This window comes from Streptomyces sp. NPDC003284 (assembly GCF_053589675.1).
This window is the reverse complement of record NZ_JBSFSI010000008.1, coordinates 165,402-222,135: the sequence shown is the minus strand read 5'-3', so window position 1 is coordinate 222,135 and position 56,734 is coordinate 165,402. Positions and strand designations below refer to the sequence as shown.

Genomic DNA, 56,734 nt, shown 5'->3' with positions numbered 1-56,734 from the left:
GCGTGTACGCGATGCCGCCGCCCGTGGCCGGGACCGTGTCCCGCTCGGTGTGCGCGCCGACCGTGATCCGGATCTCGTCGCCCTGCCCGGCCCGGATGACCCGGCCCCAGGCGGCGCCGCAGGTCTTGCTGTAGCGGACCTCGACGAGAGCGTTGCCGATGGTGACGCTGCGGTCCGTGGTGCCCAGACCGCCGCTGCTGCACCCCATCGCCTGGGCGTCCTTGCCGGTGCAGCCGTCGGCCACGCACTTCACGCCGGGCGGCGGGCTCGGCCGGGTGGTGGCCGAGGGCGAGGGCGAACCGGTCGCGCCCGCCGTCTTCTTCCCGCCGTCGCCGCCCGTGAAGTACAGGACGCCGCCGATCACCGCGAGCGTCGTGAGCATGCCCGCGAGGAACATCGCCGACTGGCGCCGGAAGCCGCCGCCGGTGGCCGGGGCGGGCGGGGCGGGCATGGAGGGTACGGCGTTCGCGGCGCGCGGCGGTCCCGGTGGGGCCACGGCCGGTGTGCCGCTGCCGGGGGTGGCGCTGTCCGGGCGGCGTACGGGGCCGCTCGCGCCGCCCGGCCCGGCGGGCACCGCCGCCGCGGGCCCGGCCGGGCGGACGCCCATCGGCGCCGGGCCCCGGTACCCGGCCAGCCCCCACGAGTTGACCTTCGGGGCCTCCCGCTCCCCCTCTTCTTCTTTCTCTTCTTTCTCTTCTTTTTTCTGGTCCTTCTGGTCCTTCTGGTTCTTCGCCTTCTTCGCGTCCGCCCCGGGCTCCTCGGTCCCCTTCCGGGTCCCGCTCCGCGCGTCCTCGCGGGCGTCCGCGTCCGACGCGGTCGGCTGCGGCGGCACCGTGGGGGACACGCCCGCCGGGCCCGCGATGCCCGGAGCGGGCAGCCTGGTCGCGGCGGTGGCGTCCGGCACCGGTGTGCCGGGCGGCTCCTCCTCCAGGGCGACGCGGGCCTGGGCGACGCGGATGGCCTCCATGGTGCGGTCGTGGCGCAGTTCCGCGCGGCTCCAGGCGCGTTCGGCCAGCTCCCACATGGTGGTGAGATGGACCGGGTCGGTGCCGGTCACCTCGGCGAGGGCGATCACCGCGCCCTTGGGCGCCAGCAGCCGCCCGCCCAGATAGCGTTCCCAGGACGTCTTGCTGTAGCCCGTGCGGTCGGCGAGCGCGGCGACGCTCAGCCCGCTCCGGTCCACGAGCCGACGCAACTGGCCCGCGAACTCCTTGACCTGCGGGTCCAGTTCCTCGGGCAGGGCCTTCCAGCGAGGCATCGCTGCTCTCCCCCTCTTCTTTCCCCGGTACGTACCGGCTCTTCCCCGCACGGCGCCTGTGCGGTGCCCGTGCGGAGGACGCGGACACACCGCCGTACACGCTGATTGTCCACGCCGGGGCCTGTCGTCACATCCCCGTCCCCGGACGGCTCCGGCCGCCGCTCAGCCCAGCGCGACGGCGCCCACGACCACGGTCACCAGCAGCGCGGCGAGCAGCGCGAGGGCGTACAGCAGCAGGCGCCCGCCGGGCCGGCCGCGCCGCCGCTCGTCCAGGCCCTCGGGCCGGTCCCACCAGGGCACGGTGGGCACCTCCTCGTAGCCCTCGCGCACCTCGCCGTCCGGCGCGTCCGGCCCCCGCGGCACCGGGACCGCGACCGGCACGGAAGCGGGCGCGGGCGCCGCCAGCGGTGCGGCCAGCGGTGCCGTCCGGGGCCAGACCTTGACGGCCATCTCCCAGCGCACGGTGTGCCGTTCGGCGTCCGCTCCGGTCAGGCCCGCGACCCGGCACAGGGCGGCGACCGCCTGCCGGGGCGGGGGCTGGGTGGCGTTGAGATAGCGCTGCCAGGACGACTTGCTGTACGCGGTGCGCGCGCCGAGCGCGACCAGGCTGAGCCCGGTCCCGTCCTTGAGCAGCCGCAGTTGCTCCACGAAATGCCGTACCTCCGGCGGCAGATCGTCCGGCAACGGCTGCCAGGCGCCCATCGCTCACCTCACCTCCCGGCGGCCACGGGGCCCGCCTCGCGGCGAGTGACGACGACGGCGCACCGGCCGGTTCCCACGCCGGTCATGGACATGGCTGTGGCGAAGCGCGGACACCGTAGCGGAACGGTCACTTCCGTGCCACAGCGCACAGACAGGCGTTGAACGCCTGTTCCCCGTGGAGCAGGGTTGATCCCGGCGGCGGCCCGTCCTTACTCGGGGGAGAGGATGGGCCGCCGTCACGCTACTCAGGATGATGCAGGAACCGCGTCAGCGGTTGCGTACGGTGTAATGCAGAACGTCGTCCAGGAACGGGATCTCCAGCCACGGCCGGGGCTGGGCCATCAGTGCCAGCAGCACGACGGCCAGGCCCAGTACGCCGTAGGTGACGATGTCCGTGAACCGGGAGCGGACCGCGAGCATGCCGACCCGGGGCAGCAGCCAGCGCAGCACGGCGCCGCCCAGCAGGCCGATGCCGACCAGCAGCAGCCCCACCCGGAACGCGTCCAGGGCGATCACCAGCAGGCCGACGCCGACCGTGATCAGGACGGACAGCAGCGGCCACTGCCGGGCGGGCGCCGGGGCGTCACCGGGAGCGGCCCGGCCGCCGCCCTCGGGGCGCGCGGTGTCCCGGGTGAACAGCGGGAAGCGGCGCGTGCCGCGCGGGCGGCGCCCCTTCCCGGCCGCGCCACCGGACCCGCCGCTTCCGTCCGGGCCGCCCGGCTCCTGGCCGGTCCGCCCCCGGCCCGCCCGGCGCAGCCTGCCGCGTACGGTGCCGCTCGCCTCAGCCGACACTGCGCTCCGCCGCCTCGACCACGTTGACCAGCAGCTGGGCCCGGGTCATCGGGCCGACACCGCCGGGGTTCGGGGAGAGCCAGCCAGCCACCTCGGCGACGTCCGGGTGCACATCGCCGACGATCTTGCCCTCGGCGTTGCGGGAGACGCCCACGTCGAGGACGGCGGCGCCCGGCTTGACGTCCTCCGCGCGGATCAGGTGCGGGGAACCGGCCGCGGCCACGATGATGTCGGCCCGCCTGAGGTGGGCGGACAGGTCGCGGGTGCCGGTGTGGCACTGGGTGACCGTGGCGTTCTCGCTGCGCCGGGTGAGCAGCAGCGGCATCGGGCGGCCGATGGTCACCCCGCGTCCGACGACCACGACCTCGGCGCCCTTGATCTCCACGCCGTGGCGGCGCAGCAGGGTCAGCACGCCGTTGGGCGTGCAGGGCAGCGGGGCGGGCTCGTTGAGGACGAGGCGGCCGAGGTTCATCGGGTGCAGCCCGTCGGCGTCCTTGTCCGGATCCATCAGTTCGAGGATGCGGTTCTCGTCGATGCCCTTGGGCAGCGGCAGTTGGACGATGTAGCCGGTGCAGGCCGGGTCCTCGTTCAGCTCGCGGACGGCCGCCTCGATCTCCTCCTGGGAGGCGGTGGCGGGCAGCTCGCGCTGGAGGGAGGAGATGCCGACCTCGGCGCAGTCGCGGTGCTTGCCCGCGACGTACTTGCGGCTGCCGGGGTCGTCCCCGACCAGGATGGTGCCGAGGCCGGGCGTGACGCCCTTCTCCTTCAGCGCCGCCACCCGGGCGGTCAGATCGGACTTGATCGCGGCTGCGGTGGCCTTGCCATCGAGAATCTGGGCGGTCATGGCCCCATCCTCGCGGATGACCGGCCCGCTGTTCCAATCCGGTGTGCCGAACCGGGCGGCGGCGCCGTTCGCATCCGCACGCCCTGCCGTCCACCCGCCCGTCGCGTCCATGATCAGTGATGTTGCACTTGCACAACACCCGCCGGATACGACTGGACAAGTAAGCATTCGGTCAAGAACGATGGACGGCACAGTGCCGCGGGCAGCTCATCGGGGGGACGGACCGCTTTCTGTAGAACTCTCCTCCGTACGGTGCCGCGCGTCGTCCCCGCACTTGATCCACGGAGGAACCACCGCCATGAGTTACGGCGACCCGAACAACCCCTACGGCGCCCCGCAGCAGCCCGGCTACGGCCAGCCGCAGCAGCCGGGCCAGGCCCCCGGCTACGGCTACCCGCAGGCCCCGCCGCTGGGCCAGCAGCCCTACGGCGGCGCCCCCCTGACCATGCCGGGCAATGTGAGCGCCGCCCGGGTGATGCTCTGGGTGATCGTCGGTCTCCAGGTGATCGGCGCGGGCCTGTTCGCCGTCTCGGCCGCGACCATCAACGCCGCCCAGAAGGACGACAGCCTCAAGGACAACTCCGCCTTCCAGCAGCTGGCCGACTACTCGACCGGCAAGCTGTGGGCGCTGGTGGTCTTCGCGGTGGTCTGGGGTGTGCTCGCGGCCGTGCTGGCCACCAAGTTCACCTCCGGCGGCAACGGCGTGCGAATCACCATCCTGGTCTTCGGCATCATCACGGCGGTGCTCGGCCTGTACCCGTTCACGCTGGTGGGCATCGTGCACCTGGTCCTCGCCATCCTGATCGCCTGCTTCGTCGGCGGCTCCAAGGGCAAGGCGTGGTTCAACCGCCCGCGTTACTGAGATCCGACCGTCCTACCGAGCGGTTCCCGCCGTTCACCCCCGGGGCCGTGTCTCACCCTCACGAGGGCGGGCACGGCCCCGCTGCGTCGCCCTAGTCTGGGATCCGTAGCCGTCAGGCACGGGGAGACGCACCTTGTACAGCATCATCGTGGTACCTCCGCCGACCACGGAGGACGAACGGACCGGCGGCCAGTTGCGGCTGGCGCCCGGCGACCATCTGTCCTTCGGGCGCTCCGCCCCGGACAACGACCTGGTGATCGGGCACGACGGGGTCTCCCGCCGGGCCGGACGGATCACCGCGCACGGCGCCTTCTGGATACTGAGCAACCTCTCGGCCCGGCAGACCTACGTCGTGGAGAACCCGGAGGGCGCGGGCGAGCACATCAAGGTGGGGCCGGGCCGCCTGGACGCGCCGGTGCCCTTCGAGTTCTCCCGGATCGTGCTGCCCGCCGCCGGTGACCTGCTGCCCATCGAGGTGTGGGCGCCGCGCCACGACTATCTGCACGGTGCGGGCGGCCCGGACGGCGAACCCACCGTGCCCGCCTTCTCCGTGGACCGCGCCAAGCGCTACTTCGCGGTGCTCGCCGCCCTGTGCGAGCCGCGCCTGCGCGGCGAACCGCACGCGCCGCTGCCCACCGTCGACCAGGTCGTGGAGCGGCTGCGCCCGCTCTGGCCGGCCGCCTCGCGCACCTCGGTGCAGTGGAACATCGACTACCTGGCCGTGAAGCTGCGCCTCAAACCCGGCCCGGACACCGCCGAGTCCGGCCCGCGGCTCAACGGCAAGAAGGAGTCGCTGGTCTCGCTCGCCCTCCGCTTCGACCTGGTGCGCGAGGACGACCTGGTGGTGCTGGCCGGGCCGGGCCGCACGGTGCTCCCGGCCGCCCCGGGCCCGGTGGAGCGGTGACCGAGCCGTACGCCGTGCCGGTGCCGCGCGGCTACCGGGTGGGCGTCTGGGAGGTGCGGCGGCCCCTGGCGACGGGCGCCTTCGGCAGCGTCTACGAGGCCCGGCGGACCGGCGGCGGCCATGGCGCGCTGCCGCAGAGCGCCGCCCTGAAGTTCCTGCCGACCGGCACCGGCACCCCGCGCCGCCTCACTCATCTGCGTGAACTCGCGGACCGCGAGGTGGCGTTGCACCGCCGTCTGCGCCGCCCCCGGCTGATCCGGATGTACGAGACGCTGACCGTGGACGATCCCGGCTGCCCCGCCCTGGACGGCGCCACCGTCCTCGTGCTGGAGAAGGCGGAGGGCTCGCTCGCCGCGCTGCTCGCCGCGGGTCCCCGGCCCGCCGCCGGGCCCGTGCTGCTCGCGCAGATCTGCGAGGGCCTGGCGCAGCTGCACCGGGCGGGCTGGGTGCACGGTGACCTGAAACCGGCCAACGTGCTGCTGATGCGGGACGGTTCGGCGCGGCTGGCCGATTTCAACATGGCCGCCGAGCTGGAGGGCACCCACGCCTACTCCCCCGGCTTCTCCACCTCCGACTACACCCCGCCCGAGCTGCTGTGGTCCGAGATCGGGGAGCGCGGGCGGCGGATCCGCCCGTCCGCCGACGTCTGGGCGTTCGGCGTGCTCGCCCATCTGACCCTCACCGGCGCGTTCCCGCTGCCCGGCGGCATCCCCACCGCCCGCCGGGACGCGGCCGTCGCCTACGCGCGCGGCGCGGCGGGCCTTTGTCTGTCCCCCGGACTCCCGGACGCCTGGCGTGCGGTGCTGCCGCTCTGCCTGACCCGGACGCACGCCGACCGGATCGGCACCGAGGCGCTGCTGCGCCGGGTCGCCGCCGCGGCCGGGACCGCACGTCCTTCGCGCGTGCCCCGGCTGCCCGTGCGCGCCGCCGGGCACCGGCACCGCACCCGCCTGCTCACCGGCGGTCTGCTCGCCACGGCCGCCGTCGCCGCCCTCGGCTACGGCATCGGCACCCTGGCGCACGAGCCGCCGCCCGCCGAGACCTCCGCCGCGCTGCCCGGCGCCTCGGCCGCGCCCGCCACCTACGGCGCCCCCGAACTCCGTACCGACCAGGGCGTACCGCCCTCCTACCGGCCCCTCATCGTCGACGCGGCGCACGCCTGCCCGAACGCGGACGTCACCCCCGCGCTGGTCGCGGCCATGCTGAAGGCGGAGAGCGACTTCGACCCCAACCTGTCCGATCCCGCCAAGGACGAGTACGGCATCGCCCGCTGGACGCCGCGCGTGCTGCGCTGGTGGATCCGCCCGGACGGGCAGCCGGAGGCGACGGTCCCCCGGCCGCCGTTCCCGGCCCGCGTCTCCATCCCGGCCATGGGCCGCTACCTGTGCTTCATCGCCCCGAACCTGGCCCCGGGCCTGCCGGGCGACCGGCGCGTCCTGATCGCCGCCGCCTACCGGACCTCGTTCCGCAAGGTGAACGACGCGGGCGGAGTTCCCCCGAAGTACCGCGACTACTGCGCCCGCGTCGCCCACTACCTCAAGGAGTACACGCCCCCGGGCCGCAGGTGACCCTGAGAACTCCGAGGTACCGCTCGCGGCCGGAGGCGTCCTCAGCGGTGGGCGCGCCGGGACCGGCGGCTCATCCTCGTGTTCTGGAACGCCACGCACTCCCAGCGTCCCTCGCGGCGGTGCAGCGTGAAGGTCTGGAACTTGTCGAAGCCGATCCGGCCGCGCCTGCCGATGCCGCCGACGGTGGTCACCACCGCCGTGGACTCGTCCGGCAGCCGCACGTCGACCGGCCTGACCGCCATGCGCGTGCCCTTCTGCCACCGGGCGAACACCTCGCGGTGCGTCCGCTCGATGGCGGCACGCCCGAACAGGGCGTCCCCCATGAAGATCACGTACGAGGCGTCCTCGGCGAACTGCGCCGCGTAGCCGGTCGCGTCCCCCGCGTCCCAGGCGTCCCGGATCCGGCCGAGGAACTCCTCGACCGTGTCGTCACTCGTGACCGTCATCGCCGTCTCCTGTGGTCGGGTGCCGTACGGCGGCGCCGCGCCGCACCACGTCATTTCGTTCTCACTGAAACTATTCCTACTGAAACGAATTTGGCAAGCCCCGCCACGGACAGAAGCAGGAACCGGGCAGCCGCCGGAGGGCCGGACAGCCGCCGGAGGGCCGGAAGTCCGCTCACCACACCCGGGCGGGCCGCCCCCCGGGCTCGGCGGCGACATTGGCGTGGACGATGCCGAGCAGGCGGCGCAGTTCGGCCTTGTCCCCGGCCGTCAGCCCCGTGGTCAGCCGCCGCTCCGAGGCGCCCGCGAGCCGGATCAGTCGCCCCAGTTCGGCCCGGCCCTCCGCCCGCAGGCGGACCAGTTTCACCCGGGCGTCGTCCGGCGACTCGCGCCGCTCCACCAGCCCCCTGTCGATCAGCAGCGTGAGCAGCCCCACCAGACGGCTGGCCGGGATGCCCAGCGAGGAGGCGAGTTGCTGCTGCGTACGCTCCTCGCCGTCCCGCAGCCCGCGCAGCACGGCGAAGTGCCGCGGATGCAGGCCCTCCTCGGCCAGGGCGGACTCGAACGCGAGAGCCGCCGCGTTGCCCACCGAGGCGATCACGAAGCCGAGCGGCTCGTCCGCCCCGGCACTGCGCGTGGCAGGTCCTTTCCTCATCCGGGCAACGTAGCAGCCGGCCGTTCCCACCGAAACGGTCCGCCCGGGGACCCTGAGACATCCGAGGTACCCATGGTGACGCCCGTCTGACACGGTGTGACCACTCCGCTTCGGCGGTACGACCACCTTCGTCACATGGGGGAACCTGTGAACGTGAAGAAGCCCGCCGCGCTGCTCGTCGCGGCCACCGCCCTGCTCGCCGGAACCTCGGTCGCGGCCTCCGCGTCCGACCCGGCCGGCACCCGGGTGACCAGCCTCCGGCAGCGGGCCGAGCAGGTCCTGGCGGGGCATCCCGAGCCCCTCCACGTCACCGCCGACGCGGTGAGGTACGACGGCCTCACCGTCACCGACGCACCCAGGAACAGGGCCGCCCTGAAGAAGGACCTGGACTGCGCCTACGGCCACCTCTGCATGCTCGTCAACGGCCAGAAGTTCGACTTCTACAAGTGCCAGACCTGGAACCTGAACAACTGGACCGGCAACGGTCCCTTCACCAACAACCAGACACCGGGCACGGTGGCGAAGTTCTTCAACAAGGACGGCAGCGTCCGCTGGACGTCCACCGCCTACCAGGCGGGCACGGCCACCTGGGACCCGATCTGGTCCCTGCGCCCCTGCTGATCCGGACCCGGACGGCAGCGGTGCGCGGAGGGGACGGCCGGCCCCTCCGCGCACCGCCCGGCCGTGTGCGGCACGCGCTCTACGCGTCGCAGTGCCCGCTGTTCGGAGGCGTCTTCGAGGTGCGGGCGACGGTGAAGGTGGTGGCACCGTTGGTGCCGTCCTTGGCGTACGAGACGTTGTGGCCCGGGACGGTCCAGGTGTGGCCGTCCAGGGTGATGTTCCAGTAGCCGATCGTCTCGCGCAGGACGGGGGCGATCTCCACCCAGCCGAACTGCTTGGGCGGCACATGGACCTGCACCTGTTCGGCGGTGGTGCTCTCCTGGAGCCAGCTGAAGGAGGCGCTGAACTCGGTGGACAGGAACTCGATCGACAGGCCCACGGTCCGGCCGAAGGAGAACTCGGTCCCGGTGGTGTGCGACCAGGTGATGTAGTACTCGGCGTCCCGGCCGGGGCTCTGGTTGTAGAGCACGCGTCCGGCCACGCAGCCCTCGGCGGCCCGGTAGGCGGACGGCTTCTGGAGGGCGACGAACGCGCACTTGTTGGCGTCCGGGCTGAACGCGCACCGCTCGGCGGCCTGCTTGAGCACGATGCCCAGGATGCCGGGCGCGGTGGCGCCGCCGCTGCCGAGCCGCCAGGTGTTGTGGTCGTTGTCCGCGTCGGTGTCGCAGGCGATCCGCTCCACCTTCCGCGCGGTGTGCGGCCAGACGTCCTCGGCCAGCGCGGTCAGACAGCGCGCGGTGTCGAAGCGGTTGCGGACACGGAAGACGGACGGGGTCTGCGTGCCCTTGTCGGCGCCGTCGGGCAGCACCGGTTCGATGAACCACATCTGCTGCTTGCGCGCGGGGTCGCAGTCGGCGAGTTGCAGGTGGTAGGGCCCGAGGACGTCGTCGTCCTCGTCGACGCACTTGCCCTTGAGGCGGTTGACGATGGTGACCGCGCCGAACCGGTCGTCCGTCGGCCGCAGCGACCACTGCTGCCAGGCGAGACCGCGGTCGGGGTCGCGGGTGACGGCGGTGTCGGGCTTGAGGGAGTTCTCCAGGCTCAGCACCTGGTGCGGCAGATCGGCGTTCTCGATGGTCAGGCACTCCAGGGAGCCGGGTCCCGCGCACGGGCCCGAGCCGATCGGGGCGAGGTCCGTCCAGTCGAGCCAGACGTCCTCCCGGCTGCCGTCCCGGGTCCCCGCCGCCAGCCGGGACCGCTGGTAGAGCGTGTCGGAGCCCTTGCCCACGGCGAACACGTCGAAGCCGACGGACTTTCCGCGCGGGGCGCTGTACACGGCGACGGACTGCGCCTTCTCGTCGTCCAGCGCGCGCCAGCCGCCGCCCCAGATGCCGTTGGGGTCGGTCGCGGACGCGGAGCTGGTCTGCGTCCGGTAGGCGACGTGGTCGTCGGCGTCGATGCCGAAGACGGCGAGCCGCCCGTCGGTGTGGGTGGTGACGACGGGCCGTCCGGGCACCGCCGGGCCGATCTTCTGGCTCTTGTCGGTGGCCCAGACACCGGCCGGTCTGTCCGGCGTGCCGGGCGCGGACTGCGTGGTGGTCCACAGCCGGCCGTCGCTGCGGTTGCCGAAGACCTGGAGCAGGGTCCCGGCCTTGCGGAGGTTGACGGCCACGGAGACGTTGCCGGTGTAGCCGGTGCCGATCTCCTCCCAGGCCGGCCAGTTGTCCGCGGGCAGCGGTGTCTGCGACGTGCTCGGCTCCTTCTGCGCGGTCACCCGCAGCCGCCCGTCGTCCTTGCGCGCGACGACGGTGATACGTCCGTCACCGGCCACCACGGCGGCGGGGCTGCCCGCCCAGGTGCCGGGCAGCGCCTCCCACTTGCTCCAGTCCGCGCCGTTGGGCGCCTTCTGGACCCGGTGCCACAGACGGCTGTCGGCTCCCCTGACGAAGAGTTCCAGACGCCCGTCGGTGTTGCCCTCCACGAACCCCTTGGCGTTCGGCGAGGGGCTGCTGTACGTGTTGTCGTTCGCGACGACCGCGGGTGCCCCGGCGACGGACGTGTCCGGCGGGGTGCCCAGGTCGCCCCACGCCGTCCAGTCGCCGTCGGCCTTCTGCCGCTGGATCCACAGATGGCCGTCGGCCCGCCGTACGAACACCGAGGGCCGCTTGTCGAGATCGCGGGCGGTGACGGGGTCGCCCGCCGCCGCGCCCCCGGTGCTGGTCCAGTCGCTCCAGCTGTCGTCCTCCTGGCGGTGCGTCCGCCGGTACACGGTGTCGTCCGTACCCCGGGCGAAGACCATGGCCTCGCCGTCCGCGGTACTGGTCACCACCGGGGTCCCGGCGGGAGAGGCCGCGGTGACGGCGGCGGGACGCGGGGCGGCGGCGGAGGGGGGTGCGGCGGCGACCGGTGCGACACCGGCCACCACCAGGCCCACCGTGGCGAGTAACGCTCTTCCGTCGTACATGGAAACCTCCGGTACGGATGCTTCGGATACGGCGGGGTGACTCTAAGGTCGGCCGGTACGAAGAGAGGGTGAGCGTTCCGCTCAATCACCTGAACCGGCGAGGTGTCGAACGTGAGCCCCACGTTTGAGCGCCGAGAGGAAGGGGGTCCAGGCGCTCCGCGGGAAGAGGAGGACGGGACCGGCGGGGTTCTTGGAGTCGCGCAGGGGGACCAGCGGTGCAAGGTGGAACGTGATCTCAACACAGTCACCGCCTGTGCCGTTGCTGTAGCTGGATCTACGCCAGCGGGCCGCACTCAAGTCGGTCGTCTTTGCGGGCTTCATTGCTGTAGTCCTCTGCTGCTGCCTCGATCAGGGCCAGGGACGCCCCTGGTGCCAACGCGGCGGCCCTAAGCACATCGTACGACTCCCGGTAGTCCATCACGAGCGCCGGATAGTCGATGACTTGGCCACTGTGCAGGCCCTCCATGTACACCAGCGGGGGCGCATCGACAAAGGTCATGATCTTGAGCATGCCCATCATGAGCGGGTGGCTGCCCGAGATTTCCGGAACCAGTTGAAGAATCGACCGCGTGGACCGGATCCTCCCCGCGATGTGCATGAGCAGATCCGCCATGCCCGCAGGCGGCAGCACACGTCGCCGCAGAACCGACTCGTCCATGGTCACCCAGAACTTGGGCGGAGCAGGGTCCGCGAAGACCCGAGCCCGCTTCATGCGGGCAACGACCTTCTCCGTCACCTCTTCCTCGGACGCCCGGGGCATGGCCGCCTGCGTGACAGTCGCCGCGTACGCCTCGTTCTGCAACAGGCCAGGTACGAGCGTCGGCGCCCACTCCTCGATGCTCAGCGCACGTTGCTCCATTTCCGCCACGTCCGCGAAGTACTCGGCGATGCCCACTTGCCGCGCCCGCGCCGCGTCTTCACAGCGCCGCTCGAAAAAGCCGTCCGTGCCCAGCCTTTGATCCGCGTGCCGCGCGAGATCCAGCGGCATCCGCCGCTCGCCCCGCTCGATCTGGCTCAGGAACGAGATCCCCCGGAAGCTGCCCTCGGCCAACTGCTCCAGCGTGAGGCCCGCCGCCTCGCGCTTGAAGCGCAACTCCGCGCCGTAGAAGGAGGGGACGCTCGTCGAGGCGTCGGGATCCTTGCGAGCAGGCATCGCTCATCACCACCGTTTACCAGTCACCGTGCGCAACCCGAACCCCTGGCACGGTACGCCGCGTTACGCCACTGTGTGAGCCACTCGTCACGCATCGCACACAGAAAGGTGTACGCCCGTGTCGCACCCCCACATCAGGGAAGCCGAGGCCCACTTGGCGGAACTGCGCGCCGCGCTCCTGGCGCACGGCATCACGCTGCCCTCGCTGGGACTCGAACTCCCGTCGCTGGCGGCGTCGTACAGCGCACCGCTCGTCGCGCTCGGGAACTGCAACCAGGCCACCGCGCGGGCGCTGACGGCCGCGCTGCGGAAGGGAGCGGCGGGGTGAGGACGTCGCCGCCACCGCTGGCACTGGAACTGGCCGCGCACCCGAGGGCCGTGGCGGAGGTGCGCCGGGCGGTGCGGGAGCACCTCGGCGTGCCGTGCGGCGATGTGCAGCTCTGCGTCAGCGAGTTGCTGGCGAACGTGATCCTGCACGTCGGGGAGGGCGCCCCCGTGTCCGTACGGGTGCGGTGTCCGGACGGGGAGGACGGCCCGGTCCGGGTCGAGGTGGGCGACCGGGAGCCGCACACATGGCTGGTGGCGCGCGAGGCGGGCGAGGAGGAGGAGTCCGGGCGCGGACTCCTCCTCCTCGACGCGGTGGCGCTGCGCTGGGGCGTCACCCCGAACGGCCACGGCAAGACCGTCTGGTGCGATGTGCCCCTGGGCCCGGGAAGCGGGTGAGGATCAGTGGAAGAAGTGGCGCGTGCCGGTGAAGTACATCGTCACGCCCGCCTTCTTCGCGGCGTCCACGACCTGCTCGTCGCGGATCGAGCCGCCCGGCTGCACGATCGCCTTCACCCCGGCCGCAATCAGGATCTCGGGGCCGTCCGGGAAGGGGAAGAACGCGTCCGAGGCGGCGTAGGAACCGCGCGCCCGCTCCTCGCCGGCCCGCTCGACGGCGAGCTTGCAGGAGTCGACGCGGTTGACCTGGCCCATGCCGACGCCGACCGAGGCGTTGTCCTTGGCGAGCAGGATCGCGTTGGACTTGACGGCCCGGCAGGCCCGCCAGGCGAAGGCGAGCTGGGCCAGCTCGTCGGCGGACAGCGCCTCGCCGCTGGCGAGCGTCCAGTGGGCCGGGTCGTCGCCGTCGGCCTGGAGCCGGTCGGTGACCTGGAGCAGCGCACCGCCGTCGATGGGCTTGACCTCGGCCGGGTGGGAGGGCGCGCCCTGCGCCTTCAGCACCCGGATGTTCTTCTTCCTGGCGAGGGCCTCCAGCGCGCCGTCCTCGTAGTCCGGGGCGACGATGACCTCGGTGAAGATGTCCGCGACCTGCTCGGCCAGCTCCTTGCTGACCGGGCGGTTCACGGCGATCACACCGCCGTAGGCGGAGACCGGGTCGCAGGCGTGCGCCTTGCGGTGCGCCTCGGCGACGTCCGCGCCGGTCGCGATGCCGCACGGGTTGGCGTGCTTGATGATCGCCACGCACGGCTCGTCGTGGTCGTACGCGGCACGGCGGGCGGCGTCCGTGTCCGTGTAGTTGTTGTACGACATCTCCTTGCCGTGCAGCTGCTCGGCCTCGGCGAGACCGGCGCCGGTGCCGTCGGTGTAGAGCGCGGCGGGCTGGTGCGGGTTCTCGCCGTAGCGCAGGGTGTTCTTGCGCTCCAGCGTGGCGCCGAGGAACTCGGGGAAGGCCGAGTCGTCGGCGGGCGCGTAGGACGCGGCGAACCAGCCGGCCACCGCGATGTCGTAGGACGCGGTGTGCTGGAACGCCTCGGCGGCCAGCCGCTTGCGGGCGGCCAGGTCGAAGCCGCCGTCGCGGACCGCGGCCAGGACGTCGGCGTACCGCTCGGGGCTGGTGACGACGGCGACCGAGGGGTGGTTCTTGGCGGCGGCGCGCACCATGGAGGGGCCGCCGATGTCGATCTGCTCGACGCACTCGTCGGGCGACGCGCCCGAGGCGACCGTCTCGCGGAACGGGTAGAGGTTGACGACGACGAGACCGAAGGGCTCCACGCCCAGCTCGTCGAGCTGGCGCCGGTGGTCGTCGAGACGCAGGTCGGCGAGGATGCCCGCGTGCACCTTGGGGTGCAGGGTCTTGACCCGGCCGTCCAGGCACTCGGGGAAGCCGGTCAGCTCCTCGACCTTGGTCACGGGCACCCCGGCCGCGGCGATCCGCGCGGCGGTGGAGCCTGTGGAGACCAGCTCGACCCCGGCCTCGTGCAGCCCGCGGGCCAGCTCCTCCAGACCGGTCTTGTCGTAGACGCTGACGAGCGCGCGCCGGATGGGCCGCTTGTTGCTCTCGGCGGTCACAGGATTACTACCTTTCGTCCCTCGATGCGATAGCCGTGCCGGGCGAGCCGGCTCACGACCTCGACGAGCAGCCTTCGCTCGACTTCCTTGATGCGCTCGTGCAGCGCACTCTCGTCGTCCTCGTCCCGGATCTCGACCACGCCCTGGGCGATGACCGGACCGGTGTCGACGCCGTCGTCGACGAAGTGGACGGTGCAACCGGTGACCTTGGCGCCGTACGCGAGCGCGTCACGGACGCCGTGGGCTCCCGGGAAACTGGGCAGCAGAGCCGGGTGCGTGTTCACGAACCGCCCGCCGAAGCGCGCGAGGAACTCCTTGCCCACGATCTTCATGAACCCGGCGGAGACGACGAGATCGGGCTCGTGGGCGGCGACCGCCTCGGCGAGCGCCGCGTCCCACTCGTCGCGGGTGGCGTGGTCCTTGACCCGGCACACGAAGACCGGCAGCCCGGCGCGCTCGGCGCGCGCCAGCCCCTCGATGCCGTCGCGGTCGGCGCCCACGGCGACGATCTCGGCGCCGTACGACTCGGCTCCGGCCTCCGCGATCGCGTCGAGGAGCGCCTGGAGGTTGGTGCCGGATCCGGAGACCAGCACGACGAGGCGCTTGGCCACGGGCTTGGCGGCCACGGTGGGGCCCTTTCTCGGGGAGCTGTTCTTGTACGGTCGTACGAATGCTTCGGGTCCCCGGATACGGGGAACCCTACGAAGCAGCCGACCGCCAGCAACGATACCGGCACTCCTGACGGCCCCCGTGGGACGGGGGCGCGGCCGGGCGGTAGCGTCTGCACCGGCCTGGTACGGGAACGCGCCGGGGACACCCGGGGAACGCAGTGTGCGCTCCGGGCGTTCAAGGGGTGAGGGACGTGCCGGACACCGGTCCGACCAGTTGTGACTCACCAAGGGGAAGACGCTCACTTGATGCCCGACCGCAGCCTGCGCCTCCGCATCCTCCCAACGCTGTCGGCGCGGGGAGGGGAGCGCGGCACCGTGCTGCTGCGGGAGCGCCCCTCCACACCGCCGGACGCGCCCTCGGGCGGCGACAGCGGCGGCACCCCTGAGGACAATCCCTTCGCCCCGCCCGCCGAGGGCACGCCCGACCAGCCGTGGCGGCCCCGGCACCCGGGCGGCCAGGACTCCGGACAGGGCAACGGCCAGGGGCAAGGGCACGGCCAGGGCCAGGGCCAGGGGCCCGGTGGCGGTCCGTCTCCCTGGGGCAGTCAGTGGAGCGACCGGCAGCCCGGCCGCTCCCCCGGCGGGTTCGGCGAGCGGCCCCAGCGTCCCGGGGGACCCGAGCAGCCGGGCGGCGGACCGGGCGGTCCGGGCGGTCCCGGCCGGGGCTCCGGCATGCGCTGGGACCCGACGGACCCCGCCCAGCGCCGCGCCCGCTTCTCCCTGCTCGCCGGTATGTGGGCCGTCTTCTTCGTGCTCTTCGGCTGGTCACCCGTCGCCCTGCTGCTCGGCGCGCTCGCCCTGTACTGGGGCATCAGCGCGCTGCGGTCCGAGCCGCGCCGGGCCGGTGCCGGGGCGGGGACCGGCCCGGCGGCGGGCGGTGCGGGACGGCCGCAGGTGCCGGGCCCGTTCCCGGGGCAGGCGCCGGGGCAGCTGCCTGGGCAGGTCCCGGGGCAGGTCCCGCCGCAGGGGCAGCTGCCTCCGGCTGCGCCCCAGGCGGGCTCCGGGGCAGGTGCGGGGACAGGCGCGGGGGGCAGCAGCCGCCCGCAGCTCACCGCGGCGATCAGCGGCCTGGTCACGGCGTCCCTCGCCCTCGCCCTGGTGCTGGCCGGTTTCGCCGCGCAGTTCGTCTACCGCGACTACTACTCGTGCGTGAACGACTCGCTCACGCACCAGGCCCAGCAGTCCTGCGACCGGCATCTGCCGCAGGAGCTGCGGGGCATGCTCGGCACGGACGACTGAGACCGCGGGCCGCCCGGCCCCTTCAGCACCCGGCCCTTTCAGGGGGACGGGGGCGGCGGGGCGGTCGGCGGTGCGCCGGGCGCGGGTCCGGTGTCCTCCGCTTCCGGCGGCTCCGGTCGGGCGGTGCCGGTGGTGCCGTCGGTACGGGTGGTGCCGCCGGTACGGGTGGTGCCGGTGGGGTCCGTGGTTCCGGAGGTGCCGCTGCCGGTGTTCCCCGGGCTTTCGGTCTCGGCGGTCGCGGGCGCCGTGGGCTCCCAGCCGGCCGGTCCGGGTCCGGCGACCGGCGGGTCCAGCGGCAGCACGTCGTACGGTTCGAGGGCGGCGTCGTAGCCTGCGGGCAGCAGCCGCCCGCCGGTGTCCGCGCCCCGCGCCCCGCTCGCGACGGCCCTGCCGCCGCCGGTGCTCTGGCCCCTGCCGCCGGTGTTCCCGTCCTTGCCGCCGTCGCGCGGCCTCCCGCCCTCGCGGGGCCTGCCGATGCGCTGCCCGGCCGTCTCCGCGATCACCTGGACCCGTACACCGTGGCAGCGCCAGGCCCGGACGAGCACTGCCGTGGGCACCGCCGCCACCGAGGTCCACAGCAGCGCGGCCCCAGCGACCTGCCAGCCCACGGGGCCGAACGCGTCCAGGGTGCCGTTGCCCAGCGGGCCGCCCGCCAGTTCGGCGAGCACCCCGAGCCCGGTCGCGCACAGCAGGCACGCCAGGGCGGCCCCGCCCGCCGCCCGCCGCCACGGCCAGGCCCGCACCCCGGTCAGGGCGCCCGTGGCGTCCGGTACCTCCCGCACCGCCGCGCCCGCCACGAACCAGCCGATGACCAGCCCGGCCGCCACCGGCACCGCTGCCGTCAGCAGATGCAGCGGCGTACCCGGGCCCGCGTCCGGCACCGCCGCCAGCAGCGGGAAGGGCGGCAGCAGCGGCGCCGGGTCGGAGGCGAACGGGCCGACGGTGTGCCCGACGCCGAGCGCGAAACCGGGCCCGAGCGTGTACGCCGCCGCCCACAGCACCGCGTTCGGCAGCAGCGCCAGACAGAGCAGCAGGATCGCGAACCGGCCCGACCAGCCCTCCGTCAGCCGCAGGAAGGCGCCCTGCGCGGCCCCGCCGTGCCCCACCAGCGACACCCCGAGCACCAGCGCGCCGCCGCCGACGAAGACCACGGCACCGGCACCGGCCGCCCGGGAGGCGGCGCCCAGGCGCGCGCGGGGCCCGGGAGCGAGCAGCAGGCGCCGCACGCCGGGTGAGAACCGGCGCAGCGCCTGCTCCAGGGGCGCGCGCGGGCAGCCGTACGCCGCCCAGACGCCGCTGCCCGCCGCCGCCGCGACGGTGCACGGCACCCACAGCAGCGTCGAGAACCACGCCGGGTGCAGCGCCCCGCCCGCCGCGTAGACCACCGCGCCGGTCGCGACCGCCAGATAGCCGCCGACCACACCTGCCCAGGCGGTGCGCGGGGGCACCAGCGGCCCGCCGTCGCCGCTGTCGGTCGCGTCCCGCGCCGCCCGGTGCACCAGCAGCAGCGGCGCCACGGCCAGCAGCAGCGGGATCAGCCCGATGGGCGCGGGCGCGCCGGTGAGGGTGTCGGCGCGGACCAGTCCGGCGCCGTGCGCCAGCAGCCACAGCGCGGTGGCCGTGTGCAGCGCGCCGCCCGGCCCGCTGTCGGGGTACGGCGAGCTGATCCACAGCACGATGCCGAGCACGGCGAACGAGCCGAGACCGAGCCCGGCCGCGACCACCCCGCCCAGGAGACCGGCGCCGAGTCCGGGTGAGCGGTCCCGCACCCGGGCGCGCAGGCGTGGCAGCGGCGGACGTCCATGGGTCGTCTGGATCACGCCCGCCATGCTCCCAACGTCACACGCATTCCCGGCGCAACAGGCGAACCTCCGCTGTGTCGCTCAATATACGTTTATGTGCCTATTCACACGGAGGGACGCACTGTGACGAGCAGTCATACGAAGCCGCTGCCCCCGCCCCCGCCCCCGGGCGCCCGACACACCGGTACCGACGCCCCTCTGACGCCCGCTCAGACCGGCGTCCCGCTGACGCCCGCTCAGGCATTCGACGCGCTGTACGCCTTCTGCGCTCCCGCCCTCGTCCGCCAGTCCTACCTGCTCACCGGCCGCCGGGACCGCGCCCGCGAGGCCGTGGAGCGCGCCTTCCAACTGGCCTGGCAGCGCTGGCCCGAAGTCGCCCACGACCGCGACCCGGCGGGCTGGATGCGCGCGCTGGCGTACGACTGCGCCCTCTCCCCCTGGTACCGCTTCCTGCCCCGCAACCGGATCCCCGACCCGCCCCCCGCGCCCGCCGACCGCGCCCTCCAGCACGCGCTGCTGCGCCTCCCGCCGTCCTACCGGCGCACGCTCGTCCTCTACGACGGTGTCGGCCTCGATCTGCCGGAGACCGCGGCGGAGACCGAGGCGAGCACCCCGGCGACGGCCAACCGGCTGATGCACGCCCGCGAGGCCGTCGCCGCCTGCCTGCCCGAACTGGCCGACCCGGCGGAACTCCACCGCCGTCTGGTACGGCTCGGCTCCGCCTGGCACCTCGCCGCGACCGGCCCCGCGAAGGGGACCGCGATGGGGACCGCGATGGGCCCGGGGGTGGCGGTGGCCGCGGGTGCGGGGATCGCGGTGGGGAGCGTGGTGGGCGCGGGCGCCGCGGTGCGCGCCGGGGTCCCTGTCGTCGGGGCCCCGGCGGGGCCGGGGGCGGCTCCGGGCGCTGGGTCCGGGACCGGGGCGGGAACCGGGACCGGGACCGGGGTGCCTGCCGGGCCGGCAACTCCGGTGGCGGTGCGCACCGCCGGGGAGCGCAGCACCCGCTTCTGGACGCGGTCCGCCATCGCGTTCACCGTCACCATCATCGGCGCCACGGCGCTCACCCTGCACACCGCGCCCACCCGCTACTTCGCGCCGGTCTCCCCCGGCCACGCGGTCCAGGGCCTCCCGGTGCCGGGCGCGCTCGGCCCGCTGTCGCAGCAGGAGCAGCGACTGCGGGCCGCGCTGAAGAAGCAGGCCGACGCCGGACCGGAGCGGCTGGCACCCGAGGCCCGGTGACCCGGCCGCCCGCGCGGCTTCGGCCCCGGATACGGCGGTGGGCCCGCACCCGGCATGTCGCCGGGCACGGGCCCACCGCTGCTCCGCTTACGCGGAGGCGCTTTCCCAGTGGCTTTCTCAGGCGCTGAGGATGGCGCGGGCCAGCTTGGCCGTCTCGGTCGGGGTCTTGCCGACCTTGACGCCCGCGGCCTCCAGGGCCTCCTTCTTCGCCTGGGCGGTGCCGGACGAACCGGAGACGATGGCACCGGCGTGGCCCATGGTCTTGCCCTCGGGCGCGGTGAAGCCCGCGACGTAGCCGACGACCGGCTTGGTCACGTTGGCCTTGATGAAGTCGGCCGCGCGCTCCTCGGCGTCGCCGCCGATCTCACCGATCATGACGATCAGGTCGGTGTCGGGGTCGGCCTCGAACGCGGCGAGCGCGTCGATGTGCGTGGTGCCGATGATCGGGTCACCGCCGATGCCGACGGCCGTCGAGAAGCCGATGTCCCGCAGCTCGTACATCATCTGGTACGTCAGCGTGCCGGACTTCGAGACCAGGCCGATGCGGCCCGGCTTGGTGATGTCGCCCGGGATGATGCCGACGTTCGACTGGCCCGGGGTGATGATGCCGGGGCAGTTCGGGCCGATGATCCGGGTCTTGTTGCCCTTCTTGCCGGCGTACGCCCAGAAGGCCGCCGAGTCGTGCACGGCGATGCCCTCGGTGATCACGACGGCCAGCGGGATCTCGGCGTCGATGGCCTCGACGACCGCGTCCTTGGTGAACTTCTCCGGCACGAAGATGACGGAGACGTCGGCCCCGGTCTTCTCGATGGCCTCGGCGACGGTGCCGAACACCGGTACCTCGGTGCCGTCGAAGTCCACGGTCTGACCCGCCTTGCGCGGGTTCACGCCGCCCACGACGTTGGTGCCGTCGCCCAGCATGAGCTTGGTGTGCTTCATGCCCGTGGAGCCGGTCATGCCCTGGACGATGACCTTGCTGTCCTTGTTGAGCCAGATAGCCATGGTGTGTTGGTGTCCTCGTCCTGAGTGCTTACTTGGCGGCGTGGGCCAGCTCGGCTGCCTTGTCGGCCGCGCCGTCCATGGTGTCGACGCGCTGCACCAGCGGGTGGTTCGCGTCGGTGAGGATCTTCCGGCCCAGCTCGGCGTTGTTGCCGTCGAGGCGGACGACCAGCGGCTTGGTGACCTGCTCGCCGCGGTCCTCCAGGAGCTTCAGCGCCTGGACGATGCCGTTGGCGACCTCGTCACAGGCGGTGATGCCGCCGAAGACGTTGACGAACACGGACTTGACGTCCGGGTCGCCCAGGATGATCTCCAGGCCGTTCGCCATGACCTGGGCGGAGGCGCCACCGCCGATGTCCAGGAAGTTGGCGGGCTTGACGTTGCCGTGCTGCTCACCGGCGTACGCGACGACGTCCAGGGTGCTCATGACGAGACCCGCGCCGTTGCCGATGATGCCGACCTCGCCGTCGAGCTTGACGTAGTTGAGGTTCTTCTCCTTGGCGGCGGCCTCGAGCGGGTTGGCCGCGGCCTTGTCGTGGAGCTCCTCGAAGTCCGGGTGACGGAACTCGGCGTTGTCGTCCAGCGACACCTTGCCGTCGAGGGCGATGACCTCACCGGAGGCGACCTTGGCCAGCGGGTTGACCTCGACCAGGAGGGCGTCCTCCTTGATGAAGGTGTCCCACAGCGTGACCAGGACGTTCGCGACCTTGTCCGCGACCTCGGCCGGGAACTTCGCGGCCTCGACGATCTCGCGGGCCTTCTCCGGGGTCACGCCGTCGATGGCGTCGATCGGGGTCTTGGCGACGGCCTCGGGGCGGGTGGCCGCGACCTCCTCGATCTCCATGCCGCCCTCGACGGAGGCGATGGAGAGGAAGGTGCGGTTCGCGCGGTCGAGGAGGAAGGAGACGTAGTACTCCTCGACGATCTCGGGGGCCGTCTCGGCGATCATCACCTTGTGGACCGTGTGGCCCTTGATGTCCATGCCGAGGATGTCCGTCGCGCGCGCGACGGCCTCGTCCGGGGTGGCGGCGAGCTTCACACCACCGGCCTTGCCGCGACCACCGACCTTCACCTGCGCCTTGACGACGGACTTGCCGCCCAGACGCTCGGTGATCTCGCGCGCCGCCTCAGGCGTGTCGATGACTTCACCGGCCAGCACCGGTACATCGTGCTTGGCGAAGAGGTCCCTCGCCTGGTACTCGAACAGGTCCACGCGCTTCCGTCCCTATCAGTGATCTCGCGGTTCGTTGGATGCGTGGGCGTGCCGCGAAGGGCAACGTGACGTCCGCGTGTCACAAGGGGGGCGCACACGGTGTCCGAGCGCGCGGCATGTCCATCTCGCAGGTTATCGCCGCTTGCCGGGGCGCCATAAATCCAGGGTCACACGTGAGCGGTGATACCTGTCACATGATGCCGTCCCACCTGGCACCGCGTGCCGCGCGACGGCCGGTCCCGCGAGGTCTCACCGGGCTGGGGTTGACCCGGTGAGACCCCTGGAAGAGCCCCGAGGGGGGCTCGGGCCGGCTGATCCCCACCCCAATGGGGACCAGCCGGTCCTTCCGCAGGTTCCGAGGGGACGACCGGAGAAACCGACGGCTTTCGGCCATCCGGGTCCGCTGGGTCCCGCGGAGGCGTCCGTGCGAGGGGCACCGATACTCGCACGCGCCTCCCGTCGCCGCGCAAGCCCCTGTTACTGATGAGTAGGACGGGCTTCTCCCTTGTCCGGCCTTGTCCAATTTCATCCGGCCCCGCCTTCCGCTCGGAGCGCTTCACGCCGTCGCGGGGACGGGCAGCGGGCGCTTCTCGATCGCCGCGGCCATCACCTCCGGGAACAGGTCGGGGGTGCAGGCGAAGGCCGGTGAGCCGAGCGCCGCCAGCGCCGCCGCGTGCTCCCTGTCGTAGGCGGGCGCCCCCTCGTCGGAGAGCGCGAGCAGCGTCACGAACTGCACCCCCGACGCCTGCATCGCCGCGACCCGCTTCAGCATCTCGTCGCGGATGCCTCCCTCGTACAGGTCGCTGATCAGCACCACCACCGTCTCGGCGGGCCGGGTGATCTGCGACTGGCAGTACGCCAGCGCCCGGTTGATGTCCGTGCCGCCGCCGAGCTGGGTGCCGAAGAGCACGTCGACCGGGTCGTCGAGCTGGTCGGTGAGGTCCACGACCGCCGTGTCGAACACGACGAGCCGGGTGCTGATCGACCGCATCGACGCCAGCACCGCCCCGAACACCGAGGCGTAGACCACCGAGGCCGCCATCGACCCGGACTGGTCGATGCAGAGAATGACCTCCTTCTTCACCGACTGGGACGCCCGCCCGTAGCCGATCAGCCGCTCCGGCACGATCGTGCGGTACTCGGGCAGATAGTGCTTGAGGTTGGCCGCGATGGTGCGGTTCCAGTCGATGTCGTGGTGGCGGGGCCGGCTGATGCGGGCGCTGCGGTCCAGGGCGCCGCCGAGCGTGGCCCGGGTGCGCGTGGCGAGCCGCTTCTCCAGGTCCTCCACCACCTTGCGCACCACGGCCCGCGCCGTCTCCTTCGTCGTCTCGGGCATCGCCTTGTTGAGCGACAGCAGCGTGCCGACGAGGTGCACGTCCGCCTCCACCGCCTCCAGCATCTCCGGCTCCAGCAGCAGCGCGGACAGGCCGAGCCGGTCGATGGCGTCCCGCTGCATGACCTGGACGACGGAGGAGGGGAAGTACGTCCGGATGTCCCCGAGCCAGCGCGCCACCGAGGGCGCCGAGGCGCCCAGACCCGCCGAACGGTCCCGCGCGCCCCGGCCCTGCGGCTTGTCCCCCTTGCCGTAGAGCGCGGCCAGGGCCGCGTCCATCGCCGCGTCCCGCCCGGTCAGCGCGCAGCCGGTGCCGTCCGCCGCGTCCCCGCCGAGCACCAGCCGCCACCGCCGCAACCGCTCCTGCCCGGGGTCCCCCGCGCCCTCGGCCGCATCCGTCACTGCGGCCGCCCCGGTGATGTCCGCCGCGTCCGTCACTCCGGTCGTGCCCGTCATGCTCCCCACATCCCTCATGTCCCCCGTGGTCCTGCCGTTGTCCCCCGTGGCCCTGCCGTCCCCCGTGCCCCCGCCGTCTCTGCCGTCCCCCGTGGCCCTCATGCCTCCCGCGTGCGGGCCGGTCTCCTCTGGTGCCCCGGCCGCCCCGCTCCCCTCCGCCGGTGTCATCGCGCCGCCCCCGCGTACGCGTCACCGGTCTCCGCCACGGCTCCCGGGCCGGAACCCGCCGCCCCCGCCCCGGCTCCGCTCTCGTCCAGACCGAGCAGCAGCCGCACCACCGGCAGCACCGCTCCGGCCCGCTCGGGGTCGAGGTCCGCGGCGAAGCCGGGCGTGCCCGCCGCCGGGCTCCCGGCCGGGCCGCCCCCGTCGTGGGCCGGGCCGCGCCGCACCAGTTCCCCGAGGGTTCTGCGCACCCCGGACTCGTACGCCGAGAAGGTGCGCCGCAGCAGCGGCAGCACGTCCGTGAAGGCGTCCGCCGGGACTCCGGTCAGCCAGGCGTCCACCAGCCCGAGCAGCCGCTCGTCGTGCACGAGCAGCATCCCGCCCCCGCCGCCGACGAAGCCCTCGATCCACGCGGCGGCGTCCGGCGGCGGTGTGCCCGGGGAGAGGGCGAGCCCCATGAACCGGGCGGCCCGGTCCTGGGCGATCTCCCCCTCGTCGAGCAGCAGCCGCACCGCCCGGCCCCGCACGACGCCGGGCACGGTGTCCCGGCCGGACAGGGTCCGGAGCACGCCGTGCCAGCGGGCGCGCAGATCGCCGTGGCGGGCGTCGAGGGTGTCCCCGAGCAGGCCCACCGCCGTGTGCACGGCGTCCACATGACGGCGCATCTCCTGCGCCGCGTCCGTGTCCAGGCCGACGCAGGCCGGGGGCAGTCCGACGAAGACGCGCTCGGCCAGCCCCGCGGCGACCCCGGCCAGGGCCTCGGTGTCCGTGCCGCGCACATCGCCGTAGCGCAGCGAGCGGACCAGGGCGGGCAGGGCCTGCGCGAGATGCCCGACGTCCGCGTCGAGCGCCGCGCGGTCCGCGAGCACCCGCATCACCACCGGCAGCGCGTCCGGCAGTTCGGCGAGCAGGCAGCGCTCGGCGAGGGCGGTCACCTCGGCGAGGATGTCCGTGCCCACGGCGTCCGCCTCCGCCCTGGCGGTGGCGGCGGAGAGCACGGTGGTCCCCCACACCCCGGCCTCCGCCACCCGCACCGACAGCTCCGGCTCCCAGCGCAGCCGCCAGGTCTCGCGGAAGGTGCCGGTGCTGCCCCGAGAGGCGGCGGGCTCGCCCCAGTCGACGCCCAGCAGGCGCAGCCGGTGCAGCAGCCTGCTGCGGCCGGCGTCGGTCTCCTTGCGCAGGTCGAGCTCCAGCTCGCGCTCCAGCGCCTCCGGCTTGAGCCGCAGCCTGCGCTGAAGGCGGGTCAGGTCCCGCTGCAACGGCACCGCGGGCGCCGCTTCCGGCACCTCGCCCAGGACGTCCCCGACGACGAGCCGGTCGCGCACCAGGGCCAGCGGCACGTCCGATCCCTCGCACATCACCGCCCGCACCGCGTCGGTGGTCTCGCTCAGCCCCGGCAGCGGACGGCCCCGCATCGCCGCGAGCGTCTCGGCCAGCCGTACCGCCTCGATGACATGCGCGGAGGAGACGATCCGGTCCTCCTCGCGCAGCAGCCCGGCCACCTTCGTCAGCCATCGCTCGACCGGCCGGTCCGGCACGCCGAACAGGTGCGCGTACCAGCCGGGCGCGTCGATGCCCGCGCCGTACCCGCTGAACCGGGACAGCCTGCGGTGCGTCCACGGCACCCAGGTCATGTCCGTCTTGACCTTGGGCAGCCCCTTGAGCAGCGCCCGGTCTGCGGTGACGGTGGCCCGGTGCCGCAGCGCGGGCACGTGCCAGGCCCCGCACACCACGGCCACGCCGTCCCCGAACTCCCGCTGCGCCGCCCGCACCTGGAGCCGCATGTGTGCCTCGCGCACGAGGTCACGGTCCCGGCTCCCGTACGTCTCGCGCAGCGCGCCCATGGCCTCCTCCAGCACCAGGAACGGGGCGAACGCGTCCTTGCTCCCCGGGCCCCGGTGCTCGACGACGTCCTCCCACCAGCGCTCGGGGTCGTCGTATCCGGCCGTCGCGGCGAGCACGGCGAGCGGATCGACCCGCACGTCGGCGCCAGGGGCCGGGACGGAGCCGGGACCGGTGGTGGTCCCGCTGTCCGGTTCGGCGGGGTCGGCCGGATCGCCGGGGTCGGCTGGGTTGTCGGGAGCGGCTGGGTTGTCGGGATCGGCTGGGTTGTCGGGGTCGACGGGATCGGCGGCGCCCGTGTCGGCGTCGTCCGTGGGGCCGGTCACCGCCTCTTCCTCTTCCGCCTGCCACGCCAGGGTGTGGGTGGCCGGGAGGTCGATGAAGCGGGCGGGCACCCCGTGCTCCAGCGCCCAGCGCAGGGCGACCCACTCCGGGGAGAAGTCGGCCAGCGGCCAGAACGCGGAGCGGCCGGGCTCGTCCACCGCGTGGGCGAGGAGGGCGACCGGTGGCCGCATGTCCTCGTCGGCGGCGAGCGCGATCAGCGCGTCCGCCTCCGGCGGGCCCTCGATCAGCACCACCGGGGGCCGGGCGGCGTCCAGCGCCGCCCGCACCGCCCGCGCCGAACCCGGCCCGTGGTGCCGCACCCCGAGCAGCAGCGGCCCCGCCCCGGCCCCGCGGCTCTCCCTCTCCTTCTCGCCGTCCCGGCCGTTCCCCTTCTCGCCCTTCCGGCCGTTCTCCTTCTCGCCGTTCCGCCCGTCGCTCCGCTCAGCGCCTGTCACGCCGTCCCCCCTGTGCGCGTCGTCCCCGTCCGCCCGTCCAGCTCGGCTCCTCGTCGGCACCGGCCCGCACGGCGCCGTCCCCCGCGCCGTGCCCCGTGACTCCCGTGCCAGTCACGCGCTCACCTCCCGGCAGGCCCGGTAGAAGTCCTTCCAGCCGTCGCGCTCGCGGACGACGGTCTCCAGGTACTCCTGCCAGATGACGCGGTCGGCCGCCGGGTCGCGGACCACGGCGCCGAGGATGCCCGCGGCGACGTCCCCGGCCCGCAGCACACCGTCGCCGAAGTGCGCGGCCAGCGCGAGCCCGTTGGTGACGACGGAGATCGCCTCGGCCGTGGACAGCGTGCCGCTGGGCGACTTGAGCTTCGTACGGCCGTCCGCGGTGACGCCGTCGCGCAGTTCGCGGAAGACGGTGACCACGCGGCGGATCTCGTCCACGCCGTCCGGGACGGACGGCAGGTCGAGGGAGCGGCCGATCTGGTCGACGCGGCGCGAGACGATGTCGACCTCGGCGTCGGGGGTCTCCGGCAGCGGCAGCACCACGGTGTTGAACCGCCGGCGCAGCGCGCTCGACAGGTCGTTGACCCCGCGGTCGCGGTCGTTGGCCGTGGCGATCAGGTTGAAGCCGCGGACCGCCTGCACCTCCTGGCCCAGTTCCGGTATCGGCAGGGTCTTCTCCGACAGAATCGTGATCAGGGTGTCCTGCACATCGGCGGGGATGCGGGTCAGCTCCTCGACACGGGCGGTCATGCCCTCCGCCATGGCCCGCATGACCGGGCTGGGCACCAGGGCGTCGCGGCTGGGGCCGTGCGCGAGCAGCCGCGCGTAGTTCCAGCCGTAGCGGATGGCCTCCTCCGGGGTGCCCGCCGTGCCCTGCACCAGCAGCGTGGAGTCGCCGCTGACCGCGGCGGCGAGGTGCTCGGAGACCCAGGTCTTGGCGGTGCCGGGCACACCGAGCAGGAGCAGGGCGCGGTCGGTCGCGAGCGTGGTGACGGCGACCTCGACGATCCGCCGCGGGCCGACGTACTTCGGTGTGATCACCGTGCCGTCCGGCAGGGTGCCGCCGAGGAGATAGGTCGCCACGGCCCACGGCGACAGCTTCCAGCGGGCCGGGCGCGGCCGGTCGTCCTGCGCCGCCAGCGCGGCCAGTTCGGCGGCGAAGGCGTCCTCGGCGTGCGGGCGCAGCGACTGCGCGCTCTGTTCCTCGCCCGTGTTCGCGGGCGCGGAGTGCTCGTGGCTCGGTTCGACGGACGTCGGTTCAACGGTCACAGACATGGCTGAGGCCCCCTCCAGCTCGGCCGGTTCGGATCTGCCACCAACCGTGCACCACCCCACTGACAATGCGTTCCGACCTGCGAAAACGCTCTCGCGAGGCCGATTGTCAGTGGGGGGATCTACCTTCGATGGCATGACTCAGCAGGGGGTGCGCTGGACCGCGGACCAGGTGCTGGCACTGGCACCTGACCCCGCGTCACGCAAAGCGGGAAGCAAACTCGGCACGGCGGGACCGTGGTCCGAGACGGGGAGTGCGGACGAAGGGACGGTGTGGGGGCTGTGCAAAGGCAGCGGCAGCAAGCCGTATCAGACGGTCGTGGACCTCGCCGACGCGGCGGGTCCCGCGTACAAGTGCAGTTGTCCGAGCCGTAAGTTCCCGTGCAAGCACGCGCTCGGGCTGCTGCTGGTGTGGGCGGGCGGCGAGAGCGCGCTCGCGACCGTGCCCGAGGAGCGGGCGCCCGAGTGGGCCGCGCAGTGGCTGGCGGGCCGACGCAAGCGGACCGCGGACAAGGCGGAGCAGCGGGCGGGGCAGGAGGCCCGGGGCGCCGCCGATCCGGAGGCGGCGCGGCGGCGTGCGGAGCGCCGGGCCGAGCGGATCAGCGCCGGGGCGGCGGAGCTGGAGCAGCGGCTGTCCGATCTGCTGCGCGGCGGTCTGGCCGCGGCGGAGCAGGCGGGGTACGGGCTGTGGGAGGAGACCGCGGCCCGCATGGTCGACGCGCAGGCGCCGGGGCTCGCGGCCCGGGTGCGGGAGCTGGGCGCGATCCCGTCGTCCGGACCGGGCTGGCCGGTGCGGCTGCTGGAGGAGTGCGCGCTGCTGCATCTGCTGGACCAGGGCTGGCTGCGCCACGAGCGGCTGCCCGGTGAGCTGGCGGCGACGGTCCGCTCCCGGGTGGGCCTGCCCGCTGCGGCGGACGGCCCGCCGGTGCGCGACCGCTGGCTCGTCCTCGCCCAGTACGACACGGCGGACGCGAAGCTGACCACCCGCCGCATCTGGCTGCACGGCGAAGCGTCCGGGCGTACGGCACTGCTGCTGTCCTACGGCGCGGCCGGCCGGGCACCGGAGATGTCGCTGCCGGTCGGCCTGGCGCTGGACGCGGAGGTGGCCGCGTTCCCGGGCGCCGGGCGGCAGCGCGTGGCCCTGGGCGAGCGGTTCGCCGCCCCGGCGCCCGCCCGAATACGCCCGCCCGGGGTGACGACGGCCGAGGCGGCGGCGCGCTACGGCGAGGCACTGCGGGACGACCCCTGGCTGGAGTCGGTCCCGGTGACGCTGCGGGACGTGGTGCCGGTACCGGCCGGGGACTCCTGGCAGCTGGCCGACGCCGGGACGGACCGGGCGCTGCCCCTGACCGCGGCGGCCGGCGGCCGCCCGGGGCTGTGGCGGCTGGTGGCCCTGTCGGGCGGTGCGCCGGTCACGGTGTTCGGCGAGTGCGGGCACCGCGGGTTCACCCCTTTGACGGTCTGGCCGCAGGGCGACGGAGAAGCGGTGACGCTGTGCTGATGTCCTATACACCGTCTGCGACGTTCGCCCCGGTCGGAGGGGTCCTGGTGTCCGGCATCGGAGTGACGTCGGGGCGAACCGCGGGGCGCGCCGAGCGCAGCGGGAAGTCTCACCCGAAAGGCGCACCCCGGCCCCGGCGGCCCCGGCAGCACCTCACGAGCCCGCCCTTCCTCCTCGGACGCACGCATTTCTCCCGGCTCACGCATTTCTTCCGTACCAGGGGAAACCCGGACCGGGTGACCCTCCGAGCACCCTCAGGCACCCGGCAACGGAAAGGACGCTCATGATCAGGACCTCCGCCCCGGTGGAAGCGCCCGCAGCGGGCGCCTGGGAGGAGTTGGTCACCACCGCCCTGCTCGGCACCGACCGGCGCAGGCCCCCGGCGGGCGCGCCCGGCCGGGACGCCCCGGCGGCCCTGCTGGACGCGGCGGCCGAACAGACCGTGGCCCGGCGCGCGGGCCTGCTCCCGGCGCCCGCGGCCGAGCGGATCCCGCAGGCGCCCGCCGACCCGCGTCCGGCCCTGCCGCCCGCCGCGGCCGACCGGCTCGCCATGCTGCTGGCCGACCGACCCGGCGCGGGCGGCGGCGGACGCAGGGGCACCGCACCGGACCTCATGGAACTGCTGCCCCAGTGGCTCGCGGCGGCCGACGCGCACGGGTACGCGGCGCCCGCGCAGGCGCTCCCGGCGCTGCTGGACGCGGCCCGGGGGCGTACGGATCTGCGGCCCGCCGCGCTGGCCTTCGCCGGTCCGCGCGGGCTGTGGCTGGCCCGGCTGAACCCGGAGTGGCGGTTCGCGCTGCGGGCGGCCTCCGGCAGTGGTGCCGCGCTGCCCGGCCCCGAGGACACCGGCGGGGTCCGCCGCCTGTGGGAGGAGGGCCTGTTCGCCGAGCGGGTCGCGCTCCTCGCGGCGGTACGGCGGCAGCGACCGGACGCGGCCCGCGACCTGCTCGCCGGCACCTGGGCCACCGAGCGGGCCGAGGACCGGCTGATGTTCCTGGACTCGCTGCGCACCGGACTCGGCCCCGCCGACGAGCCGTTCCTGGAACAGGCCCTCGGCGACCGCAGCCGCAACGTCCGGTCGACCGCCGCGGAGCTGCTGTCGGCGCTGCCCGGGTCGGCGCTGGCCGCGCGGATGGCGGACCGGGCCGCCGCCTGTGTCGCCGTCGACCGCACGGGCGGCACCCCGGTGATCGCCGTTGAGGCCCCTCACGAGTGCGACGCGAGCATGGAGCGCGACGGTGTCGTCCCCAGGGCTCCGTCAGGGAGGGGTGAGCGGTCGTGGTGGCTGGGCCAGCTGCTGGAGGCCGCCCCGCTCGGCACGTGGTCCGCGCGCCTGGGCGGGCGCGCGCCGCAGGAGATCGTGGCGCTGCCGGTGGCGGACGACTGGCAGGGCGAGCTGCACGCGGCCTGGTGCCGGGCCGCCGTACGGCAGCGGGACGCCGTGTGGGCGCGGGCGCTCCTCGGGGAGCCCGCGGCACCCGAGGCCGGTGGGCCGGGCGCGGTGTCCCTGGCCGAGCGCGCCAAGCTGCTCGGCACGCTGGGCGCCGCCGAACGGGCCGACTGGGTCGCCGGGTTCATCGCGGCGCACGGTCTGTCCGAGGCGTTTCAGCTGCTCGGGATGTGTGCGGTGCCGTGGGCCGGACCGCTCGGACGGGCGGTGGTCGACGCGCTCAACATCGCGCGGGACGCAGGGAGCTACCCATGGAGTTTCAGTGGTGTGATGGGACTGGCCGAGCGCTGTCTGGACCCGGTGGAGGCGGCCCGGCTCGACGGGCTGCTGGCGGTGCCGGACGAGACGGAGGACACCTCGCCCGGCGCCGGGGGGTACTGGGCGGAGGCGTTCCAGCGGCTGGTCACCACCTTGCGCCTGCGCCGGACGATGGCCGAGGAACTGGCGCCCGCCCCCGGCTGAGCACCACCCCGCCCCCGTGCGGCGCCCGCCTCGGGGCACCGGGCGCGCGGGGACGGCGCGGGGCCCGGTGGCACGGGGGCGACGGGCCGGGGCCGTGCGTTCAGATCGAGCCGGCCCGGGGTGCGGCGCCAGGGCCGGAAGGCCCAGCCCCCTCCCGGCGGGAAACCCTGTCCGGGCGGGAAATCCTGTCCGGGCGGGAGGCCCTACGCCTGGGCAGGCTGGCGGGCGTTGGCGCGGACCCAGTCGACGATCGCCTGGGTGGTCGCGCCGGGGGTGAAGATCTCCGCGACGCCCTTCTCCTTCAGCGGCGCGATGTCCGCCTCGGGGATGATGCCGCCGCCGAAGACGACGATGTCCTCGGCCTCGCGCTCGCGGAGCAGGTCGATCACGGCGGCGAACAGCGTGTTGTGCGCGCCGGAGAGGATGGACAGGCCGATCGCGTCGGCGTCCTCCTGGATCGCCGTGCCGACGATCTGCTCCGGGGTCTGGTGGAGGCCCGTGTAGATGACCTCCATACCGGCGTCGCGCAGCGCCCGCGCGATCACCTTCGCACCGCGATCGTGGCCGTCGAGCCCCGGCTTGGCCACCACCACGCGGATCGGACCGGCTGCCACACCCATCACTGCCTCCATGAAGCGACTTCCTACGCCCACCACGGGACGGACGCCCCGCACCACGTCGTCCGGGGAAGTGAACGAACGTTATCTCCAGCATCCCGCACCCGGCAGTTTCACGGCACGGAGCGAGGGGGAAATCACACGCAGGGACAACCGCTCGGCCACCTCGGGCAGGAGCGGACGCACGAGCGACGGCACGGAGCGGACCACGCCGCGCACGGGGGACCCGCGGACCGCCTCCCCGTGCACCGCGCACCGTTCCCCGCCGCCCCGCCCCGGAAGCCGCGGCCGGGCCCCCGCGCCTCCGGGACCCGGGCCGGGGGAGCCGGTCGTCACCCGGCGCCCCGGCGAGAGCACCAGGGACGGACCGGCGGGCGCGCGGGGCGCCTCGCCGCGACCGCCCATGAGAGCACCGGGGGGACAGAGCCGTCCTCCCGCGTGCCGACAGGAGGTCGGCCATGAAGGTCACCAGCGTCGCAGACCCGATCCTGCCGTTCTGCCAGCGTCTGCTCCCGGCCCGGGTCGCGGGCCTCTCACTGGACCTGCTGAAGGCCACGGCCCTCGAACTGGCGATCCTCGCCGGGCACGTCCTCCTCTATCCCTCGGGGATCGTCCAGGAGCGCCGCGCCGCCGCGGGCCCGGCGCCCGCGCCGGACGCCGCCGCCCAACTGCCCGTCGAGGCCAAGCCGCCGGTGGTCCTGCTGCACGGCTTCATCGACAACCGCTCGGTCTTCGTCCTGCTGCGCCGCAGCCTCGCCCAGCACGGCCGGCATCAGGTGGAGTCCCTCAACTACTCGCCGCTGACCTGCGACATCCGCACCGCGGCCGAACTGCTCGGGCGGCACATCGAGGAGATCTGCGAGCGCACCGGCAGCAGCCGGGTGGATGTCGTCGGCCACAGCCTCGGCGGCCTGATAGCCCGTTACTACGTGCAGCGGCTCGGCGGCGACCTGCGTGTGCGCACCCTCGTCACCCTGGGCACGCCGCACGCGGGCACCCGGGTCGCCCCGCTGGCCAACGCACATCCCATCGTCCGCCAGATGCGCCCGGGTTCGGAACTGATCGAGGAGCTGTCCCGTCCGGCGCCCGGCTGCCGTACGTACTTCGTGAGCTTCTGGAGCGACCTCGACCACCTGATGGACCCGCTGGAGTCGGCCTGCGTCGACCATCCGGACCTCAGCGCGGAGAACGTCCGGGTGAGCGGCATCGGCCATCTCGCGCTCTGTGTGCACCCCGCCGTGGCCGGGGGGATACGCGAGGCCCTGGACACCGTGCGTCCCGGCGACCCGTCGGCCGCCCGGAACGGAGAGCGGGGCGGGGACGGAGCCGGGGACGGCGGGGTCACCGTGGCCTGACCGGTGGCCTGACCCCGTGGCCTGACCCCTGGCCTGACACTCCCCCACCGGACACCGGCCGCCCGCCTGGGGACCGGCATTGGCCCATCAGGGTCGAACATCACCTCGAACACAGGGCCAAGGCTCTGTCCGCAGTCCGCCGAATCACGGCCGATTGCCCGTTTCCCGTCGGCGGGAAACCTGCCGAAGATTGTCGCGCCCGCGTACCGCCGGGTACAGTCGCCGCACTGCTCTGGCAGCCCCTGTTGTCGAGGCGAAAGAGAAGTTGGTGAACGACCGCCACCCGTCGGGGACCGCGATGCCCCCGGCTCCGGCCTCCGACGACGCCCCGGCGCCCTACGCGCCGTACGGCGGACAGGAAGCCGCCTACGGCGACTTCACCACGTACGGCGACCACGGCGCCACCGGTTTCCACACCGGCGCCCACAGCACGGCCGGTTTCCCGGCCGACCCGCTCTTCGGTGACCTCCCCGACGGCGGCACGACCGGCGCGTACGACACCACCCAGTGGTCCACCGGCAGCCACCAGACCGTGCACCACGACCTGTACGCGGCCCAGCACCACGCCGCGTACGACACCGGCGCCTACGACACGACCGCCTGGGCCACCGGCTACCAGCACCTGTCGGCCGTCCCGCAGCAGTCGGCCTCCCCCGAGGCCACCGGCCAGTGGGACACGGGCGCCTGGCTCCAGGGCGCGCCCGCCGCAGGCCCGGACAGCCGGACCCACCAGGCCGCCGACCAGACCCAGCAGTGGGACTGGGGCACCCAGACCTTCGACACCGGCGCCTACGACGCCACCCTGTGGAACACCGGTGCCCCGGCCCCCGGGGACTTCCCCGCGCAGCGGACGTACACCGAGAGCGCCCCGTACGACGAGACCAGTGCGTACGAAGCGATCGGTGCGTACGACGAGACGGGTACGTACGAGGAGACCGGTACCTACGAGGAGCACCGGCCCCACGACGGGACCCGGACGTTCGACCGGCTCGACCACCCGTACGCCGCCGCCCCGGACGGCCCGGACACCGGTACGGAGGGCGATGGTCCGGCCGACACCGGTGAACTGCCCGCCGCCGCACTGCTGGAGGATCAGGAAGAGGTCACTCCGGTTCCGCCGTCGCGTGCGGCCGCGCGCGGCCAGGGCCGTTCGCGGCGCCGCCCCCCGGCCCGGCGCTCGGCGCTGCTGACCGTGGCGGTGCCCTCGGTCTGTGTCGTGGGGGTCGCCGGTATCGCCGCGGCCTCCGTCGGCAGCTTCACCGACGACGGCAAGGACACCGCGGCCGCCTCCGCCTCCGAGGCGCACCCCGTACAGCCGGCCACCGCCAACAACAAGCTGGACACCCAGCTCCAGAGCCTGTCCGCCGGTGCCGACGACTTCGCCGACCGGGCCAGCCGCACCCAGGAGCGCATCGACCTCAAGGCGCAGCAGGAGGCCGACCGGAAGAAGGCGGCCGAGGAGGCGGAGCGCAAGGAGCGGCTGCGCCCCAAGTTCGCGCTGCCGGTGGCGCAGAAGGGGCTCAGCGCCTACTTCGGGCAGGCCGGTGTGAACTGGATGTCCGTGCACACCGGCATCGACTTCCCCGTCTGGTACGGGACGACGGTCATGGCGGCCACCGACGGCACCGTGCGCACCCAGTTCAACAGCGCCTACGGCAACATGCTGATCCTCACCGCGAAGGACGGCACGGAGACGTGGTACTGCCACCTCTCCCGCTACCAGGTCGTCACCGGCGCCACCGTCAAGGCCGGGCAGCCGATCGCCTTCTCGGGCAAGTCCGGCAACTCCACCGGTCCGCATCTGCACTTCGAGGTACGGCCCGGCGGTGGCGCGCCGATCAACCCGCTGCCGTGGCTGCGCAGCCACGGTCTGGACCCGACGTAGCGGCACGGCGCCGCGCAGCGCAGCGCCTACCGGATAACCGTGAGCCCCCGCCTGACCGGCGGGGGCTCACGGCTTCTCCGGACGGAGGAGCCCTACAGCTTCTCGACCGGCGCGTACCGCAGGAGCAGCCGCTTGGGCTTGGTGTCGCCGAAGTCGATCGTCGCCTCCGCGTTGCCGCCGGTGCCCTTGACGGCGACCACCGTGCCCAGGCCGAACTGGTCGTGCGTGACCCGGTCGCCGACGGCGAGGGCCACCACCGGCTTCTCCGCGCTCCGGCGGGTGGCGAACCCGGAGGCGCCGGACGCCGACGACCGCGAACGGGACGACGACAGCGACGCCGCGACACCGGAGGCGGGCCCGGAGGACAGGGGCGCGGAACCGCCGGTGCGCTTCCAGTCCACGTGCGCCTCCGGGATCTCCTCCAGGAAGCGGGAGGGCGGGTTGTACGACGGCTGCCCCCACGCGCTGCGCATCGCCGAGCGGGTCAGATACAGCCGCTCCCGCGCGCGCGTGATGCCGACGTAGGCGAGCCGGCGCTCCTCCTCCAGCTCCTTGACCTGGCCGAGGGCCCGCATGTGCGGGAAGACGCCGTCCTCCATGCCGGTGAGGAAGACCACCGGGAACTCCAGGCCCTTGGCGGTGTGCAGGGTCATCAGGGTGATGACGCCGTCGCCGTCCTCCTCGTCGGGGATCTGGTCGGAGTCGGCGACCAGGGCGACCTGCTCCAGGAACTCGGAGAGCGCGACCGACTCGCCCTCCTCCCGCCCCTGCTCGAACTCCAGCGCGACGGCGGCGAGTTCCTGGAGGTTCTCGATCCGGGTCTCGTCCTGCGGGTCGGTGGAGGACTGCAACTCGGCCAGATAGCCCGTGCGTTCGAGAACGGCCTCCAGGACCGTGGCCGGACCGGCGCCCGACTCGACGATGGTGCGCAGCTCCTCCATCAGCGTGTTGAACCGCTTGACGGCGTTGGTCGAGCGCGCGGCCATGCCGTACGCCTCCTCGACCCGGCGCAGCGCCTGCGGGAAGCTGATCTTCTCCCGCTGGGCGAGCGCGTCGATCATCGCCTCGGCACGCTCGCCGATGCCCCGCTTGGGCACGTTGAGGATGCGGCGCAGCGGGACGGAGTCCTCCGGGTTGGCCAGGACCCGCAGATAGGCGAGGACGTCCCGGACCTCCTTGCGCTCGTAGAAGCGGACCCCGCCGACGACCTTGTAGGGCAGGCCGACGCGGATGAAGATCTCCTCGAAGACACGGGACTGCGCGTTGGTGCGGTAGAAGACGGCGACATCGCCCGCCTTGGCCTCGCCCGCGTCCGTGAGGCGGTCTATCTCCTCGGCGACGAACTGGGCCTCGTCGTGCTCGGTGTCCGCGACATAGCCGGTGATGCGGGCACCGGCACCGGCGTTGGTCCACAGGTTCTTCGGGCGGCGCGACTCGTTGCGCTCGATGACCGCGTTGGCGGCGGTCAGGATGGTCTGCGTGGAGCGGTAGTTCTGCTCCAGCAGGATCGTCGTCGCGTCCGCGTAGTCCTCCTCGAACTGGAGGATGTTGCGGATGGTCGCGCCGCGGAAGGCGTAGATCGACTGGTCGGCGTCACCGACCACGCACAGCTCGGCGGGGCCGAGGTCGTCCGGGCCCGGCGGGACGTCCTCGGGGTGGGCGGCGGTGCCGACGAGCTCCCGTACCAGGGCGTACTGGGCGTGGTTGGTGTCCTGGTACTCGTCGACCAGGACGTGCCGGAAGCGGCGGCGGTAGTGCTCGGCGACGTCCGGGAAGGCGCGCAGCAGGTTGACCGTCGTCATGATCAGGTCGTCGAAGTCGAGGGCGTTGGCCTCGCGCAGCCGCGACTGGTAGAGGGCGTACGCCTGGGCGAGGGTCTTCTCGAAGCCGTCGGTGGCCTGGGCGGCGAAGTCCTCCTCGTCGATCAGCTCGTTCTTCAGGTTGCTGATCTTCGCGCTGAAGGACTTGGGCGGGAAGCGCTTGGGGTCGAGGTCCAGGTCGCGGCAGACCAGGGCCATCAGGCGCTTGGAGTCGGCGGCGTCGTAGATCGAGAAGGAGGAGGTGAAGCCGAGCCGCTTGGACTCCCGGCGCAGGATGCGCACGCACGCGCTGTGGAAGGTCATCACCCACATCGCGTTGGCCCGCGGGCCGACGAGCTGCTCGACGCGCTCCTTCATCTCACCGGCGGCCTTGTTGGTGAAGGTGATCGCCAGGATCTGCCCGGGGTGGACGCCCCGCGCGCCCAGCAGGTGGGCGATGCGGTGGGTGAGCACCCGGGTCTTGCCGGAACCGGCCCCGGCCACGATGAGCAGCGGGGAGCCGGAGTGGACGACGGCCTCGCGCTGGTTCTCGTTGAGCCCGTCCAGGAGGGCGGCCGGGTCGACGGCCGGACGCGGGGCGCCGTCGCGGTAGTAGGAGTCCGCGCCGCGGGAGCCATGGTCCGGGGGCACGTCGAACTTCCCGCCGAACAGATCGTCCGGAACCGGCTCCGGAGCGTGCTCGTCCTCGGGCGGCGGGGGTTCCTCCTCGTGGCCACGGGGGGCCTGGAGGTCCGCCAGGAAGCTGTCGTCAAAGAGGCTGCTCATCGCTCTCCGAGTCTAGGGCTCCCCACTGACAACCCGGGGCCGCCCCGGAAACTTCACCACGGCCGGACGGGGACGTGCGTCACAGGAGATGCGCGTCACGGGGACGCGGGTCACGGGGACGCGGGTCACGGGGACGCGGGTCACGGGGGGCGTGCGTTGTGGGGGGCGTGCGTCGCGGGGGGGGGACGTGCGTCGCGGGGTGTCCGTCGCGCGGGCGGCGCGAGCGCGGAGACGGTTTTGCGCCTGCCCCGCGCGTGCCCCGTCCGCACGGCGTACGCCGCTCTCTAGCATCAGCACCATGCCCGCCACCTCACCCCTGCGCGCCTGGCTTGCGCAGCGTCCGCCCGCCGCCGGTGCCGCCGTGATGGCCGGCGGCATCGTCTCGATCGGGCTGGGCCTGACGGGCTTCGAGGCGCTGTCCCTCGCGGTCCTCGCCGTGGCCTGCGTCGCCTGGGTGGCGCTGGCCGCGGACTTCGCCCTGCGGCTGCTGCGCGAACGGGAGCGCTGGACGGCCGAGGCGGGCACGCCGGGCGCGCTCACCGGGGTCGCCGCGACCACCGTGCTGGGCACGCGCTTCTCCAACCTGGGCTGGCAGTGGCTCGCCGAGGCGCTGCTCGCGCTCGCCGCCGTGCTGTGGCCGTGGCTGCTGCCGCGCGTCGTGCGCAACTCGCCGCGCCCCATGCCGGGGGCGGTCTTCCTGTGCTGCGTGGCCACCGAGGGACTCGCCGTGCTCGGCGCCTCGGTGGCGAAGGCCGAGTCCGCGGCCTGGCTCGCGCACACGGCGCTCGTCCTCTTCTGGCTGGGCCTGGCGCTCTATCTCTTCGCCCTGTCCCGCTTCGGCCTGCGCCAGGTGCTCACGGGGCGGGGAGACCACTGGGTCGCGGGCGGCGCGCTGGCGATCTCCACGGTGGCCGGGACGAAGCTGATCGCCGCCGGTGGCGCGGGGCACTACCTGTGGAACAAGGACGACGACGGCGTCCTGCACACCGTGACCCTCGCGCTGCTGGTGCTCGACCTCGCCTGGTACGCGGTCCTGGCCGTGGCGGAGGTGGTCCGGCCCCGGCCCGGGTACGACGTGCGCCGCTGGTCGACCGTCTTCCCCATGGGCATGACGGCGGTGGCGGCGCTGTCCGTCGCCGGCACACTGGACAAGCCGTTCAAGGGGCTCGGCGAGGTGCTGCTCTGGGTGTCGGTGGCGGCGTGGCTGGCCGTCGCGGCGGGCGCGGTCGCCGAGGCGCGCACCGAACTGGCGGACGCCGCGCGCTGAGGCGGCGGGGCGGGGACGGTCAGGTCCAGAGCACCGCGATGAAGATGTTCACCGTGGTCAGCAGGCCGACCAGCCCGAACAGGCTCTTGTCCACCTTCTCCTCGTCGCGCTTGACGTAGACCAGGCCGAGGATCACGACCAGCAGCGCCAGCTTCACGCCGATCTTGACGGTGTTGACGTGGTGGTCGTCGGCCTGGTTGAGGCCGACCAGGACGATGCCGGTGACCAGCATGGTCAGCGCACCGTGCAGCATGCCGGGCACGAACCGCGCCGTGCCCCGGCCCATCGCCTTCATCTGGGTGAGGAACCCGCCGAGCAGCGCGGCGATCCCGATGATGTGCAGGCCGACGAAGAGATGGATGAGTACGTCCATGGGGCGGAGCCTAACGACAGGTCGCGAGCCCACCGGAACCGGGCCGTCCGCTCCGTCCCGCCCCCGCACACCCCGCCGGGCCGCCATAGCACCGGGCCGCCTCCGCCCGCCCCCGAACGGACACTTCGGTCATCGCTCCGCGTGAAGGCGCCGTGACCGAGTGCCACCTGTGATCACTTCCGGTCACCGGACGATCGGGCCGCGGCAGTTCCGTACAACCTGTCACTCGTGCGACGCGGCGCGACCTAGCGTCCTTCCCCGGGTGTCCGGCAGCCCGCCTCCGTCCGGGACAGGGACGGCGGTACGGCGGCCGGGCCCCACCGCAGAAGTCCGGCGGCGGCCCGCTCCCCTGTACGGGCCGCCGCCGGACCCGCAGGGACCGCCCCCGTGGCGGCCGGACGAAAGGACGTGACGGTCCACGTGGCCTCGCACCGCAAGCCCCGACCACGCCTGCTCGGCGGCAGCACCGCACGAACCGCCGCCACCCTCGCCCTCGCGGGCGCGGCGGCGGCCACGGGCTTCGACGGCTCCGCGCAGGCCGCGCCGCAGCTGACGCCGGAGCAGGTCAGGGCCACGGTGGACCGGCTGTACCAGGAGGCGGAGACCGCCACCCAGAAGTACGACGGCGAGCGGGAGAAGGCGGAGGCGTCCGGGAAGCGGCTGCGGGCCCTGGGCGACGAGGCGGCCCGCGGACAGGCCGGGCTCAACGCGGCCCGGGAGACGCTGGGCGCCATCGCCGCCGCGCAGTACCGGGACGGCGGGATCGACCCCGCCGTGCAGTTCCTGCTCGCCGACGACCCCCGCCACTACCTGGAGGGCGCCGCCCTGGCGGAGCGGGCGGGCGCCCGGCAGAGCGCGGCCGTGGCCCAGGTGCGCAGACAGCTGCGCGGGATCGAGCAGGCGCGCGGCGCGGCCCGCACCGAGCTGGCCGCGCTCCGGTCGCGGCAGGCGGAGCTGCGGCGGCAGAAGGACACGATCGACGGCAAGCTGGCCGAGGCCAGGCGGCTGCTGGACCGGCTCACCCCGCCGCAGCGCGCGGCGGCCGTCGAGGACGGCGCCGGGGCGCGGGCCTCCCGGTCCGGGTCCGCCGCGGGTGCGCGGGACGCGCTCACCGCCCAGGGACCCGTCGCGGCGCCCACCTCCCGGGCGGCGGCGGCCGTCGCGTACGCGTACCAGAAGCTCGGCAGCCCCTATGTGTGGGGCGCCACCGGGCCGCACGCCTTCGACTGCTCCGGCCTGGTCCAGGCGGCCTACCGCGCCGCCGGGATCTCCCTGCCCCGCACCACCTACGCCCAGATCGGCGCCGGCCGCCGGGTCCCCCGCGCCGGACTGCGCCCCGGCGACCTGGTGTTCTTCTACTCCGGGATCAGCCACGTCGGCATCTATGTGGGCCAGGGGCAGATGATCCACGCGCCGAACCCCTCGGCCCCGGTCCGCCTGGCCCCGGTCGACCAGATGCCGTTCGCCGGGGCGACCCGGGTGGCGTGAGCGTCACACCAGGCGGCGCGCGGTGGCCCAGCGGGTCAGCTCGTGGCGGTTGGACAGCTGGAGCTTGCGCAGTACGGCCGAGACATGGGACTCCACCGTCTTCACCGAGATGAAGAGCTGCTTGGCGATCTCCTTGTAGGCGTACCCGCGGGCGATGAGCCGCAGCACCTCGCGCTCGCGCTGGGTGAGCCGGTCGAGGTCCTCGTCGACCGGCGGGGCGTCGGTGGAGGCGAAGGCGTCGAGGACGAACCCGGCGAGCCGCGGGGAGAACACCGCGTCGCCCTCCTGGACCCGGAAGATCGAGTCGACGAGGTCGGTCCCGGTGATCGTCTTGGTCACATAGCCGCGCGCGCCGCCCCGGATCACCCCGATCACGTCCTCCGCGGCGTCCGAGACGGACAGTGCGAGGAAGCGGACGGGCCGCTCGGTGTCGGCCGTCAGCGCGGCGCAGCGCCGCAGCACCTCCACTCCGCCGCCGCCGGGCAGATGGACGTCCAGCAGGACCACCTCGGGGCGGGACTCGGTGATGACCGCGACCGCCTGGTCGACGTCGGGGGCCTCCCCGACCACCTCGACGCCGGTCTCGTCGGTCCGCCCGATCTCGGCCCGCACCCCCGTACGGAACATGCGGTGGTCGTCGACGAGGACCACGCGCACGTGCCGCCCCGCCCCGCCGCCCGTGGTACCGGCCGCCTCCGTCGCCTCGGCCGCCGTGCCGTTCGCCTCGGTCGGGTCGCTCATCACGTGTTCTCCGCCCTCTCCATCTCCAGCTCGACCTCCGTGCCGCCGTCCGGCACCGCGCGCAGCCGGGCCGTGCCCCCGTTGCGCTCCATGCGGCCGATGATCGATTCTCTGACACCCATGCGGTCGGCGGGTATCGCGTCGAGGTCGAAGCCGGGCCCCCGGTCGCGGACGGACACGAAGACCTTGCGCCCCTCGACCTCGGCGTACACCTGCACGGCGCCGCCCTCGCCACCGTACTTGGCGGCGTTCACCATGGCTTCCCTCGCGGCCTGCATCTGGGCTCCGATCCGCTCGTCGAGCGGGCAGTCGCCGACCACGACCACCTCCAGGGGGACACCGTGCTTGTCCTCGACCTCGGCGGCATTGCGCTTCACCGCCTCGGCGAGCGTGGCCGGTTCGTCCTCCTCGTCCTTGCCGTTGCCCTCCGGCTTGTAGAGCCAGGCGCGCAGGTCGCGCTCCTGGGCGCGGGCGAGGCGGCGCACCTCGCCCGCGTTCTCCGCGTTGCGCTGGATCAGGGTCAGGGTGTGCAGCACCGAGTCGTGGACGTGGGCGGCGACCTCGGCGCGCTCCTGGGCGCGGATGCGCATCAGCCGCTCCTCGGAGAGGTCCTGGGTCATCCGCACCAGATACGGCCCGGCCAGCAGCGTTATCCCGACGAGGACGGCGAGGCCCGCCTGGAGGACCGAGCCGAGGTGGGCGGCCGAGCCCTGGAGGACGAAGATGGCGGAGACGCCCGCGGTGACCAGCAGCACACCCGCGCCCGCGCGCAGCAGGGTGAGCGTACGGCGGCGGCGGCCGACCTCCATCCAGCGGGCCCGCCGGGCGTTGTCCGCCTGGCGCCAGACGAGGGCGACGCCCGCGGCGACCAGGACGGCGGGCAGGAGATAGGCCTTGGCGCCGCCGCCGAGGTTGACGCTGCCGACGAAGACCGACGCCACGACGACCATGAGCAGCAGGGCGACGATCTGGCCCTTGTCCGGTCTGCGGGTGACGATCCTGCGGCGGCCGTCCGGCGAGGTCTCCGTGGTGACGAAGGTCGGCGGCCGCTGCCCGCCGACACCGCCGACGCCGAGCGGCACGAAGAACCAGAAGGCCGCGTAGAGCAGCGCGCCGAGGCCGTCGGCCATGAACAGCCCGGCGAAGACGAGCCGCACCCACACCACGGGCAGCCCGAGGTGCCCGGCGAGGCCCCGCGCCACTCCGCCCAGCCAGCGTCCGTCGCTGCTGCGGTAGAGCTTGCGCGGGGGCCGCGGGTCGTCGACGGGCAGTGCTGCGGCTTCCGGCATGCCAACGATGGTCACATGCGGGCCGGGCGGGAGCATCAGGGTCGGCCCCCGAGACTCCCCTGATCTTCGCGGCAGCGTCCCCCGGGGCCCGTCGAACGCATCCCCCGGCGGGGCTCGGGGGCGAATCAGGGTTCTGCCAGGGTCGTCCCGACTGCCGCGGCGGCGGCTCGCCCGTCACCATGGACGCATGACGAATCACCAGCACGCCGAATCGGGTCCGGAACCCGGCTCCGGCCCGCACCCGGCCCCGGGTGCCGGGCCCGGGGCCGCCGCGCCCGGCCCGGCTGCGGGTGCGGGCGGGCAGCCGGGCCCGGACGAGCGGCCCGGCCGGACCGGAGAGGCGAACGTGCAGGGGCCAGGGAGACCAGGGAGAGAGGAGCGAGAGGGGCGAGAGGGGCGAGAGGGGGCAGCGGGGACGGCGGGGCAGCCGCGGACGGCAGGAGCGGAGGGGACGGACGGAAGCCTTCCGGGCCCGTTCGGATTCCGGCGGGACCGGAGCCACAAGCTGATCGCCGGGGTCTGCGCGGGACTGGGGCGCCGGTGCGACATGGACCCGGTGATCTTCCGGATCACCCTGGCCGTGCTCTCCGCGACCGGCGGTATCGGCCTCATCTTCTACGGCTTCGCCTGGCTCTTCGTCCCCCTCGACGACGAGGAGGAGAACGAGGTGCGCAAGCTCCTCACCGGCCGGGTGAACGGCCATGCGCTGGCCGCCGTGCTGTTCGCGCTGGTCGGCTGCGGGGTGTTCCTGTCCATGCTGCGCAACGGCAGCGTGCTCACCTTCGCCGTCGTCCTCTCCCTCCTCCTGGCCGGGGCCGGGTACTGGTCGCAGCACCGGGGCTCGGCCGACCCGGACCCGCTGGCGGCCCAGGCCGCCGCCGACGCACCGCCGGAGGCCAAGGCCCCCCCGGCCCCTTCGTCGTACCCGTCCTGGTGGCGGGAGCCGATCGTCAAGGACGGCACCCATGTCGGCGGCACCGGGTATCTGTGGGGACCGCAGGACCCACGGGACCGGGACGTCGCGGCGGCCGTCAACATCAGCCGGGGCCGCCCCGGGCGCGAGAAGCGGACCCCGGCCCCGGACACACCTCGCGCGCAGGGCCCGCGCCCGATCGGCGGCTGGATCTTCCTGCTCGCCGTCGCGGCCGGTGCCCTCGGCACGCGCCTGACCTGGTACGACCACTCGCTTCCCGGCAGCCTCCAGACCGGTCTGGCCTGCGCGCTGGGCGTCTTCGGCCTGGGCATCGCGGTCAGCGCGTTCCTCGGCCGGACCGGGGTGGGCTCGATCCTGCTGGCCGTCATCACCGCGGGCCTCCTCGCCACCGCCACGACGCTCCCGGAGAACGTCAGCGCCCACTGGTCGCACGCGACCTGGCAGCCCGCCGCCGTGACCGAGGTCCGGCCGAGGTACGACCTGGGCACCGGCGACGGCACGCTCGACCTGTCCCGAATACGGCTGGGCAAGGGCCAGAAGGTGACCGCGCGGGCCGAGGTGGGGGTGGGCCGGCTGCGGGTGATCGTCCCCCAGGACGTGACCCTGCGGGCGAAGATCGACGTGGGCGTCGGCGACATCCAGTTGCCGGGCGACGGCTCACGGGACGTGGACGTGGCCCCGGGCCGGTCCCGGCAGATCACGCTGGATCCGGCGGAGGGCGCGACGAGCACCGGGACGGTCGACCTCGATCTGCACGTCGGCATCGGACAGGCGGAGGTGAGCCGTGCTGCTTCATGAGTTCCGGCCCGGGAGGCTGGTGGCCGGTGTCAGCGTCCTCGGCGCCGCCGTCGTCTGCGCCGGGGACGCGGGCGGCCTGTGGCGGGCGCCGTGGTTCGTGGCGATCCCGGCCGTGGTGGGCGGCCTGTGCCTGGGGGGCGTGGTGGGGATGATCGACGGGACCGTACGACGGCGGCGCAGATCGCGCGGGGCGGAGCGGCCCCGGACGGATCCGGCCTGATCCGACGAAAGACCCCGGCGGGACGAACGACCTGGCGTACGCACGACTTGGCGTACGCACGAAAGACCCCGGCGGGACGAACGAAAGGAAAGAGCTAGCGGTAGCTGCCCAGGCCCGGACTCCGGCGCCGTCGTCCCGGCAGGACGGCGTCCAGGGAGAGCACGGGGGTGCCGGCGAGGACGAGCGGGAGCCAGGCCATGAGATAGGCGAGGTCATTGCCGTAGTAGTAGGGGCTGGTGGCCCAGCTGACGGTGAGCCACAGGCTGAGGGAGATGAGGGCGCCGCCGAGCGCGGCCAGGCGGCCCAGCAGACCGAACAGGACGCCGAGGCCCACGGCGAGTTCACCGAAGGCGATGGCGTAGCCGAAGCCGGCCGGGCTCTTCAGGGCCAGGTCGACCAGGGCCGGGACGGCGGAGGAGTCGCGGACCGCGTGCAGGGTGTCGCCGAGCGAGCCGGGCCCGGCGGCCTTCATGAAGGCGCTGTCGGTGAGCTTGTCCAGACCGGCGTAGACGAAAGTGACGCCGAGGAAGATCCGCAGGGGAAGGAGGGCGTAGCGCGAGGCGGTCTCCCGCCAGGTGCCGCGACGGTCGAGATACGCGGTCCGCGTGTCCGTACGTAGGCCGTGAGTCATCGTTGTCAGCCGCCTCTCACCTCACCGCACTGCCGTTCACCCCTCGACAGACCATACGTGTGCGAGAAAGGAGGTGCTCCACCAGGCCGGGCTGTTCTTCCGGCGTCCGTATGGATTCGCCCCCCAGTTGGCCCTGACGCCTCACCCCATCGGTGCCCCGGTCCGCGCCTCCCGGGCCCGGGGCCTTCAGTCGGTGACGTCGATCGCGTACCGGTTGGTCTCGACGCCCGCCGCGGTGACGAGCTGTACCTCGACCCGGCCCGGTTCCACGTCGGCCGGGACCGGAACGGTCAGCACCGCGTCCGTGGGGCTGCTGAAGCCTCCCGTGACGGGGACCAGGGGCACATGGACGTTGACCGCGCCGATGCGGACCACCATCCGCGACAGCCGGTCCGCTCCCTGTGCGCCCGGCGGGACGAAACCGGCACCGCGGATCTCGATGTCGTCGCCGGTGCGGATCGGCGCGTCCAGGTCGCCCGCCTCCCGGGCCCGGACCACCGAGAGGATGACCGGGCGCCCGCCCTCCGCGTACTTGCCCGCCAGGTAGGTCGCGGCGGAGACCAGCGTCACCACCGCGAGTCCCCACGGCAGGTCGGGGAGCTGGTCCGGCCGCCGGGCCAGCCGTACCGCGGCGAAGGCCAGGGCGACGGCGCTGATCACGACGTACTGGATGTCGGCGAAGGTGCCGCGGCCCGCGTCGTCGGTCAGCAGGTCGGCCGCCCGCGGCCGGTCCGCCCGCACCTTCTGGAGCCGCTGGCCGAGGACCCGCAGCCCGACCACCCGCCGCACCAGCACGGCGATCCCGCACACCACGGCGAGCACGGTGACCACACCGGCGCCCCGGGCCAGTTCGAGGCCGGAGATCAGGGCGTCGCGTTCGGCGTGGTCCGAGGCCGCCGCGAGGCGGCCCGCCAGCACCAGCACCGCGTACGCCACGAACAGCACCCAGACCGCGGCGACCGTACGAGAGGTGGAGAGCCTGTTGTCCTCACCGATGACCGGGGCCAGCGCGCCGCCGCGCGCCCGGTGGAACCACGAGGCGGCCGTCAGCAGCACGGCGACCGCCACCGCCGCGAGCAGGCCCGCCGTGCGGGCGGTGCTCCAGCCCGCGCCGACCGCGGTGAGCGCCTGCACCAGGAGCAGCAGGACGACCGCGGCCCAGACCGTGTACGCGGTCCAGCGCCAGAGCCGGCCGAGCCAGGCGCCGCCCTCGGCGCGGCGGCGGGCGGCGACGAGTTCCGCGGACTGCGTCAGTTCCTCGGAGACCCACTGCCGGGACGCCGACACCGAGTGGGCCACGGCCGCGGGCAGGCCCTGCCCGGCGGCGAACTCGTCGCGCTGGAGCAGGAAGGCGGCCACCGCCTGCCGGTGTCCCGCGCGTGCCCCGTGCGGGCAGTCCCCGCACGTGCAGCCGCCCGCGTGGGGCTGCGTGCCCGCCCCCGTGCCGTCTCTCGCTTCCTGCACCGCCACGCCGGACGCCCGCCTTCCCCGGAACCCGCAGCCGCGCTGCGGACAACACCCCTACGCCGACTGCGAATTGTGCCCTACAGCACGCGGTCCGTGTCCGCCCGGTCCGGTCCGGAAGAGTGAAGCGCGAGGCGCTGTGTTGACGTGGCGGGGATCAGCCCAGCAGGTCGGGTTCGGCGCGGCTGACCTGCTGCCACAGGGGCTGGTAGTTGATCCAGGCCACCAGGTCCCCGCCGAGCTGTTCGCGGGTCGACACCGCCGCCCGGTGGTCGATGAGGACCGGGCGGCCCGCAGCGCGGGCGGTCAGCTGCACCTGGGCGGAGCGTTCCATGGAGAGGAACCACCAGGCGGCGGCGTCCACGGAGTCGCCGACCGTCAGCAGGCCGTGGTTGCGCAGCACCAGCGCCTTGCGGGAGCCGAGAGTGTCGGCGATCCGGCGGCCCTCCTCCGCGTCGACGACGACACCGGTGTAGGCGTCGTAGAGGGCGTGGTCCTCGTAGAAGGCGCAGCTCTCCTGGGTGAGCGGGTCGAGGAGTTCGCCGAGGGCGGCCAGGGCGCGGCCGTGCACGGAGTGGCAGTGGGCGACGGCGACCACGTCCGGCCGGGCCGCGTGCACCTGGGCGTGCACGGTGAAGGCGGCCTGGTTGACGTGGTGGCCGCCCTCGATGACCTGGCCGTCCTGGTTGGCGAGCACGAGATCGCTCACGGTGACGTGCGCGAAGGGCATGCCGAAGGGATTGACCCAGAAGCAGTCGCTGAACTCGGGGTCGCGGGCGGTGATGTGGCCCGAGACGCCGTCCTCGAAGCCGTACCGGCCGAAGATCCGCAGCGCGCCCGCGAGCCGTTCCCTGCGGTGCCGGCGTTCGTCCTCGACCGACTCGTGCATCGGCGGCATGGCGAAGCGCAGCCTGTCGGTGGGCAGGGGCGGGGGCGGAGTGGGGCCGCGGCCGTGCATGGGTCCTCCGGCGGGTGATCGGTGTACGGGCGGAAAGTACCCGGGGGCGGCCGGGAATGGCAGCGCTCGTTCGTGAAGATGCCGCACACCCGGACGCCCCTGTCCCATACCCGACAGGAGATGTCCGGTTTCCGCGCCACACTCACCGGCATGGCGACGAACTGGGCGGCTTTCGCCGCGACGGAACCCGGCCTTGCCGCACTGGCCGAGAGGCGCTTCGGCGCCTTTCGGCACCACGTCCTCGTCACGCTGCGCGCGGACGGTACGCCCCGGACCAGCGGCCTGGAGGTGCGGTTCCTGCACGGAGAGCTGTGGCTCGGCATGATGCCGGACTCGCTGAAGGCGCGCGATCTGCTGCGGGACCCGCGGTTCGCGCTCCAGGCGAATCCGGGTCCGGACACCGCGATGGGCGGCGGCGATGTGCGGATCGGCGGGCGGGCGTTCGAGGTGACGGACCCGGAGACGAAGGGGGCGTACGGGAAAGAGGTGGAACCGCCGCAGCCGTTCCACCTCTTCCGCACCGAGCTGACGGAGGTCGTACGGACCTCCGTCGAGGACGACCGGTATCTGGTCGTCCAGGTCTTCCGGCCCGGAGAGCCGGTGCGGACCCTCCGGCGGACCTGACCCCTACAGGGCGGGGGTCACCGTCAGGGCGGGGGTCACTCCCACTCGATGGTGCCCGGCGGCTTGCTCGTCACATCGAGGACGACGCGGTTGACGTCGCGGACCTCGTTGGTGATCCGGGTGGAGATCCGGCCCAGCACCTCGTACGGCAGCCGCGACCAGTCGGCGGTCATGGCGTCCTCGCTGGAGACCGGGCGCAGCACGATCGGGTGGCCGTAGGTGCGGCCGTCGCCCTGGACGCCGACGCTGCGGACGTCCGCGAGCAGGACCACCGGGCACTGCCAGATGTCGCGGTCGAGACCGGCCGCGGTCAGCTCCTCGCGGGCGATGGCGTCCGCCTCGCGCAGCAGGTCCAGGCGCTCCTTGGTGACCTCGCCGACGATGCGGATGCCGAGGCCGGGGCCGGGGAAGGGCTGGCGCTGGACGATCTCCTCCGGCAGGCCCAGCTCCTGGCCGACCATGCGGACCTCGTCCTTGAACAGCTTGCGCAGCGGCTCGATCAGCCGGAACTCCAGGTCCTCGGGCAGGCCGCCGACATTGTGGTGCGACTTGATGTTGGCGGTGCCGGTGCCGCCGCCGGACTCGACGACGTCCGGGTAGAGGGTGCCCTGCACCAGGAACTCGACCGCCGGGCCCGCGTCCGCGATGATCTCGGCCTGGGCCTGCTCGAAGACCCGGATGAACTCGCGGCCGATGATCTTCCGCTTCTCCTCGGGGTCCGAGACGCCCTTGAGCGCGGTGAGGAAGCGCTCCTCGGCGTCGACGACCTTCAGCTGGACGCCGGTGGCGGCCACGAAGTCCTTCTCGACCTGCTCGGTCTCGCCCTTGCGCATCAGGCCGTGGTCGACATAGACGCAGGTCAGCTGGGAGCCGATGGCCTTCTGGACGAGGGCGGCGGCGACCGCGGAGTCCACACCGCCGGACAGGCCGCAGATGGCCCGCTTGTCGCCGACCTGCTCGCGGATGGCGGCGACCTGCTCCTCGATCACATTGCCCGTGGTCCAGGAGGGGGTGAGGCCGGCGCCGCGGTACAGGAAGTGCTCCAGCACCTGCTGGCCGTGCGTGGAGTGCATGACCTCGGGGTGGTACTGGACGCCGTAGAGCTTCTTGTCGTCGTTCTCGAAGGCGGCGACCGGGACGACGTCCGTGGAGGCCGTGACGGTGAAGCCCTCGGGGGCGGCGGAGCAGGCGTCGCCGTGCGACATCCACACGGCCTGCTCGGCCGGGGTGCCCTCGAAGAGGGTGGAGGACGGCCTGGAGACGGCGAGCCCGGTGCGGCCGTACTCGCGCGCGCCGGAGTTGTCGACGGTGCCGCCGAGGAGCTGCGCCATCAGCTGGAAGCCGTAGCACATGCCGAAGACGGGGACGCCGGACTCGAAGAGCGCGCGGTCCAGGCGGGGGGCGCCTTCCTCGTAGACCGAGGAGGGGCCGCCGGAGAGGATGATCGCCGCCGGGTTCTTGGCGAGCATCTCCGCCACCGGCATGGTGCTCGGCACGATCTCGCTGTAGACCCGGGCCTCACGGACGCGACGGGCGATGAGCTGGGCGTACTGCGCACCGAAGTCGACGACCAGGACGGTGTCGGGGGCGGCGGCAGCGGGAGTCGCTGATGACACGGGGTGCCTTCCGGCGGTGGGACGGGCGGGTCGGTGTACCTGCGATTCTACCGAGGTGCCGACGGGACCCGCCCCGCGCGCACCGGCGCCCCGGCGGGCGTCCCGTCCGCACGCTCCCCGGACGGGACGTCTCAGCATGCGAACCGGCTTGGACGCCGTCCGGCGCCACGGCATACTGGCGCCATGCTCACGCACTCCGCGACCTTCGTCTTTACCTATGGCACCCGGCCCGCCGGCTGCCATGGTCGTGTTGCTTGAGCCACTGACGAGCGACTTCCCAGGCGCCCCGGGCCGACAAGGCCCGGGGCGTCTGGCGTTCCACCCGGTCCTTGCCGCTCCGGGGCACCGCCACCACAGCGAGGAGCCCCCGCCATGACCACCACCGCAGCAGCCCGCACCGCGGCCACCCCCACCCCGGCGACCACCGCCGCGCCCCCGGCCCGGACCCTGGCCCCGGCCCCGGCCTCGACCACGCCCGCGATCGCGACCGCGACCGACCCGACCGGTGCCCGCTCCGCCGAGGCCGCGGGCGTCATCACCGACGCGCGCGAACGCATCGACGCGCTCGACGACCGGATCCTGGGCCTGGTCCAGGAACGCATGGCGGTGTCGGCCGTCGTCCAGGAGGCCCGGATCGGCTCGGGCGGGCGGCGCGTGCATCTCTCCCGCGAGATGGAGATCCTCGGCCGCTACCGGGACGCCCTCGGCAGGCCGGGCACCAGCCTGGCGATGACCCTGCTGGAGCTGTGCCGCGGCACGGTCTGACCCGTCCGTCCGCGGCTCTCACCCGTACGGTGCGGGTGCGTGACCGCGAAGGGCCCCGCGTCGTTGGTCGGGGTGGCCGTGCCAGCCAGGGACGGACGCGAAGGAAACCACGCGTGGCTCTCCGGGGCGGTGTGACGTACGGATCGTGCCGTGCGTCGTGGGACCCCGCTCCGGGGACGTGGCCGGACGGCAGGGGACAGCAGCCCGGTCACCCGGGTGACGGTCGGTTCCGGGGACGCCCGGAACCGACCGCGCCCACGCATGACGCAGCTCACATGAAAATCTGGTGAGAAGCGGCGCAACCATTCACCGGAGCCCCGGGTCACATCAGCGGAACCCACGGCCACACCCGCGCCCCACAGCGGAGGCCTCCCGCAACCTCCGTACCGCGTGACACGCGGTACGCCGGACTTCCCGAGGTCTTCATGAAGCTTCGCCGCGCCCTGGCCCTGGCCGCCACGACGGCCGCGATAGCCCCGCTGGCCCTGCTGTCGGCGCCCACGGCGTCCGCCGAGGAGCCGACCGACGGCCCGTCGTCGAGCGCGTCGGCCTCCGCCTCCGCCTCCGAGTCCGCCCCGACCGGCGGCACGACCGAGACCACCCCGTCCACCGGCGGGACCGAGACCACTCCGTCGACCGGAGCGTCCGACACGACGTCGCCGTCCGGATCCGCCTCCTCCTCGCCCTCCGCCTCCGCCTCGTCGTCGGCGTCCTCCTCGGCATCCGCATCGGCCTCCGCCTCCGCCTCCGCCTCGCCGAGCAAGCCCGCCGAGCCCTCCGCCGAGCCGACGCCGTGCACCGACGACGACGTGGACGCCGACTCGCAGCTGACGATCGCTGTCTCCGGTCTGCCCGGCAAGATCGTCGCGGGCAGCGGCTGGCACCCCTTCAAGCTCACCGCGTCCAACCACAGCGACCGGCCCCTGGGCCAGGTGCAGTGGCTCGCCCTCGTCGACAACGAATCGATGAGCGAGAACGAGAAGGACTGGCTGAGCACCTACGCGCTGCTGGAGTACCTGAACCCGGCGACCGGGAAGTGGGAGTCCCTCGCGGACCAAGTCGACAACGGCATCTACTTCGGCGAGACGCCGCTCGGCCCGAAGCAGACGGTCGACATCTCCCTGCGCGTGAACATCACCGCGAAGGCCCCCGCGGGCGACGGCTACACGGTGGGTCTGGGCGGCTACGTCGACCAGGACAAGAACTGCGTGCACAACGCGTTCGACTACTACGCGTTCACCGTCCTGAAGCCCGGCAGCTCCAACGGCGACCCCGGTGACGCCCGGCCCGGCAACGGTGACAAGCCCGCCGGCGGCAAGCGTCCGCAGGGCGGCGCCGAGGTGATCCCGGCCACCGGCACCCTCGCCGAGACCGGCTCCAGCTCCATGGTTCCCGTGCTCGGCCTCGTCGGCGGGGTCGCGGTCGTGGCCGGTGCCGGTGTGGTGTTCGCGGTGCGCCGCCGCAAGGGCGGTGCGCAGGCGTAGGCCACCGGCACCGCACGGACGGGAAGGACCCGCGCCAGGAGGGGGGCGCGGGTCCTTCCCGTTGCCCGCCGCTTCTTCCGGGGCGTGCTACTTCTTCTTCGGCGGCACCGCGGGTATGCCCAGGAACGGCAGCCGCAGCGCGCCGAACGCACCGGCCGGGACCGCCGGTTCGCGCGGCTCCACCGGCTTCAGCCGCTCGTAGGCCGCGCCCTGCGCCGGGCGCGGATCGGCCTCGCCGATGTTCGGCCAGTACGACATCGCGCGCTCGGCCTGCGCGGTGATGGTCAGCGACGGGTTGACCCCCAGGTTCGCGGAGACCGCGGCGCCGTCGACGACCGAGATGCCGGGGTGGCCGTACAGCCGGTGGTACGGGTCGATGACACCCGTCTCGGGCGAGTCGCCGATGGGGCAGCCGCCGAGGAAGTGCGCGGTGAGCGGGGTGCCCATCAGCTCGCCCACGTTGGAACCGGCGAAGCCGTTGATCTCGGCGGCGAGCGCGGAGGCGCCCTCCGTCGCCGCCTTGATCTGCTTGGGGTTGGGCGCGCCGTGGCCCTGGCGGGCGGTGAGCAGGCCCTTGCCGACGCCGTCCGGTTTCAGGTACGTCGTCAGGGAGTTGTCCAGGGACTGCATGACCAGGCCGATGATGGAACGTTCCGACCAGCGGCGGTTGGACAGCGAGCGCAGGACGAGCAGCGGATGGCGGGCGGCGTTCGCCAGCCAGGCCGCGACCCGCGAACCGCCGTCCACGAACGGCACCTGGAGGATGGACAGGCCGCCCATCGAGTTGGAGCCCTTGCCGTAGCGGACCGGCTCGATGTGGGTGTTCTCGTCGGGGTGGAAGGACGAGGTGATGGCGACGCCACGGGTGAAGTCGGGCCGCGCCTGGCCGGTCACCGCGCGGTAGCGCCGGTTGTCGGTCTGCGCGCCCACCAGTGCCTCGGAGTTGGTGCGGGTCAGCTCGCCGAGCCGCTCGGAGAGGTAGGGGAGCCGACGGCTCGCCTTCATGCGGTGCAGCAGGGTCTGGGTGCCGTAGGTACCGGCGGCCAGGACCACCCGGCGGGCGGTGAGGACGCGGCCCGCGCCCTTCTTCCGGTCGTCGGTCGGGAGCGTGGCGACCGCGTAGCCGCCCCGCGAGTCGTCGGTGACGGAGACGACCGTCGTCATCGGGTGGACCACCGCGCCCGCCTTCTCGGCGAGGTGCAGATAGTTCTCGTTGAGCGTGTTCTTCGCGCCGTGCCGACAGCCCGTCATGCACTCGCCGCACTCGACGCAGGCGTTGCGGTCCGGTCCGGCGCCGCCGAAGTAGGGATCGGCGACCTGCTGTCCGGGCCGGGCCTTCGCGGTGCCGTCGGCGTCCTCGCCGTCGCCGAAGAACACCCCGACCGGCGCCATGTGGAAGGTGTCGCCGACGCCCATGCGCTGCGCCGCCGCCTTCAGATGCACGTCGGAGGGGGTCATCGTCGGGTTCAGCCGGACGCCCAGCATGCGCCGGGCCTGGTCGTAGTAGGGCGCCAGCTCCTCCTGCCAGTCGGTGATGTCCCGCCACTGCGGGTCCTCGAAGAAGGGCTTCGGCGGTACGTAGAGGGTGTTGGCGTAGTTGAGGGAGCCGCCGCCGACCCCGGCACCGGCCAGCACCATGACGTTGCCCAGCAGATGGATGCGCTGGATGCCGTACAGGCCGAGCTTCGGGGCCCACAGGTAGTTCTTCAGGTCCCAGGAGTTCTTCGGCAGGCTCCCCCGGGTGAAGCGGCGGCCCGCCTCCAGGACACCGACGCGGTAGCCCTTCTCGGTCAGGCGGAGCGCGGAGACGGACCCGCCGAACCCGGATCCCACGACGATGACGTCGTAGTCGTACGCCGTTTCGTCGTGCGCCGCCGCTACGTCGTACGCCGCTTCGTCCTGCTCGGGGACGGAGTTCTCCTGCGACACGTGCTCTCCTCGTCGAGAACGGGTGTGGTCGGGGACGGCCGGGCCTGGGCCTGGCGGCTCCGGCGGGCCTAGCGGAGCCGGAGGGCCTTCATCGCCTTCAGGCTGCGGGTCATGAACGCGGCGTACCCCTCGTCGTCCATGCCGAGCGACGGGGCCATGGGCAGCAGCCGCTGGTGGGCGACGGTCTGCGCCTCGGTGTACTTGAGGATGCCCTCGGAGCCGTGCCGGCGGCCGAGACCGGAGTCCTTCATGCCGCCCATCGGGGACTGGGCGCTGCCGTAGGCGGGCGCGTACCCCTCGTTGATGTTGACGGTGCCGGTGCGCAGCCGGGCGGCGATCTCCCGGCCACGGCGGGCGTCCTTGGTCCACACCGACGAGTTCAGGCCGTACGGAGTGGAGTTGGCGTGCTCGACGGCCTCGTCCACGTCGGAGAAGCGGTGCACGGAGACGACCGGGCCGAAGGTCTCCTCGGTGCACACCGCCATGGGGGCCTCGACTCCGGCGAGGACGGTCGGCTCGAAGAAGTACGGGCCGAGGTCCGGGCGGGCGACGCCCCCGGCCAGCACCGTGGCGCCCTTGGCGACGGCCTCCTCCACGTGCCGGACGACGGTCTCCAGCTGGCGTTCGCCCACCAGGGAGCCCATGTCGGCGCCGTACGCCAGGGAGGTGCCGAGCCGCATCGCCTTGGTGCGGGCGACGAAGCGCTCCAGGAACGCGTCCGCGACCGCCTCGTGGACGTACAGCCGTTCGATGGAGATGCACAGCTGCCCGGCGGAGGAGAAGCAGGCGCGGACCGCACCGGCCGCCGCCTTCTCGATGTCGGCGTCCCGGAGGACCAGCATGGCGTTCTTGCCGCCGAGTTCGAGGGAGACGCCGACCAGGCGGGCCGCGGCGCCCTGGGCGACCTCTCGGCCGGTGCGGGTGGAGCCGGTGAAGGAGACGTAGTCGGCGTGCCGGACGACGGCCGGGCCGACCACCGGGCCCTCGCCGATGACGACCTGGAACACCTCGGCGGGCAGTCCGGCCTCGATGAGCAGGTCGCGGGCCCACAGCGCGGTCAGGCAGGTCTCGGTGTCCGGCTTCATCACCACCGCGTTGCCCGCGGCGAAGGCGGGCAGCGCGTCGCCGACGGACAGCTCCAGCGGGTAGTTCCAGGGGGCGATCTGGCCGACGACACCGCGCGGGTGGCGCAGTTCGGTGACCTTGGTCAGCACCGGGATGGCGCCGGTGTGCCGCTTGGGCCGCAGATACGCGGCGGCCCGGCGGCCGTAGTGCCGGGCGGCGACGGCGACCGCCTGCACCTCCTCGTGCGCGTGCAGGCGGGCCTTGCCGGTCTCCAGCTGGATCAGGTCCAGCACCTCGGCCTGCCGGGCGAGCACCAGGTCGTGGAAGCGGAGCAGGACGGCGGCGCGCCGCCGTACCGGGGTGCGCGCCCAGACGTCCTGCGCGGCGCGGGCCCGCTCGAAGGCGAGGGCGACATCCTCGGGGGTGGACTCGGGCAGGTCGGCGAGCTTCTCGCCGGTGAACGGCGTGTGGTTGGCGGTCCGGCCCGATCCGGTGACGCCCTTGGTGAGCCGGGCGACCAGCTCGGGGGTCACCACGTCCGCGGCGGTACGGGCGCCCGCGGGGGCGGGGGCCGAAGGATTCGTGCCGGTCTGTGCCGGGGCCTGCGCGTCCGTCATGAACGGCAGGGTATGACGTGGCCGCGGGTTTGTGTACCCGTCGGTAACGGGGTTTCACCGACCGCACACACGCCGCCAGCGATCACTGGCAACAAACCCGCTGATCAGGGCTCTTTTCACGCCCGCGGCGCACGCCCGGCTCCCGTCGCGCACATCCCACTCCCACGGTGCGCATCCCGCTCCCGCCGCGCGCGGGCGGCCCCGCGGCGCCGTCGGCTCACAGCGCGTCGACGTCCAGCTGGGCGATCGCCGTCCGGGCCACCTCCCGGCCCCGCTCGGTGAAGTCGCCCTTGCCGGGGTAGCCCACGGTGAGCCGGTACATGTCGCCGCCGCCGGTGCGGTAGTAGAAGAACCGCACCTCGCGCGGGCGCGGGTGCTGCGAGTCATTGGTGGTGTAGACGACCGTGTTCCCGGCGGCCTTTTGCCCGTGGAACGTCGCGTTGTCGTCGGGGGTGGTCCGCGCGTCCGCGGGCATGTCGAGACCGTAGTCGCCGCGCTTCTTGAACTCGGCGTCGTCCTGGTACATCTCGGCCGCCGCCGAGCCCGCGATCTCGTGGCTCTTGTCCTCCGCCTGCCTGGCCAGCGACAGCGTCACCCACACGCTGCCGCTCCAGTCCGTGTACGTCACCCAGTGGTCGTCGTCGGACTTCCGGTCGGGCAGGGTGCGCTGGTAGTCGGCGGGCACGGCGAGCGTCGCCGCGACGTCCTTCTCCTGATGGGCGCTCCAGCCGTCCGGCAGCGGCCCCGCGAACGGCCGCGCGATCGCCAGGTAGGCGGTCACCGCGCCCACCACGACCGCCGCGCCCAGCCCGAGCCAGGCCGTACGGCCCAGGCGGATCCCGCGCCGGGGACGCTCGACGTACCGGACCTCCTGGGTGGGCGCCGGGACGGGCGGCGCGGCGGCGGCCGTCAGCAGGGCGCGGACCCGGGCGGCGTCCGGGCGCTGCGCGGGGTCCTTGCGGAGCAGAGTGGTGACGGCCTCGGCGAGCGGGCCGGGCGCGGCGGCGGGCGGCGCGGGGGCGGCGTTCAGGACCGACTGGAGGGTGGCCGGGGTGTTGCTGCGGCGGAACGGCGAGACGCCCTCGGTGGCCGCGTACAGCACCACGCCGAGGGA

Annotated in this window: 48 protein-coding genes (2 of these 48 only partly in view); 19 read left to right on the top strand and 29 right to left on the bottom strand. The window is 73.6% G+C overall.

All coding sequences use genetic code 11. The features are described from left to right. The 4 genes from ACWDYF_RS19370 to ACWDYF_RS19355 form a co-directional block, all read right to left on the bottom strand. Positions 1–1,258 carry the 5' portion of a helix-turn-helix domain-containing protein gene (locus ACWDYF_RS19370; protein WP_389469795.1) on the bottom strand. It extends 80 nt beyond the left edge of the window, so 1,258 of the gene's 1,338 nt are visible here — the first part of the coding sequence; it begins with the start codon at positions 1,256–1,258; its stop codon lies off the left edge, out of view. Between the two features lie 162 nt (positions 1,259–1,420). After that, on the bottom strand, positions 1,421–1,960 hold the full coding sequence (locus tag ACWDYF_RS19365; protein WP_381736654.1) for a helix-turn-helix domain-containing protein: 540 nt from the start codon (positions 1,958–1,960) through the stop codon (positions 1,421–1,423). 267 nt (positions 1,961–2,227) lie between these two features. Then, positions 2,228–2,752, bottom strand: coding sequence for a DUF3017 domain-containing protein (locus ACWDYF_RS19360; protein WP_018564922.1), 525 nt, complete (start codon positions 2,750–2,752; stop codon positions 2,228–2,230). Continuing rightward, positions 2,742–3,596: a bifunctional methylenetetrahydrofolate dehydrogenase/methenyltetrahydrofolate cyclohydrolase gene (locus tag ACWDYF_RS19355; protein WP_389469802.1), complete on the bottom strand. Its 855-nt coding sequence runs from the start codon at positions 3,594–3,596 to the stop codon at positions 2,742–2,744. The genes ACWDYF_RS19360 and ACWDYF_RS19355 overlap by 11 nt, the downstream gene beginning before the upstream one ends. Before the next feature lie 298 nt (positions 3,597–3,894). Between ACWDYF_RS19355 and ACWDYF_RS19350 the strand changes: the two genes are divergently transcribed. From ACWDYF_RS19350 to ACWDYF_RS19340, 3 genes are all read left to right on the top strand, one after another. After that, positions 3,895–4,458, top strand: a complete 564-nt coding sequence (locus ACWDYF_RS19350; RefSeq protein WP_381736655.1) for a hypothetical protein — start codon at positions 3,895–3,897, stop codon at positions 4,456–4,458. Between the two features lie 133 nt (positions 4,459–4,591). Then, positions 4,592–5,362: an FHA domain-containing protein gene (locus ACWDYF_RS19345; RefSeq protein WP_381736656.1), complete on the top strand. Its 771-nt coding sequence runs from the start codon at positions 4,592–4,594 to the stop codon at positions 5,360–5,362. Then, positions 5,359–6,930, top strand: a complete 1,572-nt coding sequence (locus ACWDYF_RS19340; protein WP_389469805.1) for a serine/threonine protein kinase — start codon at positions 5,359–5,361, stop codon at positions 6,928–6,930. The genes ACWDYF_RS19345 and ACWDYF_RS19340 overlap by 4 nt, the downstream gene beginning before the upstream one ends. 41 nt (positions 6,931–6,971) lie before the next feature. Here ACWDYF_RS19340 and ACWDYF_RS19335 read toward each other — a convergent pair whose 3' ends face one another. Then, positions 6,972–7,376 (bottom strand): SgcJ/EcaC family oxidoreductase, encoded by a 405-nt coding sequence (locus ACWDYF_RS19335; protein ID WP_389469808.1) that lies wholly within the window; start codon positions 7,374–7,376, stop codon positions 6,972–6,974. Positions 7,377–7,548: 172 nt separating this feature from the next. Then, entirely contained in the window at positions 7,549–8,028 is a 480-nt protein-coding gene (locus ACWDYF_RS19330) for a MarR family winged helix-turn-helix transcriptional regulator (RefSeq protein WP_389469811.1), read from the bottom strand. 135 nt (positions 8,029–8,163) lie between these two features. Between ACWDYF_RS19330 and ACWDYF_RS19325 the strand changes: the two genes are divergently transcribed. Then, entirely contained in the window at positions 8,164–8,649 is a 486-nt protein-coding gene (locus ACWDYF_RS19325; protein WP_381736659.1) for a hypothetical protein, read from the top strand. 79 nt (positions 8,650–8,728) lie between these two features. Here ACWDYF_RS19325 and ACWDYF_RS19320 read toward each other — a convergent pair whose 3' ends face one another. The 3 genes from ACWDYF_RS19320 to ACWDYF_RS19310 all read right to left on the bottom strand — a co-directional run bounded on the left by ACWDYF_RS19320 (position 8,729) and on the right by ACWDYF_RS19310 (position 12,206). Further along, positions 8,729–11,053, bottom strand: a complete 2,325-nt coding sequence (locus tag ACWDYF_RS19320) for a hypothetical protein (protein ID WP_381736660.1) — start codon at positions 11,051–11,053, stop codon at positions 8,729–8,731. A gap of 81 nt (positions 11,054–11,134) precedes the next feature. Then, positions 11,135–11,374 carry a DUF397 domain-containing protein gene (locus ACWDYF_RS19315; protein WP_389469815.1) on the bottom strand — a complete coding sequence of 80 codons (240 nt, stop codon included), beginning with the start codon at positions 11,372–11,374 and terminating at the stop codon, positions 11,135–11,137. Continuing rightward, on the bottom strand, positions 11,328–12,206 hold the full coding sequence (locus ACWDYF_RS19310) for a helix-turn-helix domain-containing protein (RefSeq protein WP_389469817.1): 879 nt from the start codon (positions 12,204–12,206) through the stop codon (positions 11,328–11,330). Before ACWDYF_RS19310 ends, ACWDYF_RS19315 begins: the two co-directional genes overlap by 47 nt. A gap of 118 nt (positions 12,207–12,324) precedes the next feature. Here ACWDYF_RS19310 and ACWDYF_RS19305 point away from each other — a divergent pair, with 118 nt between their 5' ends. Further along, positions 12,325–12,534, top strand: a complete 210-nt coding sequence (locus tag ACWDYF_RS19305) for a hypothetical protein (RefSeq protein ID WP_381736663.1) — start codon at positions 12,325–12,327, stop codon at positions 12,532–12,534. Further along, complete coding sequence (locus ACWDYF_RS19300) at positions 12,531–12,929, top strand: ATP-binding protein (protein ID WP_389469824.1); 399 nt, start codon at positions 12,531–12,533, stop codon at positions 12,927–12,929. The genes ACWDYF_RS19305 and ACWDYF_RS19300 overlap by 4 nt, the downstream gene beginning before the upstream one ends. A 3-nt stretch (positions 12,930–12,932) precedes the next feature. Here ACWDYF_RS19300 and purH read toward each other — a convergent pair whose 3' ends face one another. Next, positions 12,933–14,498 (bottom strand): bifunctional phosphoribosylaminoimidazolecarboxamide formyltransferase/IMP cyclohydrolase, encoded by a 1,566-nt coding sequence (gene purH / locus ACWDYF_RS19295; RefSeq protein ID WP_389469827.1) that lies wholly within the window; start codon positions 14,496–14,498, stop codon positions 12,933–12,935. After that, positions 14,495–15,124: a phosphoribosylglycinamide formyltransferase gene (gene purN / locus ACWDYF_RS19290; RefSeq protein ID WP_018564910.1), complete on the bottom strand. Its 630-nt coding sequence runs from the start codon at positions 15,122–15,124 to the stop codon at positions 14,495–14,497. The genes purH and purN overlap by 4 nt, the downstream gene beginning before the upstream one ends. 291 nt (positions 15,125–15,415) lie before the next feature. Between purN and ACWDYF_RS19285 the strand changes: the two genes are divergently transcribed. Beyond that, on the top strand, positions 15,416–16,408 hold the full coding sequence (locus ACWDYF_RS19285; protein ID WP_389469831.1) for a hypothetical protein: 993 nt from the start codon (positions 15,416–15,418) through the stop codon (positions 16,406–16,408). A gap of 38 nt (positions 16,409–16,446) precedes the next feature. On the opposite strand, the gene ACWDYF_RS19280 is transcribed toward ACWDYF_RS19285, so the two are convergent. After that, complete coding sequence (locus ACWDYF_RS19280) at positions 16,447–18,237, bottom strand: cell division protein PerM (RefSeq protein ID WP_389469834.1); 1,791 nt, start codon at positions 18,235–18,237, stop codon at positions 16,447–16,449. Between the two features lie 96 nt (positions 18,238–18,333). Between ACWDYF_RS19280 and ACWDYF_RS19275 the strand changes: the two genes are divergently transcribed. Then, positions 18,334–19,449 carry an RNA polymerase sigma factor gene (locus tag ACWDYF_RS19275; RefSeq protein WP_389469837.1) on the top strand — a complete coding sequence of 372 codons (1,116 nt, stop codon included), beginning with the start codon at positions 18,334–18,336 and terminating at the stop codon, positions 19,447–19,449. 117 nt (positions 19,450–19,566) lie between these two features. Here ACWDYF_RS19275 and sucD read toward each other — a convergent pair whose 3' ends face one another. The 5 genes from sucD to ACWDYF_RS19250 all read right to left on the bottom strand — a co-directional run bounded on the left by sucD (position 19,567) and on the right by ACWDYF_RS19250 (position 27,505). Further along, positions 19,567–20,451 (bottom strand): succinate--CoA ligase subunit alpha, encoded by an 885-nt coding sequence (sucD, locus tag ACWDYF_RS19270; protein ID WP_018564906.1) that lies wholly within the window; start codon positions 20,449–20,451, stop codon positions 19,567–19,569. Positions 20,452–20,479: 28 nt separating this feature from the next. Beyond that, a complete protein-coding gene (sucC, locus tag ACWDYF_RS19265; RefSeq protein ID WP_018564905.1) occupies positions 20,480–21,661 on the bottom strand; it encodes an ADP-forming succinate--CoA ligase subunit beta in 1,182 nt (393 codons plus the stop codon). Positions 21,662–22,217: 556 nt separating this feature from the next. After that, positions 22,218–23,450: a vWA domain-containing protein gene (locus ACWDYF_RS19260; protein WP_389469147.1), complete on the bottom strand. Its 1,233-nt coding sequence runs from the start codon at positions 23,448–23,450 to the stop codon at positions 22,218–22,220. A gap of 164 nt (positions 23,451–23,614) precedes the next feature. Beyond that, positions 23,615–26,110: a DUF5682 family protein gene (locus ACWDYF_RS19255; RefSeq protein WP_389469166.1), complete on the bottom strand. Its 2,496-nt coding sequence runs from the start codon at positions 26,108–26,110 to the stop codon at positions 23,615–23,617. 234 nt (positions 26,111–26,344) lie between these two features. After that, complete coding sequence (locus ACWDYF_RS19250; protein ID WP_018564902.1) at positions 26,345–27,505, bottom strand: ATP-binding protein; 1,161 nt, start codon at positions 27,503–27,505, stop codon at positions 26,345–26,347. Positions 27,506–27,638: 133 nt separating this feature from the next. Here ACWDYF_RS19250 and ACWDYF_RS19245 point away from each other — a divergent pair, with 133 nt between their 5' ends. After that, the gene (locus tag ACWDYF_RS19245) at positions 27,639–29,003 is read left to right on the top strand and encodes an SWIM zinc finger family protein (protein WP_389469143.1); all 1,365 of its coding nucleotides are present in this window, start codon (positions 27,639–27,641) and stop codon (positions 29,001–29,003) included. A 283-nt stretch (positions 29,004–29,286) separates the two neighbouring features. Continuing rightward, on the top strand, positions 29,287–30,915 hold the full coding sequence (locus ACWDYF_RS19240; RefSeq protein ID WP_389469140.1) for a DUF5691 domain-containing protein: 1,629 nt from the start codon (positions 29,287–29,289) through the stop codon (positions 30,913–30,915). A gap of 203 nt (positions 30,916–31,118) precedes the next feature. Here the strand turns inward: ACWDYF_RS19240 and ACWDYF_RS19235 are convergent, their stop codons facing one another. Beyond that, entirely contained in the window at positions 31,119–31,535 is a 417-nt protein-coding gene (locus ACWDYF_RS19235) for a cobalamin B12-binding domain-containing protein (protein ID WP_018564899.1), read from the bottom strand. Between the two features lie 455 nt (positions 31,536–31,990). Between ACWDYF_RS19235 and ACWDYF_RS19230 the strand changes: the two genes are divergently transcribed. Both ACWDYF_RS19230 and ACWDYF_RS19225 read left to right on the top strand, forming a co-directional pair. After that, positions 31,991–32,887, top strand: a complete 897-nt coding sequence (locus ACWDYF_RS19230; protein WP_389469137.1) for an esterase/lipase family protein — start codon at positions 31,991–31,993, stop codon at positions 32,885–32,887. A gap of 268 nt (positions 32,888–33,155) precedes the next feature. Continuing rightward, a complete protein-coding gene (locus ACWDYF_RS19225) occupies positions 33,156–34,772 on the top strand; it encodes a M23 family metallopeptidase (RefSeq protein ID WP_389469134.1) in 1,617 nt (538 codons plus the stop codon). Between the two features lie 92 nt (positions 34,773–34,864). On the opposite strand, the gene pcrA is transcribed toward ACWDYF_RS19225, so the two are convergent. Further along, positions 34,865–37,357: a DNA helicase PcrA gene (gene pcrA, locus ACWDYF_RS19220; protein ID WP_389469131.1), complete on the bottom strand. Its 2,493-nt coding sequence runs from the start codon at positions 37,355–37,357 to the stop codon at positions 34,865–34,867. A 298-nt stretch (positions 37,358–37,655) separates the two neighbouring features. On the opposite strand from pcrA, the gene ACWDYF_RS19215 reads away from it, so the two are divergent. Next, positions 37,656–38,624, top strand: a complete 969-nt coding sequence (locus ACWDYF_RS19215; RefSeq protein ID WP_389469128.1) for a tellurite resistance/C4-dicarboxylate transporter family protein — start codon at positions 37,656–37,658, stop codon at positions 38,622–38,624. A gap of 19 nt (positions 38,625–38,643) precedes the next feature. Here the strand turns inward: ACWDYF_RS19215 and ACWDYF_RS19210 are convergent, their stop codons facing one another. Beyond that, positions 38,644–38,997, bottom strand: coding sequence for a hypothetical protein (locus ACWDYF_RS19210; protein WP_389469125.1), 354 nt, complete (start codon positions 38,995–38,997; stop codon positions 38,644–38,646). Positions 38,998–39,384: 387 nt separating this feature from the next. On the opposite strand from ACWDYF_RS19210, the gene ACWDYF_RS19205 reads away from it, so the two are divergent. Next, positions 39,385–40,485, top strand: a complete 1,101-nt coding sequence (locus ACWDYF_RS19205) for a C40 family peptidase (RefSeq protein ID WP_389469122.1) — start codon at positions 39,385–39,387, stop codon at positions 40,483–40,485. Between the two features lie 3 nt (positions 40,486–40,488). On the opposite strand, the gene ACWDYF_RS19200 is transcribed toward ACWDYF_RS19205, so the two are convergent. Further along, the gene (locus ACWDYF_RS19200; RefSeq protein ID WP_064534740.1) at positions 40,489–41,226 is read right to left on the bottom strand and encodes a LuxR C-terminal-related transcriptional regulator; all 738 of its coding nucleotides are present in this window, start codon (positions 41,224–41,226) and stop codon (positions 40,489–40,491) included. Further along, a complete protein-coding gene (locus ACWDYF_RS19195; protein WP_018564891.1) occupies positions 41,226–42,515 on the bottom strand; it encodes an ATP-binding protein in 1,290 nt (429 codons plus the stop codon). Before ACWDYF_RS19195 ends, ACWDYF_RS19200 begins: the two co-directional genes overlap by 1 nt. A gap of 187 nt (positions 42,516–42,702) precedes the next feature. Between ACWDYF_RS19195 and ACWDYF_RS19190 the strand changes: the two genes are divergently transcribed. Continuing rightward, positions 42,703–44,247 carry a PspC domain-containing protein gene (locus ACWDYF_RS19190; RefSeq protein WP_389469119.1) on the top strand — a complete coding sequence of 515 codons (1,545 nt, stop codon included), beginning with the start codon at positions 42,703–42,705 and terminating at the stop codon, positions 44,245–44,247. Further along, positions 44,234–44,467, top strand: a complete 234-nt coding sequence (locus tag ACWDYF_RS19185) for a hypothetical protein (protein WP_381736678.1) — start codon at positions 44,234–44,236, stop codon at positions 44,465–44,467. The genes ACWDYF_RS19190 and ACWDYF_RS19185 overlap by 14 nt, the downstream gene beginning before the upstream one ends. 94 nt (positions 44,468–44,561) lie before the next feature. On the opposite strand, the gene ACWDYF_RS19180 is transcribed toward ACWDYF_RS19185, so the two are convergent. From ACWDYF_RS19180 to ACWDYF_RS19170, 3 genes are all read right to left on the bottom strand, one after another. Beyond that, positions 44,562–45,098: a DoxX family protein gene (locus tag ACWDYF_RS19180; RefSeq protein ID WP_389469114.1), complete on the bottom strand. Its 537-nt coding sequence runs from the start codon at positions 45,096–45,098 to the stop codon at positions 44,562–44,564. A 186-nt stretch (positions 45,099–45,284) separates the two neighbouring features. Continuing rightward, the gene (locus ACWDYF_RS19175) at positions 45,285–46,568 is read right to left on the bottom strand and encodes a hypothetical protein (protein ID WP_389469111.1); all 1,284 of its coding nucleotides are present in this window, start codon (positions 46,566–46,568) and stop codon (positions 45,285–45,287) included. A 151-nt stretch (positions 46,569–46,719) separates the two neighbouring features. Continuing rightward, positions 46,720–47,520 (bottom strand): class II aldolase/adducin family protein, encoded by an 801-nt coding sequence (locus ACWDYF_RS19170; protein WP_381736680.1) that lies wholly within the window; start codon positions 47,518–47,520, stop codon positions 46,720–46,722. A 150-nt stretch (positions 47,521–47,670) separates the two neighbouring features. Between ACWDYF_RS19170 and ACWDYF_RS19165 the strand changes: the two genes are divergently transcribed. Next, positions 47,671–48,144 carry a pyridoxamine 5'-phosphate oxidase family protein gene (locus tag ACWDYF_RS19165; protein WP_389469108.1) on the top strand — a complete coding sequence of 158 codons (474 nt, stop codon included), beginning with the start codon at positions 47,671–47,673 and terminating at the stop codon, positions 48,142–48,144. Positions 48,145–48,179: 35 nt separating this feature from the next. Here the strand turns inward: ACWDYF_RS19165 and guaA are convergent, their stop codons facing one another. Then, complete coding sequence (gene guaA, locus ACWDYF_RS19160) at positions 48,180–49,760, bottom strand: glutamine-hydrolyzing GMP synthase (RefSeq protein WP_389469105.1); 1,581 nt, start codon at positions 49,758–49,760, stop codon at positions 48,180–48,182. Positions 49,761–50,132: 372 nt separating this feature from the next. Between guaA and ACWDYF_RS19155 the strand changes: the two genes are divergently transcribed. Further along, a complete protein-coding gene (locus tag ACWDYF_RS19155; RefSeq protein WP_389469101.1) occupies positions 50,133–50,525 on the top strand; it encodes a chorismate mutase in 393 nt (130 codons plus the stop codon). 425 nt (positions 50,526–50,950) lie between these two features. Continuing rightward, positions 50,951–52,009, top strand: a complete 1,059-nt coding sequence (locus ACWDYF_RS19150; protein WP_389469096.1) for an LAETG motif-containing sortase-dependent surface protein — start codon at positions 50,951–50,953, stop codon at positions 52,007–52,009. A gap of 87 nt (positions 52,010–52,096) precedes the next feature. Here ACWDYF_RS19150 and ACWDYF_RS19145 read toward each other — a convergent pair whose 3' ends face one another. The 3 genes from ACWDYF_RS19145 to ACWDYF_RS19135 form a co-directional block, all read right to left on the bottom strand. Next, positions 52,097–53,938, bottom strand: coding sequence for a GMC oxidoreductase (locus ACWDYF_RS19145; protein ID WP_389469093.1), 1,842 nt, complete (start codon positions 53,936–53,938; stop codon positions 52,097–52,099). A gap of 68 nt (positions 53,939–54,006) precedes the next feature. Next, on the bottom strand, positions 54,007–55,620 hold the full coding sequence (locus ACWDYF_RS19140; RefSeq protein WP_381736685.1) for a succinic semialdehyde dehydrogenase: 1,614 nt from the start codon (positions 55,618–55,620) through the stop codon (positions 54,007–54,009). A 217-nt stretch (positions 55,621–55,837) separates the two neighbouring features. After that, positions 55,838–56,734, bottom strand: partial view of a serine/threonine-protein kinase gene (locus ACWDYF_RS19135; RefSeq protein WP_389469090.1) — the 3' portion only. The gene runs 849 nt beyond the window's last position; 897 of the gene's 1,746 nt are visible here — the last part of the coding sequence; its start codon lies beyond the right edge, outside the window; the stop codon is at positions 55,838–55,840.

Bases quoted from the DNA above. Each gene is read 5' to 3' on its own strand.
- ACWDYF_RS19365 (WP_381736654.1), bottom strand. From the start codon at position 1,960: ATGGGCGCCTGGCAGCCGTTGCCGGACGATCTGCCGCCGGAGGTACGG.
- ACWDYF_RS19355 (WP_389469802.1), bottom strand. From the start codon at position 3,596: ATGACCGCCCAGATTCTCGATGGCAAGGCCACCGCAGCCGCGATCAAG.
- ACWDYF_RS19350 (WP_381736655.1), top strand. From the start codon at position 3,895: ATGAGTTACGGCGACCCGAACAACCCCTACGGCGCCCCGCAGCAGCCC.
- ACWDYF_RS19335 (WP_389469808.1), bottom strand. From the start codon at position 7,376: ATGACGGTCACGAGTGACGACACGGTCGAGGAGTTCCTCGGCCGGATC.
- ACWDYF_RS19330 (WP_389469811.1), bottom strand. From the start codon at position 8,028: ATGAGGAAAGGACCTGCCACGCGCAGTGCCGGGGCGGACGAGCCGCTC.
- ACWDYF_RS19325 (WP_381736659.1), top strand. From the start codon at position 8,164: ATGGGGGAACCTGTGAACGTGAAGAAGCCCGCCGCGCTGCTCGTCGCG.
- ACWDYF_RS19320 (WP_381736660.1), bottom strand. From the start codon at position 11,053: ATGTACGACGGAAGAGCGTTACTCGCCACGGTGGGCCTGGTGGTGGCC.
- ACWDYF_RS19315 (WP_389469815.1), bottom strand. From the start codon at position 11,374: ATGAAGCCCGCAAAGACGACCGACTTGAGTGCGGCCCGCTGGCGTAGA.
- ACWDYF_RS19310 (WP_389469817.1), bottom strand. From the start codon at position 12,206: ATGCCTGCTCGCAAGGATCCCGACGCCTCGACGAGCGTCCCCTCCTTC.
- ACWDYF_RS19285 (WP_389469831.1), top strand. From the start codon at position 15,416: ATGCCCGACCGCAGCCTGCGCCTCCGCATCCTCCCAACGCTGTCGGCG.
- ACWDYF_RS19280 (WP_389469834.1), bottom strand. From the start codon at position 18,237: ATGGCGGGCGTGATCCAGACGACCCATGGACGTCCGCCGCTGCCACGC.
- sucD (WP_018564906.1), bottom strand. From the start codon at position 20,451: ATGGCTATCTGGCTCAACAAGGACAGCAAGGTCATCGTCCAGGGCATG.
- ACWDYF_RS19260 (WP_389469147.1), bottom strand. From the start codon at position 23,450: ATGACGGGCACGACCGGAGTGACGGACGCGGCGGACATCACCGGGGCG.
- ACWDYF_RS19250 (WP_018564902.1), bottom strand. From the start codon at position 27,505: ATGTCTGTGACCGTTGAACCGACGTCCGTCGAACCGAGCCACGAGCAC.
- ACWDYF_RS19245 (WP_389469143.1), top strand. From the start codon at position 27,639: ATGACTCAGCAGGGGGTGCGCTGGACCGCGGACCAGGTGCTGGCACTG.
- ACWDYF_RS19240 (WP_389469140.1), top strand. From the start codon at position 29,287: ATGATCAGGACCTCCGCCCCGGTGGAAGCGCCCGCAGCGGGCGCCTGG.
- ACWDYF_RS19235 (WP_018564899.1), bottom strand. From the start codon at position 31,535: ATGGGTGTGGCAGCCGGTCCGATCCGCGTGGTGGTGGCCAAGCCGGGG.
- ACWDYF_RS19230 (WP_389469137.1), top strand. From the start codon at position 31,991: ATGAAGGTCACCAGCGTCGCAGACCCGATCCTGCCGTTCTGCCAGCGT.
- pcrA (WP_389469131.1), bottom strand. From the start codon at position 37,357: ATGAGCAGCCTCTTTGACGACAGCTTCCTGGCGGACCTCCAGGCCCCC.
- ACWDYF_RS19215 (WP_389469128.1), top strand. From the start codon at position 37,656: ATGCCCGCCACCTCACCCCTGCGCGCCTGGCTTGCGCAGCGTCCGCCC.
- ACWDYF_RS19210 (WP_389469125.1), bottom strand. From the start codon at position 38,997: ATGGACGTACTCATCCATCTCTTCGTCGGCCTGCACATCATCGGGATC.
- ACWDYF_RS19200 (WP_064534740.1), bottom strand. From the start codon at position 41,226: ATGAGCGACCCGACCGAGGCGAACGGCACGGCGGCCGAGGCGACGGAG.
- ACWDYF_RS19195 (WP_018564891.1), bottom strand. From the start codon at position 42,515: ATGCCGGAAGCCGCAGCACTGCCCGTCGACGACCCGCGGCCCCCGCGC.
- ACWDYF_RS19190 (WP_389469119.1), top strand. From the start codon at position 42,703: ATGACGAATCACCAGCACGCCGAATCGGGTCCGGAACCCGGCTCCGGC.
- ACWDYF_RS19180 (WP_389469114.1), bottom strand. From the start codon at position 45,098: ATGACTCACGGCCTACGTACGGACACGCGGACCGCGTATCTCGACCGT.
- ACWDYF_RS19170 (WP_381736680.1), bottom strand. From the start codon at position 47,520: ATGCACGGCCGCGGCCCCACTCCGCCCCCGCCCCTGCCCACCGACAGG.
- ACWDYF_RS19165 (WP_389469108.1), top strand. From the start codon at position 47,671: ATGGCGACGAACTGGGCGGCTTTCGCCGCGACGGAACCCGGCCTTGCC.
- ACWDYF_RS19155 (WP_389469101.1), top strand. From the start codon at position 50,133: ATGACCACCACCGCAGCAGCCCGCACCGCGGCCACCCCCACCCCGGCG.
- ACWDYF_RS19150 (WP_389469096.1), top strand. From the start codon at position 50,951: ATGAAGCTTCGCCGCGCCCTGGCCCTGGCCGCCACGACGGCCGCGATA.
- ACWDYF_RS19140 (WP_381736685.1), bottom strand. From the start codon at position 55,620: ATGACGGACGCGCAGGCCCCGGCACAGACCGGCACGAATCCTTCGGCC.